Raw genomic sequence first — 57,208 nt, forward strand, 5'->3', positions numbered from 1 at the left:
CGGCCGCTGTGGGCCTTGCCGTCGCCCTCCAATTCCTGCCCATGCTGGTGGTTGGGCCTCTCTCCGGCGTGCTGGTGGACCTTTTCCCCAAGCGACGCATCCTCCTGGCCTGCCAGGCGGTTGCGGCGTTGCTGGCAGCCGGACTCGCGGTGTGGAATGCCATGGGCGGCACCGACGTCTGGGTTGTCTACGCCTCCTGCATCGCGCTGGGCATCACCAGCGCCATTGACGGCCCCGCCCGGCAGGTGTTCGTCAATGAGGTTGTGGGCGACGCCGGACTCCCTGCCGCCATCGGGTTGAACAGTGCGGTGGCCCAGCTCGGTGCCATGGCCGGTCCCGCGCTTGCCGGGGTGGTCATTGCCCAGGCAGGTCCGGCAGCGGCCTTCGCGGCCAATGCCGGCATTGGCGCAGCGGTGATGGTCATGATCGTCTCCATCAGGCCCGGTGAGCTGCACCATTCGCCGGAGGTCCGTGGGCAGGAACCGCGGCGTGGCCAGGTCCTTGCCGGGTTCCGCTTTGTCCGCGAGCGGCCACCCCTGCTGTTGACCATGCTGCTGGCTGGTTTGCTGGGCGCCTTCGGCATGAACGGCCCGGTTGTCCTGGCTGCTTTCGCGGACAGGGTCTGGCACAGTGGTCCCGCCGGTTTCGGCCTGTTCAATACCGTCAGCGCTTTGGGCGCGCTGGTGGGCGCATTGGTGGCAACCCGGATCAAGCGGTTCGGTCGGAAGGGAATCGTGGCCAGCGCCGGGCTCTTCGGGCTGACGCAACTGCTGGCAGCCTTGATGCCCACGCAGGAGTGGTTCGTGGTGATGCTCATTGTGGTGGGCTTCATGACGTTGCTGTTCCTGACCAGCGCAGCCACGGCCGTTCAGCTGGAAGCCGGGGCCAGCGTTCGCGGCAGGGTGCTGGCGCTGTACTTCCCGTTGCTCCTGGGTGGCCACGCGCTGGGTGGTTTGTTGGCGGGATGGCTGACGGAGGACTTTGGCGTCAGGGCAGGACTGGTGGTTACCGGTGCGCTCGGCATGGCGTCGGCAGCTGTGATCGGGTTCCTGCTGTGGCGTTATTCGGTGCGGCGTGCCCGCACCGCGGCCTGAGCGCTTTTGTTATAAGTGATAGCTCAAACAAACAAAAACTCCCTTGACTGGTGATGTAGAGCACACCTAGGCTGAGAAAGCGTTTTCTCCGACGTGCATCTGCAAGAGCCCACCCTGCCCAGACAAGGACCCCAGATGTCGATTCGTGCAACAAAGAAGTTCGCGCTCAAAGCTGCAGCCGCCGCGGCCGTTGTAGCCATCACCATGACCGGATGCGGCAGCTCGCCGCAGGCCGCCTCCGATGGAACAGTCACCCTGCGCTTCAGCTGGTGGGGTTCGGATGTCCGCCACAAAATGACCCAAAAACTTATCGATGCTTTCGAAGCAGAGAACCCCACCATCAAAGTCAAAGGCGAATACGGCGACTGGTCCGGGTACTGGGACAAGCTCGCCACCCAGGTGGCCTCCCAGGACGCTCCGGACCTCATTCAGATGGATGCCGCCTACCTGGGTGAATATGCCGAACGCGGCGCCCTCCTGGAACTGAAGGACGTAGACCTCGGCAAGTTCGATTCCGCCGTGGCAGATGCCGGGAAGGTTGATGGAAAGCAGTACGCCGTCACGGCCGGCGTCAACGCCCAAGTGGTCTTGGCCAACCCCTCGCTCCTGACCGCCAGCGGTGTCAGCTTGCCCGATGACAAGACCTGGACCTGGGATGAATACAACAAGGCTGCGGCAGCCATCACTGAGGGTAGCAAAAGCGGTGTTTATGGCTCCGGAGCTGTCAGCGGCGACGCTCCCATGAATCTCTGGTTCCGCCAGCACGGCAAGTCGCTGTTCACCGCCGACGGCAAGTTTGGCTTCGACGAGGAAGACCTGGCGGGCTGGTACGAGTACCAGGCCGAGCTGCGCGATTCCAAGGCCGTGCCTCCCGCCTCGGTCATGACCGAGGACGCCACCGCTTCGGTGGACCAGCAGGGCCTGGCCACCAACAGGTTCGGGCTCGCCTGGTATTGGTCCAACCAGCTAAGCGCCCTCACCAAGGCCTCGGGCCAGCCGCTGGAGATCCACCGGCCGCCGAGCACGGACGGCAGCGCGGCGAGTGCCAAGCAGTTCTACAAGTCCTCGCAGTTCTGGTCCGCCAGCTCCCGTACCAAGCACCCGGCCGAAGTCCAGAAACTCATCGACTTCCTGGCCAACAATGTGGAGGCCGGAGAGATAGCCCTCGCGGACCGCGGTATCCCGGGTAATTCGGAGGTCCGTGCTGCTGTCCTTCCCAAACTGACCCCCGAAGACGCAGCCACGGCAAAGTTCATCGACGAGATCTCCTCCGAACTGGGAGACGCCGTCCCGGTGCCGCCGGCAGGTTCCAGCTCCGCCGTCGAAGCTTTTGGCCGCTATGGCCTGGAAGTGCATTTCAACCGGATGTCACCCGCTGACGCCGCCAAAAAGGCCATGGACGAGGCGAAGAGCGCGCTGAGCTAGGCCCCGTTCACGCCCGCGAGGTGGCATTTGGTGACAGTTCCGGGCGGGAACATTGTCACTAAATGCCATCCCGCGGGGTGAATCGCCACGTTCCCGGACCTGCCGCGACGGTCCGGTCCGGGAGCACCACCTGCGCATTGATGCCCGCGGGGACAGTGCACTCCAACTCCATACCGTCGGCCGTCCGTTTCCAGGACACGGCAACCGCTCCGCGTTGGGTGGGCACGCTACCGGAGGCCTGTTCCAGGCGGCACACCGGCGGTTGAATCACGACGGCGGACGCCCCCGGCGCGGTCACCCGGACACCGAGGAGGTACTCAAGGATCTCCCGCACCACAGAGGCCGACCACGCGTGTGACTGGCTGTAGTCAGTGCCTTCCTCCAGCTCCCAGGCCTCCCAGGTGAAGGACCCTCCGGCCTCCAGCAAGCGTGCCCACCCGGGCTGTGTGGGATTGGTCAGGAGATCCAGGACAGCATCCAGCTGGTTTTGTGAAAGCAGTGCACGGAGCAGTCGATGCACGGTCATGGGACCCTGCCGCATGCCCATTCCGGCGAGTCGCCCGGCGTCCTTGGCCGCATGCTCGGAAGGCGTGATGCCCATGGACAACGGGAACGACGTCGCATGTTGTGACGCGTTAAGGCTTGGCCGGCCGTCAGCGTACAGGCCGTCCACCATGACCCCGTCCACGCGCAGCCGGGCGTTGATATGCCCTGCCAACTCATCCGCCGCGTCCCTATGCCTGGCCGCCTCACGCTCAAAGCCCGCTGCCGCGCAGAGCCGGCTGACGGCGTCGAGCACTGACCAGCCCTGGGCGTTCACGGTGGTGCGGGCCACGCAGTCCATGTCGTACCCGAAACGGCCCGGCGCCGGCCAGTCCACGATGCCGTGCAGGTAGGGACCCGCGCCGCCCCCGAGATCGGTAACCAGCCCGGCGGTGGGGCCACTGCCGGGAATGTGCCGCAGCACGTACCCGGCCGTGTCCAGGAGGCAGGGAAGCAGCTCGTGGAGCAGCGCGTTATCCCCGCTGAGCCGGTAGTAATCCTCCACCCATTCGGGCATCATGAGCGAGAAATCGGGGATGTCCCGCTTGCCATCGCCGTTGGGATAGACGGCGTTGTAGCGCCCCCGCTCTTCGGACGAATCCCAGTAGCGCTTGGCAGATCCCGCGAACTCCCGCAGGGCCTTGGCCGTGAAATGCCGCTCACCGAACAAAGCCATGGTGGCGTAGGAGATGTTCACGGCATCGCCCAGGAACTGGCCCTTCTCACGGGTGGGCGTGTCCACGAACTGTTCCTGCGCACCGAACAGCGCTGAGTCCCGCAGGAGGGTGAAGACCCGGTTCAGGGTGTGATCGGAGCTATGGAAGCTGCCTTCGAAGGGGTGCCCGGCGTGGAAAACCCGTGCCCCCACCGCACCGAGCTCCTCCATCTGGACGCCCGGAAACTCAAGGTAGCGGAACCCGAGATGGACAGCCGCCTCATAGCGTTGGGGTCCATCCTTCTGCGTGTAAGGGAAGGTCATATCCGTGTTCTGGCTGGCGGTTTTCCCCCTATCCACGCGGCCATCCGGTTGCAGGGTATATCCCGCGCGGAGCATCACGGTCCGGCCGTGATGGCCCTGGCGGAACTCCACCACCGGCCTACCCGGAACCACCCTTCCAAAGTCCGCCACCGGAGTGCCGTCCCCGGCTGTGAAGAGTTCGACGGCGGAGACCTGGTTCCGTGCGACGCCGGCGTAGTTCGGGCTCAGCACGGGAAAGTCGGCTACGGGGTGGGCTCCGAGTGAAAGCGCCGGGTACCAGTTCTCCGGTGCCGGCCATGCTGTGGCATCGAGGTGCTCGATCGGATCGCCTTCGTCGTTGCGGTATCCGCCCTGGCGGTAGGGTCCCTCGGCCACCATCCACTGTGGCCCGGATCCGAACACGTCCCGGGTGCCGTCGTCGTACTCCACTGTCAGCTGGGCCAGCAGCCCCGGCCTGCCCGCCGCGCGGCCCTGGCCAGGTCCGTACCAATGCGCGACGGCGGTCAAGGCGGCGGTGCTGCTGGAACGCAGTGCATCGGTGACGTCGGCGGCGTTGTAGAAGTGTTCGCCCGGGTAGCCGAAGTTGGTGGTCTCCAGACAGGGAGTGCCGTTGAGGGTGAACGCAGCGTGATGGCTTGCTGCAGCGTAGAGGCGGGCCCGGACAACGGGGCGCCTGAGGGCGAAGGTGGCCTTGGCGAGAGTCCATTCGTCGGGCTGGCGGAGGGGAGTGACGGTGTTCCAACCGCTGAGGGCGCCGGGGGCGGAAAAATCGCTGGTCAGGACGGTCTTTCCGTCACTGCTGACGTTCACGGACAGGTATTCGGACTGGCTGCGCGGTACCTGGTGGAAGGCGATGCCTGTTCCGGTGCCTGTTCCGGTGCAGGGCGCAACGTCCGTCTCCAGGACTGTGGTGCCGTCAATGGTGACAGTAATCCGCCGGTCGTCATCGGTGACCACCAGGTCCTGCCAGTCCTCGCCGGCCATGGCACCACCGGCGCGCGACACGGGGGTTGCCTCAAAGGCCGGGGTTTCAGCCAGCACCTCCGTTGCCGGCGCGGTCATGGCCCCGATCTCCCAGTCAGGTGCCATGCGGAGGACGGCCGTGCGATGTGGTTTGAGTTCCAGCAGCACACCGTTGCCCGGCCCGTTGCTGCGGAGGATGATCCCGGCCGTACCAAGCCGCAAACGGAAGCGGGCAGTGATGACTGTGCTGCCGCCTGCAGAAACAGGCCAGGGCAAATGGGGTGATCCGCTGACGCGCAGCGACCCGTCCACCAGTTCCATCGGAGCACGTCCGCCTGGATTTCGGTGGATCCATTCCGCAGCCCAGTCGATGCCCGGGTGGTCGAAGATTCCCGTGCTGAACCGCGCCGGTTGGCTGGCGCTTCCCAACGCGCCCTCGGAGTCAGTGAGTTGCACGGTCCACTGGTAGTCACTGTCCTGGCGCAGCTGGGGGCCCGTGTAGGGAAGGTGGTGCTGCTGGTCCGCGACCACAGTGCCGGAGTCCCATACTTCCGCCCCGGCCCGGTCCATCAACCTGATGCGATAGGCACTTTGGAACGATTGCCCCGCGCTCGCAGAGGGGCCCGCATCAAGCAACCAGCCGAAGCTTGGCGAGGGCGGTGCCATCAAGCATTCCGTTGAGCCCTCGACCATGAGGTTCGTGGCGACCAGCGGTGAAGCCGGGGTGCCAGAGGTCATCGGGCGGCCACCAAATCCTCGATCCCGGCCATATCCAACGTTCCATCACTGATCCATACGGTCACGGAACGGGAGAGGGACTGGTTCTCTGCCAACTCGACGGCGGTATCCCAAGCCAGCGCGGAGCCGACCGCCGGGTAACCGCTGCAGCGGACAAACCAAGGATCGGGCGATTCCGAAGGTGCCCCAAACACCAGCGTTGCAGGGCCGCCGTCGAACTCTCCGGACCAAGCCAGCCACGGCGTCACTGAACCGTGCACCGCATGTTCGCCGACGGCTGTGGAGGAGAAGACGCGGGAATCTGCGTTGGCAGGCAACCGCCAGAAAAAGCCGCCATACCCGCTGCCGGCCGCGCCATGGGACCCCGGACTCCCCAGCGAAACATCAACGACGGCGGTGAGTTCCGTGGTGATATCCAGTCGCCACGTGCGGTGGTCAAGGAGCGTGCGGTGGTCAAGGAGCGAGCGACGGAAAGTGCGCCGCTCCTGGAGCAGCAGTCCGCCATCGGCACCGAGCCACTGGAGGTCGGCCGTGGTCTGGTCCGAACCGTGGGTAATGCCCTCGACCACGATCCTGCCGTGATCGTTCAGGTCCACGTACTTCCCTGCGGTCCTTCGATAGCTGCGGCCGCCCCAGAAGTTGCTGCCGTTGACATCCTGGAGCGCGAAACCGGCGCCCAAGTGCCACACATGGTCGGATGCCATATGGTCCGTAACCACGATGCCACCCCGGGTGGTCACCGGATGCAGGTAAGGGCGCGGCGACAACGCTGTATCAAGGCCGGTGCCGCGGCGGAGGACGGCGGCGGGTGTCGGCGGGAGAAGCGTCGGCGGGAGAGCCGACGGCGGGAGTGGCAGCGTCGGCAGGAGAGCCGGCGACGTGAATGGCAGCGGCAGCGGCGTCGGCGAAGAGTGCCTCGGTGGAGGTTGTGTCAGGTCGAGCCCAGGGGAGGGCGAGCTCGGAAAACGTGGCATGGGCCAACGTGGCCCGTTCCAGGATGTCCTCGATCTGTGGGATCACAGCGTGGGCCTGGTCTCCGTCCCCTACCCACGTGACGAATTCCGTGGGTATCAGGGCAGGAGCTTCAGCTGTGCGGATGGCTTCGAGAACCCTCATGAAGGCGCCGCTGTGGTCCAAGGGGCTGAGCAACGCGGTGCCCTGCGCGAGGTGCTGGAGCAGGTTTCCGGTGAGGTCTTCACGCCCAAAAACCCGGGAGGTCTCGCCGGCCTCGGTTCGGACGGTCACGCGATCCTCGGTGTAGTGGAATACAGCAGTGCCTTCGGTGCCGTGCAGTGTGACGTACGGTTCCACGGATTCGGAGGCGCACAGTGTGAGGGCGCACGTTATGGGCAATCCGCTGGTGGTCTGCATTCGGATCACGGAGGTGTCGTCCGCTTCGATGTCGTTGGCCCGGTAGAGATCCGTATCCACAAAGGCAAGGTCTTCGGCCTTGCGGGCTCCGGCGATGCGGAGGGCGGTGGCGATCGCGTGGGCCAGGGGGTTGGTTGCAACGCCATCCACAACGTCCACGCCGTCGAGGTTCCGCTTGCCGGCCCATCGCGAGCGCTTGTAGTAGGCGCGGTCCCGCACCCAGCGGCCCGTAGCGGAAATGCTTTTGAGTGTGCCGATACCGGGCAGTTGTTCCGATGGTTCGCCGGCGGCCAACTGTGCCAGCGGGGCGAGCGCGTGGGACCCCAGGCTTTGGAATCCGATCTGGACACTGCGCCCAGCTGCGGCGGCCGCGTCCTGGAGGCGGAGAAAATCGGCCATGGAGGCCACCGGGGGCTTTTCGAGGTAGAGGTCCGCTTTGGAGGCAAGGACGGAGAGGGCCAGCGGTGCATGGGTTTGAATCGGCGTAGCCACGATGATGACGTCCGGGTGGTGGTCGCCGGCCAACAGGTCATCGAGCGTGGCGTGAACAGCGGTGGTTTCAGGCAGGGCACCGGCTGCCGGGGGATTGGGGTCCGCCACTGCAACGAGGTCAACTGCTCCCATCCTGGCCAGCCGTTGGAGATTGTTCAGGTGGTGTGTTCCGAAACCGTGGACTCCCACCAAGGCAATCCGGGCAGGTGCGTTCTTGGGCGCCGGGGCAGCCCGGTGCGGGTCAGGGCTGGTGATGGACTCGATGGAAGGGGTGTCCATGGCTCTCCTCTGCTGGCGCTGCAACGAGGGCGGCGACGCCTTCGTCGGGGTTGTTACGTAAGTGTTCAGGCTGGTTCAGGCTATACCTAGCAAGCGCTTTCCCAGTTCGGGTTCCGCCCAGTGTATCGCGGCTTCAGTCAGAATGTAACGATTCAAGAAACGCCTTGACTGGACCCCTCCCCGGCGTCTAAGTTGCTGGGAAAGCGTTTACTTTAGTGACATGGCCCACTGGGGCCTACCCCAACTGACTGGCGACCACGGTTGCTCCGGAGCTCTTCGGCGAATCCTTGCGGCAGTCATGGGGGCCTGTTCTGCAACGATGGAGAAAGGGGGAGCGCCATGGCCTCTGGAGGATTTGGCTTCCGTGCCTATACGCTCTTCGACACACTCGTGTGGATTGCCTGCCTGAACATATTGTGGATGACCTTCACAGTGCTCGGGGGAGTTGTCCTCGGGGTCGGGCCCAGTACTGCTGCCGCCCACGTCCTGGTGCGTGACAAGGTGCGGGGAAATGCTGCACCCTTGATGCGGCGCTTTGCCAGGGAGTACTTCAAGAACTTTGCCAAGGGCAACGCACTGGGTTTGCCCTTGATTGTCGTGGGTGTCGCGCTGTCCTTGAATTGGGGCTACTTCTCCGCGGGCTGGGATTTTGGTTCGCAGATCGCTTCGGCCGGGATCCTGCTGGCCGCCCTCTTTGCTGCAGGGACGGTCTGCTACCTCTTCCCTATGTTCGCCCGCTATGAACTGTCCCTTCCGCAGTACTTCCTGATGTCCTCGCGTTTTGCCATGCGGCACCTCGCTGGAACCGTGATTCTCCTGTTCGTGACCGCCGCGGCCGTGTTCGTCTGTCGGTCGGTTCCGGGGCTGATCCCGTTCTTCGGCGTGGGCGCCTGGTTGTACGTCACGGGCTGGCTCTGCGACCGCTTCTTTACTGCCAACGACGAAGCGATGTCAGCCGACGCCGATGCAACGCCAGGCTGTGTTTCCACGTCAACCCCCGCCGCTGCAGGCGCAACGCTTGCCACCCTCCCGGTGCCCGCCGCCCACCCGGTGCCCGCCACCGCAAGTGCTGGCCGAACACCGGTAGCGGCCGGCGGCCCTGTTTCCACGTCAACCCCCACTACGGAGGCCAGCCTTGCCTGAGCTCAACCGTCCTCGACCCGCCTTTGGAGGACCGCCAGTCCTTCACCGTTCCCTTGATGTCCAAGGAAGCAGTGAGCTGGTAGCCCATTCCTCTGGCGCGAGTACTAATGAAACGTATCAAGATGCAAGTGGGCAGCACATATGGAGCCTTAAAAGGTTCCCCGGTGTGCCGTCAAACCAAGAGTCGAAAGACACCAACCCCGATGAAGTGGAGCAGGTAAGACAATGATCCGTAGAAAACACACGTTGGCCGCCGCCGTCGTAGTTTCCGCAGCCCTGGCGCTGACCGCCTGCGGTGGCGAAGCGCCGGCGTCGGACCTTTCCTCCGTCAAGATCATGGCGCCGTTCCTGGAGGCGCAGCCGCCCACCGCCGATGGCGCCGTCCAGAAGAAGCTCGAGGAACTCACGGGCAAGGATGTCAATATCACCTGGACGCCCAACGCGTCCTATGAAGACAAGATGAACATAACCTTGGCGTCCTCGGAGATCCCGCACGTCCTGGTGGTCCAGGGCAAAACCCCCGGCTTCGTGAAGAACGCCGAAGCCGGCGCCTTCTGGGACCTGACGGACAAGCTCAAGGACTACCCGAACCTGAAGACCACCTTCCCGGAAGTCCAGCAGAACGCCAGCGTCAACGGCAAGGTCTACGGGGTGTACCGTGGCCGCAACCCGATCCGCGCTGCGGTGATGTTCCGCCAGGACTGGCTTGACAAGCTGGGCCTCAAAGCGCCCGAAACCACCGAAGACCTGTACAAGGTTGCCAAGGCATTCACCGAACAGGACCCGGATGGCAACGGCCAGAACGACACCTACGGAATCACCATCCCCAAGTGGGGCGCGCTGGGAACCAACAGCCCCTATGACCTGATCGAAACCTGGTACGGCGCCGGAAACCGCTGGACCGAGCGTGACGGCAAGCTGGTTCCCAGCTTCGAAACCGACGAGTTCCTCGAAGCCAACCGGTTCGTCAAGAAGATGGTCGATGAGAAGCTCATCAACCCCGATTTCGCAACGTTCGACGGAACCAAGTGGAACGAGCCGTTCTTCAACGGCAAGGGCGGCATCATTATCGACGTCGACTCCCGCGTCAGTGTGCTGATCAACCTCTTCAAGCAAGCCAATCCGAACGACTTTGAAAACAAAGTGGGCTTCGTCGGCAGCCTCAAGGGACCTGACGGCGAACTGCACGCCCACCCCACCGACGGCTACTCCGGCTTCCTTGCCATTCCCAAGTCCAGCGTCAAGACCGAGGCGGACCTGAAGAACGTCCTCACCTTCCTGGACAAGCTGAACAGCAAGGAAGTTGCCGTCCTGATGAACAACGGCATCGAAGGCGTGAACTTCACCGTGGAGGACGGCCTGGCCGCGACCATCAAGCCCGAAACCCCGGAGGGCAAGGTGGTCAACACCGACATCAAGAGCTTCGCGCAGCTGGGCACCAACGTTACGGGCAACAACTTCTACCCCGTCAAGCAGGCCTCCGCGTACGAGCAGAAGGTCTTCGATGACCGCGTATCCGTCATGGCCGAGGACCTCAAGAGCGCTGTGTACAACCCGGCAGCCGCTTTCGTTTCACCCACCTACGTTGCCAAGGGCGCGCAGCTGGACAACATCGTGGCCGATGCCCGCATCAAATACCTGGCCGGGCAGACCGACGAGCAGGGCCTGAAGGACGCCATCAAGCTGTGGAACACCAGCGGCGGTGACAAGGTCAAGGAAGAAATCAATAAGCTCTGGCAGGAAAACAAGAAGTGACTGCCCCGGTTGTAGAAGCCAAAGCTTCGGAGCGGGTGGCCGCCAAGCCGCCCGCCCCGGCGCGGCGGCGCGGGTTCGCCGTCCACTTCGCGCACTACAAGTGGCTGTATCTGCTGCTGTTGCCCGGAGTCCTGTACTTCGCGATCTTCCGGTACGGGCCCATGTACGGGGTGTCCATCGCCTTCAAGGACTACGTTCCGTTCCTTGGAGTCAACGGCAGTCCCTGGGTGGGTTTCACCAACTTCACGGACTTCTTTGCCAACCCCGACTTCCCGAGACTGCTCGGCAACACGCTGATCCTGGCGTTCCTGAACCTGGGCATCGCGTTCCCGTTGACCATCATCCTGGCGTTGCTGCTTAACGAGGTCCGTCTTTCGGTGCTCAAGCGGACCGTCCAAACGCTGGTCTATATCCCACACTTCCTGTCCTGGACCATCGTGGCGTCACTGAGCTTCCTGCTCTTCGCCCTGGACATCGGACCGTTGTTCCAGTTCGTGAACGGCCTGTTCGGGACCAACGTGGACATCCTGTCCGATCCCAACTGGTTCCGGCCGTTGATCGTGCTCCAGGAAATCTGGAAGAACACCGGCTGGGGCACCATCATCTTCCTCGCCGCGCTGGCCACCGTGGACCAGGACCAGTATGAGGCAGCGATCATCGACGGCGCCGGCAGGTTCCGCCGCGTCTGGCACATCACCTTGCCCGGCATCCGGTCCACCATCATCGTCATGCTCATCCTGGCCATCGGGCAGATGCTCAACACCGGCTTCGAGCAGATCTACCTCATGACCAACGCACTCAACCGCAGCGTGGCAGACGTCTTTGATACCTACGTGTACTTCGTGGGCATTACCCAAGGCGCCTACAGCTACAGCACCGCCGTCGGGCTCTTCAAGTCCCTGGTGGGAATCGTGCTGATCTTTGGCACCAACTGGCTGTCCAAGCGGTTCAACCAGAGCGGACTGTTCTAATGAAGATTCACAACACCCGGGGCGGGCGGGTCTTTGATGCCGCGAACTACGTCTTCCTGAGCCTGATCGGCATCATCACCCTGTTGCCGTTCATCTACGTGATTGCAGGGTCCTTCGCCAACGAGGCCGAGATCACCCGGCGGGCCTTCTTTGTCTGGCCCGAGCAGTTCACCCTTGGCGCCTATGAGTACATCTTCTCCACCCCCGCCTTCACCAGGGCGCTGATCACCACGGTGCTGGTGACGCTGGTAGGCACGTTGATCCAGCTCATCCTGACAGTCACCATGGCCTACCCGTTGGCGAAGAAGAACCTGCGCGGCCGGAAGCTGATCATGTCCCTGGTGGTCTTCGCCATGGTCTTCTCCGGCGGCATGATTCCCACGTTCCTGCTGGTCAAGGACCTTGGCCTGCTGAACTCCTACTGGGCGTTGATCCTGCCGGCGGCCATCAACCCGTTCAGCCTGATCATCATCAAGAACTTCTTCCAGGAACTCCCGGCCGAGCTGGAAGAGTCTGCCAAAATGGACGGCGCCACCGAGATCGGGATCCTTTGGCGGATCCTGCTGCCGTTGTCCAAACCGGTGCTGGCCACGTTCGCGCTGTTCTACGCGGTGGGGATCTGGAACGACTTCATGTCGCCCCTGCTCTACCTCAGCGACAACAACATGTGGACCCTGCAGATGTACCTGCGCCAAGTCACGGCGGCCTCGGACCTCCTGGGCACCGGCAACGTGGATCCGTCCTACATCCCTCCCGAGCAAGGCATCAAGTTTGCCGTGATCGTGGTGGCCACCTTGCCCATCCTGATCTTCTACCCCTTCCTGCAGAAGCACTTTGCCAAGGGCATGCTGATCGGCTCGGTCAAGGGCTAGGGACTGCTGTTTCCATGAAAGGACAACCATGAAAATCCTCCTCGCGGGCGACTCCACCGTTGCAGCCTGCCCCAGCTACGAATATCCGATGAGCGGCTGGGGTGCGCACCTTGCCCCCGGGACGTACTGGTGGGCTGCCGTCCACAACTACGCCAAGGGCGGCGCCACTACGGAGTCGTTCCGGGAGGAGGGTCTTTGGTACCAGCTCATCAACCAGACCGTCCAAGGGGACGTTGTCCTGATCCAGTTCGGGCACAACGACCAGAAGCGTGAACACCTGGCCGCCCGCACCGGCTACAGGGACAACCTCAGACGGATGGTGGCCGAGGTCCGCAGCAAGGGTGGCATTCCCATTCTCTGCACGTCCGTGGAGCGCCGGCATTGGCTTGATGGCACGCTGGAAGCCACTTTGGGGGACTACCCGGCGGTGGTCCGGGAACTTGCCGAGGAGCTCGGCCTGGACGTTATCGACCTCAATGAATGGACACGTGGGCTTTACGAGGAACTGGGGGAGGAAGGCTCCAAGGGACTCTTCTGCCATTTCGCACCAGGGGAGCACGCGCATTGGGCCGGCGGACTGGAGGACAACACGCACTTCCACGAGAAAGGTGCGCAGCGGATCGCAGCCTTTGTGGCGGAACAGTTGGAGGCCCTCGGCTACGGCCTGTCGGCCACCCTCACAGCGGGGGCGCTCAACGCGGAGGCGCGTGCGTGATCCACTCGAACCCGCTGCGGGGCCCTGCCGACGTTGCTGATTGGATCCCCGAGGGGCCGGTCCAGTTTTCTGCGCAGGTTTTCGGAGCGGCCGACGACGGCGGGCGCGGCTTGGGTGCCGACGACGGCGGGCGCGGTTTGGGTGCCGACGACGGCGGGCGCGGCTTGGGTGCCGATGGCACCAGTGCTCTGGTCCTGTCGGGCTCCCTTGACGCGGACGAGCACGGCGACCACGCCCATTGGACGCTCTGGTGCCCTGAGGAGTTGCCGGACCGCGTCAGGATCAGTTGGGAGTTCCTTCCCTTGGAGGAGCCAGGCCTGGCCATGGTGTTCTTCGCTGCACGGGGTCACAGTGGCGAGGACCTGTTCTCTTCCGCTCTGGCTCCGCGTACCGGCTTCTATCCGCAATACCATTCGGGAGATATCGACGCCCTCCACATCTCGTATTTCCGGCACAAACATGCCTCCGAGCGGGCCTTCCGAACCTGCAACCTCCGCAAGAGCGCCGGCTTCGAACTCGTGGCCCAAGGGGCGGATCCTTTGCCGCCTGCCGTTGACGCCGATGGGTTTTATGGCATCGAGGTGGTCAAAGACGGTCCGCGTGTGGCCTTCTCCATCAACGGGCTGCCGCTCTTTGCCTGGACCGACCCCTCCCCGGAACCGCTCGGGGGCGGATATTTCGGGATCCGCCAAATGGCACCCCTGAAAGCCGCCTACAGAAACCTGTCCATCGCACCTCTTTAGCGCGCCCGCCCCTGTGACGGGGCACACGAAACCATGACGTAGGATGTCCACATGCCCCTCTTTGACCTTCCCCTTGAGCAGCTCCGCGACTACACCTCAAGCGCGGTTCCGCCGGCAGACCTTGATCACTTCTGGGACCTCACCATTTCCGAGGCCAGGTCCCTTCCGCTCGATGCCGTGTTCGAACCTGTGGACAACTACCTCTCCGTGATCGACACCTTTGACGTGTCCTTCTCCGGGTTCGGCGGAGACCGCATCAAGGGTTGGCTGCACTTGCCCGCACAGCGTGAGGCGGAGGAACAGCTTCCCGTCGTGGTGGAATACATTGGCTACTCCGGCGGCCGTGGACTGGTCAACCAGAACACCCGCTGGGCACAAGCCGGCTACGCCCACTTCATCATGGACACCCGCGGCCAGGGGTATGGCGGCGTCTCAGGGGACACCCCGGACCCGCACCCGTCAGCGGGCGGGAACAATTATGCCGGGCTCATGACCCGCGGCGCCGACCACCAGGACAACTACTACTTCCGCCGGGTCTACGTGGACGCGTTCCGTGCCGTGGAAGCGGCGCAGAGCCATCCCGCCGTCGACCCTTCCAAGGTAGTTTTGGCAGGCGTCAGCCAAGGTGGCGGCATAACGGTCGCCGCCGCAGGGCTGACGGCTGGAAGGCTCGACGGCGTGATCGCCGCGCTGCCCGACGTCCCGTTCCTGCAGGATTTCCCCCGCGCGATCGACATCACCCCGCGCGGCCCGTACCCGGAAATTGCCGGGTTCCTGGGGCGTCACCGCGACAAATATGAGCCGATGCTGGCGGTGTTCAACTACTTCGACGGCGTGCACCTGGGCCGTGCTGCCACCGTGCCTGCACTCTTCTCAGCTGCCCAAATGGACGACATCTGCCCTCCGTCCACCGTTTTCGCGAGCTACAACAACTACGGGGTTTCCGGCGGTGCGCCCGAAAAGGACATCGAGGTATACCGCTTCAACAACCACGAAGGCGGACAGGAACACCACTGGATCAAGCAGTTGGAGTTCCTTCGCAAACTTTTGTCATCATGACGGACGCAATTTGCCCGGTCTGAAGAACCGCGGTTATGGTGTGGCTATGACAAACCGTTGGTATGCGTATTTTTCGTTGGCTCTGGAGGGGCCCGCGTCTAACTGACACGCATCCAACTTTCCTTCAGAGCCAACAGGGCAGAGATCATTCTCTGCCCTTCGCCATATCCGGCGGGTTCTGAAAAGGGGCCCGCTCCGCATCCCGGAACAGGACCCAGACATGACCAGCATCGCTGCAGAACCCACCGACTCGCTTGATTCCGCCTCCGATCCGGATCAGCCCGCTACCTCCAACCTGCGGGTGGCCCGCTTCGAGCCGCTTCCGGCGCCTCAGGACCTCATCGCCGAGTTGCCGCTGGACGCCCGCTCAGCAGCCGTCGTCGACCGCGGCCGTGACCAGGTCCGCGCCATCATGGACGGTGTTGACGACCGCCTGCTGGTGATCGTTGGCCCGTGCTCCATCCACGATCCCAAGGCCGGCCTCGAATACGCCCGCCGGCTGGTCAGCCAGGCCGAAAAGCACAAGGAAGACCTGCTGATCGTCATGCGGACCTACTTCGAGAAGCCCCGCACCACCGTTGGCTGGAAAGGCCTCATCAACGATCCCCACCTCGATGGCAGCCATGACATCGCTGCGGGCCTGCGCGCCGCCCGTGGCTTCCTCAAGCAGGTCACCGCTTTGGGTCTGCCCACTGCCACCGAGTTCCTCGAGCCCATCAGCCCGCAATACATGGCTGACCTCGTGTCCTGGGGTGCCATTGGTGCCCGCACCACCGAAAGCCAGATCCACCGCCAGCTTGCCTCAGGATTGTCCATGCCCATCGGCTTCAAGAACGGCACCGACGGCGACCTCCAGGTGGCCATTGACGCTTGCGGCGCCTCTGCCGCGGAGCAGGCCTTCCTGGGAATCGACGACGCCGGCCGCGCGGCTCTCGTGGCAACCTCCGGCAACCCGGACACCCACGTCATCCTGCGCGGTGGCCGCAAGGGGCCTAACTACTCAGTGGACGATGTTGCCGCTGCTTCCGCCAAACTCGCCTCCAAGGGGCTGAACCCGCGCCTGATCGTGGACGCAAGCCACGCCAACAGCGGCAAGAGCCACCACCGCCAGGCAGAGGTAGCCCTGGAAATCGGTGCGCAGCTGGAGGCAGGGGAGACCTCGCCCATCGCCGGCGTCATGTTGGAGAGCTTCCTGGTAGGCGGAGCCCAGAACCTCGACACCGCCAAGCAACTGGCCGGGGAGCAGGAACTCGTATACGGGCAGAGCGTCACGGATGCCTGCATGGAGTGGGATGTCACGGCGTCGGTGCTGGAGCAGCTCGCGGCTTCGGCCCGGAAGCGCCGCGCGGTGGTTGCCCTGTAGCATCCCCGGCGCGGCGGTAGGTTGGGCCGGCTCCGTTTCGTGGCTTCGCTGCGCAACATGCCGTGCGCCCGGCACTCCCGGCAGCGAGCCCACGAATCGGGCGCTGCGGGTGAGGGGTGGGGGCAGGGCAAGCGGAGGGAGTGTGGTCCCACTTTGCGGAAATGCTTTCACATTGGCCCCATCAGCCTCTAGAGTATCTAGCACATGGTTGTTGGATGGCTCAGCATCGGCACACCGTTCTACTGGGGGTGTCCTACTGTCTGAGAGCAAAGGAATATGGGAAATGTCCGCAGAGACTAACTTCTCGAATGCGCGTTTCATGACGGTGGCCGAAGTGGCCGACGTCCTGCGTGTTTCCAAAATGACCGTGTACCGCCTGGTCCACTCAGGGGAAATGCCCGCCGTCAGGTTCGGCCGTTCCTTCCGGGTTCCTGAAGAGGCCGTCGCCCAGTACCTTAAGGGTGCAGTGGTGGACGGACAATCCGAGACCGCCTGAGGCCTCCCGGTCCGTCCAGCGGACCGTGGTCACAGGGTGCCCCTTTGAAGCGGTACTCTGTTAAGGAACGTTTTACGTCAATGTAAGAATCTGTCAGTTGTACTTGTCTGCTTCCGCGGATCTGTTCCAACAGACAGGAACTTCTAGTTTGTAAGGAACTTTCGTGGGTTCAGTTATTAAGAAGCGCCGCAAGCGTATGGCCAAGAAGAAGCACCGCAAGCTGCTTCGCAAGACCCGCCACCAGCGCCGCAATAAGAAGTAGAGATACTTCATCAAGCGTGAATGCCCGCTGCCTTTCGAGGTGGCGGGCATTTTTGCATCCGGACCTTCTCTCATGTCCCCTGGGGTTGGCCGGACGGTCTCTCACGTCGCCCGGGGTTTGGGCCGGACGGTCTCTCATGTCCCCCGGGGTTGGGCCGGTCCTTCTCTCACGTCCCCCGGGGTTTGGGCCAGACGCTCTCTCACGTCCGCGGGGTTTGGGCCAGACGGTCTCTCACATCCCCCGGGGTTTGGGCCGATCCTTCTCTCACGTCCCCCCAGGTTTGGGCCGGTCCTTCTCTCACATCCCCCGGGGTTTGGGCCGATCCTTCTCTCACATCCCCCCGGGTTTGGGCCGGTCCTTCTCTCACATCCCCCGGGGTTTGGGCCGATCCTTCTCTCACATCCCCGGGGAAAAGCCCGAAGCAACCGCGGGATCCTGCCATGCTGATCGTAGAGCGCCCTTAATCTGCCGAGTGGCGGACGTAAAGTTGTCCGCCAAATCGTCTTTCCCGAATTTGAGGACGGTCCAGCCCGCTGCCTCGAACGCCTTGTCGCGTCTCCGATCGCTGAACATCTGTTCCCGCCCAAGGTGATGACCGCCGTCGTACTGTATTGCTATCCGACGATCACGGAAGCCCAAGTCTGCAGACGGCGAGAACGGGTCGTTAGGGCGGAGCTGCACTTGGAGCTCGGGTTCGGGAATGCCGGCGTCCAGCATCGCCAAGCGAAGCAACGACTCGGACGCAGAATCCGCCCCGACACGCATCAGGTCCAAAGCTTCCCTTGCGCGGACAACGCCCTGCAGGTTCTTGTGTCTGTCCACCAACTGTCGAAGAGCCTCCAGGGTGGTGAAAGGCGTGTCTCGTTCTTCGAATTCCGGTCTGGGCCTGCGGATGAGTTCGTCGCCCATGCAGATGAGATCGCGGACCGGCAGGCGCCTTGCCAGATCCAACCAAGTCCGGGACCGAGTACTCATCCAGATGCCTTCGACGCACTCGATTTCGTCATCAAAGGCAACCACAGTATGTCCGATCACTCCCTTGCGCCGCACAGATGGCAGCTGCCTCGGCTTGCTGAGGTGCAGCTCATTGGAGTCCGACAACCACGGCGGAAGACACGCACCTTGCAACCTCGCTGCCGTTACATGGGAAATCCAAGCGCCAGGACTTACCGCTGACAGCGTTCTAGCGGCGGCTGACAGCTCAAAATTCCAATCCGATGGCCGGTAAATGCCACGGCTGACCCCATCGACCGTGGTGCGGTTCCAGAGGTTTCTTAGCCCCAGACCTGCCGTCTTCGCTTCTTCGAGCGTGAATGGTGCGTTGGTGAGGTGAGCCGGAAGAGGCATGACATTCTGCATACTTGGCATTCTTGCCCAGAAACGCTTGTGTCATCGGAAGTTATCCACAGGCTCGTTGGGGCCTCCGGGGGATGTGAGCGAGCGTTTGGGTTGTGGCCCGGGGGATGTGAGCGAGCGTTTGGGTTGTGGCCCGGGGGATGTGAGTGAGCGTTTGGGTTGTGGCCCGGGGGATGTGAGTGAGCGTTTGGGTTGTGGCCCGGGGGATGTGAGTGAGCGTTTGGGTTGTGGCCCGGGGGATGTGAGTGAGCGTTTGGGTTGTGGCCCGGGGGATGTGAGTGAGCGTTTGGGTTGTGGCCCGGGGGATGTGAGTGAGCGTTTGGGTTTGGGGGCGGGGGATGTGAGTGAGCGTTTGGGTTGTGGCCCGGGGGATGTGAGCGAGCGTTTGGGTTGTGGCCCGGGGGATGTGAGCGAGCGTTTGGGTTGTGGCCCGGGGGATGTGAGCGAGCGTTTGGGTTTGGGGCAGGGGATGTGAGAGAAGGTCAGATGCGGGGGCCGCGGAACCGTGAAAATCCGCGCCAGAGGCCGTAGACCGCCCCGCCCACCGTTGCGGCTTTCAGCCCCAAGGTTGCCGCGCGACGGCCGGAACGAAAGTCGTACACCGGCCAGTTGTTCTCACGAGCATGCCGGCGCAGCTTTGCATCCGGGTTGATCACGACTGGGTGCCCCACCATGGTGAGCAAAGGGATATCGTTGGCGGAATCGCTGTAGGCCCAGCAGTGATCCAGATCCAGGCCTTCCCTATCGGCCACAATCTGGACCGCCACTGCCTTTGCAGGCCCGTGAAGAATGTCGCCCACGAGTTTTCCCGTGTACATGCCGTCTTCCACTTCACCCACGGTGCCAAGGGCGCCGGTCAGTCCGAGCCGGGTGGAAATGACCGTGGCTACCTCTATGGGTGTAGCCGTGACGAGCCAGACCTTGCGTCCAACCCTGAGGTGCTGTTCCGCGAGTGCCTTGGTCCCCGGCCAGATCCGCGACTCGATCATTTCGTCGTAGACCTCTTCGCCCAGGGCCTTGATGTCATCAACAGTGATGCCGGCAGCAAGGGTAAGCGCGGAGTCGCGGACAGAGTGGACGTCTTCCATGTTCTCGCCCCGCATGACGAACTTGAACTGCTTCCACGCGAATCCAGCCGCTTGCGAAAGTGTGAAGGCCTTACGTTCGTACATTTTGCGGGCAACGTGGAAGAGGCTTGCACCCTTCATCAAAGTGTTGTCGACGTCGAAGAAGGCGGCTTCGCCCGTGCGCTTCTGCACGGCGTCCTTCTGCACAGTGTGCTTCTGCACCAAGGCATCTGCGACCACGGCGGCGTTCTTCTCCTCGGGCATGTCTTGAGTCTAGTCAATCGCCGGGAACCGCGTTGGGGGCGCACGGGTGAACCGCTTGAAGGTGGGGGATGTGAGAGAGGGTGCGTCCGGTGGGTGGGGGATGTGGGAGACGGTTGGACGGTACCTTTGAGGCATGGCTATTCCCGACGTCGTCCTCCTCACCAAAGCTGACTGCCACCTGTGCACGGAGGCGCGTGCCGCCGTCGAGCGTGTCACCACAAGCCTGGGCGTGCAATGGACTGAACAACGGATCGACGACGATCCCCGGTTGCAGGAACGCTTTGCCGAGGAGATTCCCGTAGTGCTGGTTGATGGGATCCAACGTGATTTTTGGAAGATCGACGAGGACCGGCTTACGCGCACCCTGAAGAAGGTCCTGGAGGGCTGAAAGCAGGATTACCCGCAAGTAATGGCTTTTGTTGAGTCCGGCCGGGGGTCATAGAGTGGAACAACAAAGCGACGCAATGGAGAATACCGTGACTGCGCTGGAACCGTCCCCGGAAGCTGTAACCGGGGACAACGAACCTGCCGCCAAGCAGATCCCGCCCGCGGCTGTGGCCCGGATGACCCTCTATTTGCGCGCGCTCAACTCTTTGCTGGCCGAGGGCGTGGAGCGGGTGTCGTCGGAGGCGCTGGCGGAGGCCTCAGGGGTCAGTTCGTCCACGCTCCGCAAGGACCTTTCCTACGCGGGGTCTTATGGGACACGCGGTGTCGGCTACGAAGTCCAATACCTTAGCCGCCACATTGCGGCCGCTCTGGGCCTGACCCATGACTGGAAGGTCGCCATTGTTGGCGCCGGTAACCTCGGCAAAGCCCTGGCCAGGTATGGCGGGTTCGAGTCCCGGGGCTTCGACGTTGTAGCTATTTTCGACGCCGACCCCATGGTGATCGGCAATGAAGTTGGCTGGCTGCGTGTCAGTGACTCCGCCGAACTTGAGCGGGTCCTGGAGCGTACCCACACCAACATGGTGGTGCTGGCGCTGCCGGCGACCGTGGCACAGGCTGTGTGCGACCGCGTCATTGCCGCCGGCATCCGGAGCATCCTCAGCTTCGCGCCGGTGCTGTTGCAGGTCCCTCCGCACGTGAACCTCCGCAAAGTGGATATGGCCACGGAACTGCAGATTTTGGCCTATCACGCACAACGGGCGCAGACACCGGGCCACGCTGTATAGCCTTCGCCGGGTCCGCGCCCGCAGGGTTTTCTAAGGCTGCGTCTTTAGCGGCCGTAGGGGTTCTGGTACGTGTTGCCGAACGGCTGCGCCTTGCGGAAATAAGGGGCCGACGCCGGCAGGTACAGCATGACGATCGCCGCAACACCCAGCAGGATCACGATGAGCTGCAAGATGCCGTAGGTGGCGCCGAACTGGAACAGGCTGGTGAGGCCCAGGACGGAGATCGCCGCGAAGACGGTGCCGAGGATCCTGGCCCAGTTCTTGCCCTTGCGGACGGGGAAAGCGACCAGTGCGTAGAGGCCAAGGCCCACGATTGCTCCGACGATGGCGCTCACACCGATCACGCCCCGCATGCCTTCCAGGGACCCTTCGGGAAGCTCAGTGCCTTGCTGGCCCGCCTGCTGGTTCATGGCGTTGATAAAGGCGTCAGCACCGGTGGTAGCCAGCAGCAGCGAGCTGATCGCGGAGAGAATGCCTGCCGCAATGATCATCCAGAAGGCGTAGTTGACCATGGGCGGCACGGCGGTGGGGCCGGGCTGCTGGCTGGGCCAGCTGGTGTCCTGCCCGTACTGCGGTGCGGCAGGAGCCTGGCCATAGGGAGAAGACTGTTGGCCGTACTGCGGTGCTGCCGGGCTCTGCTGGCCGTACTGGGGCGCGGAAGGCTGCCCGTACTGCGGTGCTGCAGGGCTCTGCTGGCCGTATTGGGGCGCGGACGGAGCGGCGGGCTGGGTGTCCGGCTGCTGGGGCTGGTTGGCATCGCCCGGGTTTGACGGCGGGTACGGAGGGTTGCTCATGGCATTCCTTTGCTTGTTCGACTGCTGGTGCGGCCGCCGGGATCAGCAAAATGACCCTGCCCCCAGCGTGGTTCTGCTTCCACCGTACCTTCCGGCTCTGACGCTGAAGGTGATCCCACGCAGGTATTTCCAGCGGACGGCAAAAATCATCATGTTGGCTTACGCCTTCATGATGAAGGCCGCGCATGATGAAGGCCGCGGCGATCCGGAGGATTTACCGCGGCCTTCTGCTCCAGGTAGCCGTTCAGCGAACGACGACGGCAGTTGCGTCAGCGCTATGCGTGACCCTTGACTGCCTTGAACCAGAGTTGGGAATTGGGGAGCCACATCAGCACCACGGCTACCGCGCTGACGAGGAAGCCGAACCAGTTGCTGCCGAGGCCTGTACTGGACCCTCCGGCGCTGGCGGCACTGAAGATGGTGAGCAGCAAGGAGATGACGGCCACGACGGTCAATGCCAGGCGGGCCCACTCTTTTCCTTCCTTCATCTTCATGGCCAGAATTACCTGCGCAGCGGCCACGGCGAGGGAGAGAATGAGGATGATCAGCAGGATCGCGGCAACTCCGGGGGCGAACGCGAAGAGGGCGATGATCGCGAAGAACCCAATGAGTCCAAACAGCAGGCCCAGGAGCCCGGAGATCACCCAGATGAAGTAGGAAACCTTCAGCTCGGTGGGAAGGCCCTGGGTCTTGAACATTCCCGAGAAGCCGCCCTGGGGCATGACGTCGTTGAAGTTGCGGGGACCGTCGGTTGGCATTTCGAAGTGGAATCCGGGCTGCCCGGGACCGGGTTGCCCTGGACCCGCGGGGGGTGGGCCGGCCTGTCCTTGGTTGGGCTGTGAATACTGCCCGGGTTGCGACGGCGGCTGGTAACCCTGGGGTGGCTGGTAGCCCTGCGGAGGCTGGTAACCCGCAGGAGGAACATTGCCCGGCTGCGGAGGCTGGGAGCCGGGCTGCTGTGGCTGTGGTGCTTCGTCTGGGGTACTCATGGCATCACTGTAGACCGCAGGTTGAAGGTTGCATAGGAACTTCGCAGCCAACTCGCAGCTGAATACAGGCTTTTTGCCGAACAATTGCGGGGTGACTTCCGGATATGCGAAACGGCGCCACCCACAGCCGGCCAAAGGCGGGGACTGTGGGTGGCGCCGTCGTGGTGGAACCGTGCGGAAAGCCCGAAGACTATGCAGCTGCCGGTGCGATGAATGCGAGTTCCAGGTTGATGACCACCTTGTCGCTGACCAGGACGCCACCGGCTTCGAGGACTGCGTTCCAGGTGAGGCCGAAGTCCTTGCGGCTGATGGTGGTTTCGCCGGAGACGCCGGCGCGGGTGTTACCGAAGGGGTCCACTGCTACGCCGTTGAATTCGGTTTCGATGGAGACCTCCTTGGTGACGCCCTTGATTGTGAGATCGCCCACGAGGTCGAAGCTGTTTCCGTTGGCCTTGACGTGGCGGGAAACGAAGGTGATCTCGGGGAACTTCTCGACGTCGAAGAAGTCTTCGCCCTTGACGTGGCCGTCGCGGTTGACATCGCCGGAGTCGAAGCTGGCGGTCTGGATGGTGGCGGTGACCTTGGAGTCGGCCAGGGTTTCGCCGACCTCGAGGGTGGCCGATGCGTCCTTGAACTGGCCGCGGACCTTGCTGATGCCTGCGTGACGGACGGTGAAGCCGATCTCGCTGTGGGAAGCGTCGAGGGTCCAGGTGCCGGTGGTGACGGAAGCGGGGAGAGTCATCATGGTGTTGCTCCTATATCGATTGGTAGGTACTGCGTGCTTGCCCGGTCTGGTCGATTGCTTGAAACGTCAACCGAGCTTCGTGTCCAGTATAAACATGCATATGCATCTTTTATTCCAACTCCGGGGAACATTTCGGAAAAACTTTGAGTTCTACTAGCGGTAGAAGATTTCGGATCGCCCCGCTTCTTTGAGAAACTGGTAAACATGCCCCAAGCAACTGTCCACCTGCTTCGCCATGGCGAGGTCCATAATCCCGACGGCGTCCTGTACGGTCGCCTGCCGGAATTCCACCTCTCCGAACGTGGCCGGGAGATGGCCCGGATGTTGGCCGACCACTTTGTGGCGCGCGCCGGCCAGGGTGCCAAGATCGTCCACTTGGTGGCCTCGCCGCTTACCCGTGCGCAGGAAACGGCCATGCCTACTTCAGAGGCGTTGGACCTGGAGATCACTACCGAGCCGCGCATCATCGAGGCAGAGAACCACTTCGAGGGACTGCACCCCACCAAGAGTGAGTTCCTGAAGCCCAAGCACTGGGTCTACTTCCGCAATCCACTGCGTCCTTCCTGGGGCGAGCCGTACAAACAGCAAGCGGCGCGGATGCTGGCTGCCGTTGAGGACGCCAGGGCCAAGGCAATTGAACTGGGCGGTGATGGCGCCGAAGCCATCCTGGTGAGCCACCAGCTCCCTATTTGGTCCACCCGGTTGACCGCAGAAGGGCGCCGACTGGCCCACGACCCCCGCAAGCGCGAGTGCACCCTTACCTCCCTGACGTCGTTGACCCTGGACGGGAACGGAAAGATCGTGCGGGTCGAGTACACCGAACCTGCTGCCGTCCTGCTTCCCGGCGCGGCCAGCACCCCGGGGGCATAAACAATGGACAACAACCTTTCACGCCGTGGCGCGTTGGCTGCCGGCGGCGTCCTCCTCGCAGGACTGACCATGGGCCTGTCCGCGTGCGCGCAGGAGGATTCCCTTGCCAAGCAGGCCAAAGCCGGCGACAACAAGAACTACGTGGCCGGCGACGGCTCGGTGACGGAGTTCGCCAAGGCTGACCGTGCCGCACCCGTGGCCCTCAAAGGCACCCTCTTTAACGGCCAAGCGGTAAAGCCCGAGGATCTCCAAGGCAAAGTCACCGTCCTGAACTTCTGGTTTGCCGCCTGCGCTCCGTGCCGCATCGAAGCTCCCCAGCTTGAGGCCCTCCACCAGGACTTCAAGGACCAGGGAGTCCAGTTCTTCGGCGTCAACCTCCGCGATGAACAAGCCACGGCTGAAGCGTTCGACAAGACCTTCAACATCACCTACCCGAGCTTCAACGACAAGGACGGGGCAGTGCTGCTGTCCGTATCCGGCATTGTGCCCCCGGGCGCGGTACCCACCACCCTTGTCCTGGACAAGGAAGGCAAGGTTGCCTCCCGCGTACTCGGGGAGATTGAGAAGAGCACCTTGAAAGCCCTCATCACTTCAGCAGTGGCTGAGTAGCGCCCCATGAACAGTCCCTTCGCCGAGACGATCCTCAACGGATCGCTGCTGCTGGCTGTGCCGGTGGCCTTGCTGGCCGGGCTGGTCTCCTTCCTTTCGCCGTGCGTGCTGCCCCTGGTGCCCGGGTACCTTGGCTACGTCACCGGACTCACCGGCGTCGACCTCCAAAAGCAGCGGCGTGGCCGCATGCTCGCCGGTATCGGGTTGTTCGTCCTTGGTTTCTCGGTGATTTTTGTCCTCCTGGGCGGCGCGTTCGGGCAGTTGGGTACCTTGCTGACCGGTCCGCAGAATGCCTGGATAACCCAACTGCTGGGCATCCTGGTGATCATCATGGGCATAGTGTTCATGGGTGGCTTCGGCTGGCTGCAGCGTGATGCGAAGATCCATGCCAAGCCTCCGGCCGGACTGTGGGGTGCACCGCTCCTGGGGCTGACCTTCGGCCTGGGTTGGGCGCCCTGCATTGGCCCGACGTACTCCGCGGTACAGTTGCTGAGCCTGTCCGGTGGTTCATCGGCGGCAAAGGGTGCGCTCCTGGCCTTCGTCTACAGCCTCGGATTGGGCATCCCGTTCCTCCTGATCGCCCTGGCCGTCCGCCGTGGCATGGGAGTCATGTCCTTCTTCCGGAAGCATCGGCTGGCCATCCAGCGGATTGGCGGGGGCATCCTGATTTTGCTCGGCATCCTGATGGCCACCGGCGTGTGGGGAACCTGGGTGACCGAGTTGCAGTACTGGTTCCAAAACGATGTGAAGTTGCCAATCTGATGAGCGAGTCCGTGAAAGCCAAGAAGAAGTCACCGTCCGCTGAAAGCGCCACTGGGAACGCAGCGGATGGCAAGCTCCAGCAGGCCAAGTCCGAGGCAGCCCTGCCCGCCCTCGGGTTCAAAGACATGCTCCGGTGGGCATGGACCCAGCTGACCAGCATGCGCACTGCGTTGTTCCTGCTGCTCCTGCTTGCAGTCGGCGCGGTCCCGGGGTCCCTGTTCCCGCAGCGGCCCGCGAATCCGTCCCTCGTGACACAACGCATCAGCGAGAATCCGACCATGGGCCAGATCCTGGATGCCCTCCAGATGTACGACGTCTACTCGTCCGCTTGGTTCTCCGCCATCTATATCCTGCTGTTCATCTCCCTGATCGGCTGTGTCACTCCCCGCGCAATTGCCCACTACAAGGCCATGAAGTCCCAGCCGCCGCGCACCCCCAAGCGCCTTTCGCGCCTGCCGGAGTACGGCACACTGGCGCTGCCCGCCGACGCCGGGATCCCGGCGTCGAAGGCCATCAACGATGCCGCCGGGCTGCTCAAGAAGCGCGGCTACCGCGTTGAAGTCAGGGACGTCGACGGCGCCCTGCCGTCCTTGGGTGCCGAGCGCGGCTTCCTGAAGGAAGTGGGCAACCTGGTGTTCCACACTTCGTTGATCGGAGTGCTGGTGTCCGTGGCCATCGGTGGTCTCTTCGGGTATAGCGGCCAGCGCATCTTGGTTGAGGGCGACACCTTCGTCAACACCTTGGTGGGCTACGACCAATTCACGCCGGGCACCAACTTCCAAAGCAGCGCGCTGCAGCCGTACTCCGTCCAATTGGATAAGTTCGAGGCCACGTTCGACCGCGAATCCCCGGGCAAGGCAGGCCAGCCCATCGATTACACGGCCGAGGTCACTACCAAGGAAACTCCGGATGCGCCGGCCAAGAAGGAAACCCTCAAGGTCAACGACCCCGTATCCCTCGGCGGCACCAGCCTCTACCTGACAGGAAATGGCTACGCCCCCATGGTCACTGTCCGGGACGGTGAAGGCAATGTTTCCTTCCAAGGTCCCGTAACGGCCAAGGTCCAGGGCGACAACTACTACTCGTCGGTGGTCATCAAGGTCCCGGACGCCAAGCCCGAACAACTTGGTTTCGTGGGCTTCTTCCTGCCCACGGCGTTTCTCAGCGAGAACGGCACCTCGTTCAGCGCTTCCCCGGAACTCTTCAACCCCCAGCTGAGCCTGAATTCCTTCTACGGAGACCTCGGCCTGGACAAGGGCGTGCCCCAGAACGTGTTCGAACTGGACGTCAAGGACTTGAAACCGCTCAACGCCCGCAACCTCGATGCTGGCGGCATCACCTTGACGCCTGGGGCTACCGTGGACCTGCCCGAAGGCAAGGGCAGCATCACCTTCGATGGCGTCAAGAAGTACATAGGTATGGATATCCACCACAACCCGGGCCAGCTTTACGCGTTGATCTTCGGCTTACTCGCGGTCGCCGGCCTGATCACGTCGCTCTACATCAACCGCCGCCGCGTCTGGGTCCGCAGCGGAACCCACGCGGACGGCCGCACCATGGTGGAGTACGGCCTGCTGGCCCGCGGTGAAGACCACCGCCTGGCCGGCGAAGCCGCGGCACTTCGCGAGATCTTTGCCCGGGAATGGAATATTCCACAGACGCAGGACACCGCAACAACTACAGCAGGATCTTCCTCAACCTCGAAGGACCAGTAATGCCAGCCATCAACGAAACCCTGGGCCAGTACAGCGAGCTGTTCATGCTGTTGGCCGCCGGAACGTACACCGTGGCGTTCATCGCCTTTGCCTGGGACCTGGCTAAGAGCAGCAAGATGCTCCGCGCCGTGGACCAGAAGGCCGCGGCCAGCAACGCCGACCACAAGGTGACGGTTGCTGCAGGCCGCGTCGCGGGAGGCTTGGGAAGTCCCGACGCCGGTGGGCCGGCAGGTCGTGCCGAGCGTCCGACGTCGGCTCTCACCGCTGAAGGCGGCACCGCCGCCGGCGACATGAAATACGCCGGCGAACGACGCGCCCCTGCCCGCGTGGCCGTGGCGTTGACGGTCCTGGGAGTCCTGATTCACGGCGCGGGCGTGGTCACCCGTGCCTTCGGTGCCGGCCGTGTGCCGTGGGGCAACATGTACGAGTTCCTCACTACCGGTGCCTTTGTTGCCGTTGCCGTGTTCCTGATTGTCCTCATCCGCCGCGACCTGCGCTTCCTGGGCACGTTCGTGATCGGCCTGGCCATCATCATGCTGGTTGCGGCCTCCGTTGCTTTCTGGACCCCGGTGGGTCACCTGGTTCCGGCGCTGCAGAGCTACTGGCTGATCATCCACGTGTCCATCGCCGTGCTGTCCTCAGCACTGTTCACCCTGACGTTCGCAATGTCTGTGTTGCAGTTGATTCAATCGCGCCGTCAGAAGACTTTGGCCGCCGGGCGTGAGGACAAGCTGGCGTTCATGCGCTTGGTCCCGAACGCGCTGAGCCTTGAGAACCTTGCATACCGGATCAACGCCATTGCGTTCATCGGCTGGACCTTCACCCTCATGTTCGGCGCCATCTGGGCCGAGAAGGCCTGGGGTCGCTTCTGGGGCTGGGACCCCAAGGAAGTTTGGACCTTCGTGATCTGGGTGGTCTATGCGGGCTACCTGCACGCGCGGGCCACCCGTGGTTGGACTGGAACCCGTGCAGCGTGGTTGTCAATCATCGGGTATGTCTGCGTCATTCTTAACTTCACGCTGGTGAACACGACGCTAAACGGCCTGCATTCCTACTCCGGGCTCTAAAACCGGGTCCTAAATACGGGCCTGGATCCGAATCCGGCCTTGAGTCCCATTCCGGGCCTGAGCAGGGGCGTTGTCCCAGGCTCGGGCCCGAACCTCTGAGAAACGTCAAAACGGTGCACTAAACAAGCCTTTTTCCTGTCTAAAGCTAGTGCTAACTTGTTCAGAACCCGCTTGTGATGCAGTCCGCCAGCGTTGCGCCGTGTTTCTTTCGAGGTACCCATGAGCTATGTTCTCGCCATTGACGTCGGGACGAGTTTTACCGCTGCAGCCCTTGCCAGGCCCGATCAAGGCACGCCACCGGAAGTCCTGCCGCTGGGTTTGCACGGCAGTGCAGTACCCTCCGTGCTGTTCTACGCCGACGACGGCCGGGTGTTGGTAGGCGAGGCAGCTGAACGTCGGGGTCTGGACGATCCCCACCACATGGTGCGTGAATTCAAGCGCAGGATCGGGGATTCCGTTCCCCTCGCTGTTGGCGAGAGATGGCTTACGGCCGAGGACGTGTACGCCACCATGGCCGGTTGGGTGGTGGACAGGGCGCGGGAGCGTGAGGGTTCGGAACCGTCGTCGATCATCATGACGCACCCCGCCGCCTGGGGCGCGCATCGTGTCTCTTCAGTCCTGGCTGCCCTGGACCTGGCGGGCTTGCCGGACATCACCCTGATCAGCGAGCCGGAAGCGGCGGCCCTGCACTACGCCTCCCAGACACGGGTGGAAGATGGCAGCATCATCGCTGTGTACGACCTAGGTGGCGGCACCTTTGACACCGCCATTCTCCGTAAAGCCGGAGCCGGGAACTTTGAGTTGCTGGGCCGTCCCGACGGTATCGAAACCCTTGGCGGGGCTGATTTTGACGCAGCCGTCCTGCGCCACGTCATGGGACACGTGAGCCCTGCGGCGGACATGGATCCGATGACACCGGAAACCCTGGCAGCCCTGGCGCGGCTGCGGCGGGAATGCCGCGAAGCCAAAGAGGCGCTGTCCATGGACAGCGAGTCCAGCGTGGCCGTTTCCCTTCCAGGAACCCAGCAGTCCGTCCGCCTGGTCCGGGCCGAATTCGAAGAACTGATCGAGGCACCCCTCCGGGAAACGGTGGAAGCCTTGGAACGAAGCCTGCAGGGCATCAACGTGGACGCGCAGGATTTGCGTGCCGTACTGCTCATCGGAGGCTCATCCCGCATTCCCTTGGTGGCTGAGATGATTTCGGTCGAACTTGGCCGGCCCATCGCCGTCGACGCCGATCCGAAGTCCTCCATCTGCCTCGGCGCGGCAGTGGCTGCTGCGGGCATGGCGGCTGCGGCGGGCATGGTTGAAGCCACAGGCCAGGCGGCTGCCGTAGTGTCGGCGGCTGCCACAGCGCCGGCGGTGGGGCCGGTACCGTCCGATGACGCGCTGCGCCGGCCGTCGGGGATCATGCGACCGCCGGCTTTGGCCGCCTTGAGGAACGCCTCCAGCTCACCTACCCGGCACACAACATCACGGCCTCGCGTTCGGATGGCTGCGGCAGCCGCAGCAGCTGCGGCGGTGCTGACCATTGCTACAGCCACCGCTGCGCAAAGCCCCGACGCCGGAGGGCTGCTGGCAACGATGTTCGGCAACCAGGCTGCCGATGTCATGCGCGACGGCGGTCCGGCAGCCTCCGGTGGCGGGGGCAGCGGAGCGGGAGCAGGAAGCACCGGTGAGACACCGGTGGTACGTAACCCAGGACCGGGACTTGAAGCCAGCGCCAGGAACGGCGCCACGAGGGCCGGAACGGGGAGGGGACCCGTCCGGCCTGGGACCGGAAGCGCCGGGACGGGCACAGGATCCGCCGGGGGATCGGCCACTGGCAACCCAGCCGGTGCGGGCTCTGGCAACTCACCGGGTGCGGCTACCGGTGGAACGGGCAGCACCGCCACTCCTGCCCCGGGCACCGGAACCCCGGGCGCCGGAACACCCGGCACCGGAACACCCGGAACGGGTACCCCCACCACGGGGACGCCCGGCACTCCGGGAACCGGCACCCCTACGCCCGCACCTACGGGCGGCGCTGCCAGTGGTCCCACCGACCCTCCTCCCACCTCGACTCCCACCACTCCGCCTCCGGTCACTGAACCCAGCATTCCGCCTGCCACACCCACGGACCCGGTCAGCCCGCCGCCTCCACCACCACCTCCACCGCCGTCGCCGGAGCCGACGCTGCCCCAGCCTGAGCCGAGCATCACCCAGGCCCCGCCCCCGGCATCACCGGAGCCCGCGCCGGATCCGGTACCGCCGCCCGCCACAGCCGATCCCGCACCCACGCAGACCGTCCCCGTTGCGGATCCAGCGCTGTTGTCGGCGGTCTAGCCCATGACGGGACATGACCATCAGCCACGGCACTTTCCGCCCGGGCTCCACGATCACCCCCTCATGGATTCCCTCCCCAATGATGAAGTCCCCCCGCACCTGACGGAGTTGTCCGGCGGGTCTGCGATGGTCCGCGAATTGTTGTTGGCCCTGTCCGTGGGGTTCACCCTTCCCTCGCCCCTGCCGGAGCGATTGGAAGCCCATGACGGACTGGAAGGGGTCATCACCGCAGCCAGGGACGCAGGGTTGCTGCTGGCCGACGGTTCAGTGGTGGGTACGGCGCAATACGCCTTGCTCCAAGGGACCCCGACCACCCGCATCCGGGCGCTGCAGAGGGAGCTGGTGGACAAGCACCTCCACGAAGGCCGGCCCTTGGGCGACCTCGCACGGGACCTTGCCAGGAGTGGGCTGCAGGACGCCCGCGTTGCCGCGGAACTTGAAGCGACCGCCAATGATCTCCTCGACAGTGATCCGCGACTTGCCGTGGATCTCTACGCCGAGGCAGTACTCGCAGGAAACAGCAAGCTGGAGAACGCCGCCAAACGGGCCCAGGCGTTGGCCGCCACGGGAGACCTGGACGGTGCCGGAAGGATTGTGGACAGGCTACTTGCCCTGCCGGAGCCACCTGACCTTCGATTGGGGGTGGACGTGGCCGCCGCGGTATGGGCCCAGCGCGGCATGTTGAACCGGAGTGCTGATACCTACAGCTGGCTGGGACCGGACAGGCTGGAGGGGTCTGCGCCGCTGGCCGCTGTGGCCCTGATCGGTTCCGGAAACGTGGTACAAGCCGAAGAGATGCTGGCATCCGGCAGGACTGGGGGGTCCCCGACCCTCCTCGCGGTGGCATTGACCCTCACCCAGGAAGGCCTTCGGCAGACCCTTGGACCCGCGCCCCACCTGGCGCTGCCGGAGCTCATCAGGGCGTCGGACATGATGAATGCCTCAGCCGCCGCTATTCCCTTGCCGGAGACTCCGGGTGCTTTGGCCGCTCTGTGCGCCCTCCACAGCGGGGAACCTGCGGTGGCGGACAACGTGCTCCGGGCCGCCTTGGCCGCGGGCCAGGGCGGGGTTGTCGCGCGTCCACGGCTGTTCCTCCTGCAGGCATGGTCCGCCATGCAGCAGGACAACGCCGACGAGGCACGATTGGCCATCAACGAGGCCGTCAAGGCGAACCATTGGCCCTTGGCGCCCCGCGATGAGCTGCTGCTGGCAGCGCTGGAAGTGGGGTTGGCACGGCGGGGCACCGAAGTGCACGGGCTGGTCCTGGCTTGGGACAGGGCCCGGGAAGCCATGATGCACGTATCGGTGGACCTGTACAGCCTGCTGCCATGGGGCGAGCTGATGATTTCCGCCGCGCGGTTGAGGGAGGCCCACCGGGTCTCACACTATTTGGATGGTGCGTGGGAACTCCTGAGGAGGCTGGGAAATCCGCCGCTGTGGTCGGTGCCGTTGCATTGGGCGGCGGTCCAGGCTGCGCTGCTGAGCGAAAGTCCCACGGATCTCGCGCCGCACGCTGCTGCGCTGGTCCGGGCTTCCGAACACAGCCACCTGGCCTCTGTTCTGGCCGCTGGGGGTAAAGCGTGGGTTTCGGTGCTGGCCGGCCGGTTTGAAGCGCCCGACGTCGAAGCGGCGGCCCGCGGGTTGGCCGCCGTCGGGATGCCCTGGGAAGGGGCCAGGCTGGCCGGCCATGCTGCGGCGCACGCAGAGGAGCGCCGCGATATGGTGCGGTTGCTGGCCTGTGCCAGGGACCTCCATCCCCAGGGCGTCCAGTCGGGTGGGAGCAGCGAGCAGGCGGATGAACTCCACCGTGACGTTGCGGGAACCACCGTTCCGGACCCCATCAACCAAGGGGATGCTTCAGGGCTCAGTGCCAGGGAACGTGAAGTGGCGCGGCTTCTCCTGGAAGGGAAGACCTACCGGGAAATCGGTGAAGCCATCTACATTTCACCACGCACGGCAGAGCACCATGTGGCACGCATGCGGCGACGCCTCGGGGCAGAAAACCGCTCGGAACTCCTGGTCCGTCTGCGCCTGGCATTGGGGGAGGGGTACCCGCCTCCCTGACCGGCAACCCCCTCAACCCCCTAACGGGAATCACCGCAATCCCCTAACGGTGTTGCCGGCAGTAGGGGGACCACCCCCGATTCCCCGTTCCCCGCCCCGGTCATAGCTTGAAGGGGAGCCCGGCAAAGGCGCCGGGCCATTCACCACCCATCACAGAATTTGAGGGAGCACTCCAATGCCAACACTCGCACAACAGCTCGTGCAGTTCCTGATGAGCCTGTTCAACGATCCCGACGCCGCAGAGGACTTTGTCCGGGATCCCGAAGCAGCACTTGCCGCTGCGGGCCTCCGTGACGTTTCATCCGCCGACGTCGACGCTGTTCGTCCCGTAGTCCTGGACTACGCACCCATCAACGCCCGTTCATCGTTCGACCGCGAATACAACACCGGCGGCAACCACGCCTCCACGGGCGGTGGCAGCTGGGGCGGCCAGCACGACGACGATGACGATCACGGCGGTAGCGGTGGCGGTGGTGGCTGGGGTGGCCATGACGACGACGATGACGATCACGGCGGTAGCGGTAGCGGTGGCGGTGGTGGCTGGGGTGGCCATGACGACGACGATGACGATCACGGTCACGGCGGTGGCGGCGGCGGTGGTGGCTGGGGCGGCCATGACGACGATGATGAGGACCACGGCCACGGCGGTGGCGGCGGCGGTGGCCATGAGGACCACGACGACCATGCCCATGCCGTTCAGCAGCTGGTCCACGTGGTGAACAACTACTCCTACACCACCACCATTGATGACCGCGACACTATTGTGGACCAATCGGTCAACCAGAACATCTGGGCCGACGGCGACGTCACGCAGCTCTTCAACCAGGACGCCGTTACGGCATCGGGCGACGGTGCCATTGCAGCCGGTGACGACGTCAGCCATTCCGGCAACACCACCACCACGACTACAACCACCAATACCGACGATCATTCGACCGACAACTCAATGACCATCAACGAGTCCGGCCCCGGGGACGTTGAGGTGGGCAACACGGACATCGAGGTCAAGGATTCCTTCAACGACAATTCGGACAACTCGGTGACCAAGGACTCCTACAACACCGATGTTGATGTTGACGTGGAGATCGAGGACTCCTTCAACGAGGACAACTCCACCCACACGGACAACTCGAACAACTCGGTCAACGTCTCGGATTCCTTCAATGACAACTCCACGGACGTGGACGTGGATGTTGAGGACGTCCAGCTCATCAACGACTCCGTGGTGGTCCAGGACAACGAGCTGGATCTTGAGTACTCGCCGGACAACTCCACCACGGTGAACGTGGAGGACGTCCAGGTCAACTACGACTCCACCGTGATCCAGGACAACGAGTTGGATGTTGAATACACCAACATCGAGGACAACGTGGTGGTTGCGGACAACGAACTCGAGTTCGACAACTCCACCAACCTGGAGGTCGAAGACGTGGACGTGGAGTACAACGAGATCACGGATTCCATTGTCGTAGCGGACAACGACGTAGAAATCGACTAGCTCCGAAGATCCAGACACCGCAGCGAAGACTGCGACGCGAAGTACCCCCAGCAGTGCCCGGCAGACAGTTCACCGTCTGCCGGGCACTTCGTGGCCTCACAAGGCAGCACCGGAACAGAACGAACAAAGGACCTACGGTGACCGAAGCAGCACGGATGACCACGTTGGTGGAGCAGGCCATGGCGCTGGTGGGGGATCGGAACGATCTTCGACGCCGGCTGGAAAGCACCCGCGACCGCCTCAAGGATCCCAGCGTCCGGGTGATCGTCGTCGGAGAGTTCAAGCAGGGCAAGAGCCAACTGATCAACGCCCTGGTCAATGCCCCTGTGTGCCCGGTAGATGACGACATTGCCACCACTGTGCCTACCGTGGTGCGGCAGGGGGACCCGGCGTCGGCCGTTGTCCTGGTTTCCGCTGCGGAGGATGACCCGTCGGAGCCCGCCAGCGAAGTGGCTGGACATGAGGGAACCCTTGAACGCCGGCCCGTTCCGCTGGACCACCTGGCCCACTATGTCTCCGAGAAGGGGAACCCCGGCAACGCGAAGCACATTGTGGCAGCGGAAGTTGCCTTGCCCAGGAAACTGCTGGCCGGTGGGCTGACGGTAGTGGATTCGCCCGGGGTCGGCGGGCTCGGGTCAACGCACACACTGACAACGCTGACGGCGCTTCCCTCGGCGCATGCCGTGGTGTTCGTCTCCGATGCGTCCCAGGAATACACCGAACCGGAGATGCGCTTCCTGGGCCAGGCCATGCGCATCAGCCCCAACGTGGTGTGCGTGCTGTCCAAGACCGACCTCTATCCCAGCTGGCGGCAGATCGCGGACCTTGACCGCAAACACCTGGCCGAGGTGGGACCGGACATTCCCCTGTTCCCGGTTTCGTCCGAGCTGCGCCTCCAGGCAGCACGGCTGCAGGATACGGAATTGAACGCCGAATCAGGATTTCCGGATCTGATCCAGCACCTGAAGTACAACATCGTGGGGGAGGCCGCGGCCATCCAACGGCGTTCAGTCGGGCATGATCTTTTGTCCGTTGCGGAAAACCTGAGGCTCGCCCTGCAATCGGAGCTCGGTGCCTTGGAGAATCCCGAAGGAACGCCGCAGATGATTGCCGGCCTGAACGCGGCCAAGGAGGACGCCGACGCGTTGCGCAAGCGGTCCGCCCGCTGGCAGATCACCCTCAACGATGGGATCGGGGACCTTATCGCCGACATGGAGTACGACCTGAAGGACAGGCTGCGCCGGATACAGCGCGAAGCCGAATCAGCCATTGACCAAGGGGATCCCGGACCCGCTTGGGAGCACTTCACCCAGTGGCTGGAACAGAGCACCGCCGCTGCCGTCTCGGATACGTTTGTCTGGACCAGCGAGCGGGCCCAGTGGCTGGCCAGCCAGGTTGCGGATCACTTTTCCGAAGAAGAGGTGGCCCTGCCGGCCTTGAAAGTAGCCGATACCGGTGGGGTCCTGGACCCCGTCGCCGGGATCCAGGACATGGACAAGGGCGGGCTTGGGCCCCTCCAGAAGGTTTTGATCGGCATGCGGGGTTCCTATGGAGGTGTACTGATGTTTGGCCTCCTGACAGGCATCTTCGGGATGGCCCTCATTAACCCGCTCTCCGTTGGGGCCGGACTCCTGCTGGGGCGCAAGGCGTACCGGGAAGACAAAGCCGCCCGGCTGAAACAACGGCAAGCAGAGGCCAAGATCCTGGTCAGGAAGCACGTGGACGATGTGGTGTTCCAAGTGGGTAAACAGCTCAAGGACAGGCTGCGGCTGGTCCAGCGCGCCACCCGGGACCACTTCACCGAGATCGCCGAAGAACACCATCGTTCCCTGGCCGAATCCGTTGCAGCCGCGCAAAAAGCCGCCGCCATTTACGCAGCGGAGCGGGACATGAGGATCAAGGAGATCCGGAACCACATCAAGGCCCTGGACACCCTGGCACAGCAAGCGCAGCAACTGCAGGAAAAGCAGCCAACGCAGGAAAAGCAGCCGGCGCCGGAAAAGCAGCCGGCGCAGCATATGCAACCAACCGGGCCCTCCACCTCGACGGTCCCCGCCGGCTGATGGAATCCGGAATCGCCGGCGCCTCGGAATTGCTCCGGCACGCACGGGATGTCTTCTGCGATGACACCGCTGCCCTCGCAGTGGTGGACGAGTTGGACCGCAGGCTTCAGGGGCCGCTGCGCATTGCCGTTGCAGGGATGGTCAAGGCCGGGAAATCAACGCTCCTCAATGCGATCATCGGTGAAGAGATTGCCCCGACGGACGCCGGGGAATGCACCCGCGTTGTCACGTGGTACCAATACGGACACGCGCCCAAAATCACGCTCTACCCGTTCAGGGGCGGACCCCGGAACCTTCCGGTGATCCGTGAAGACGGCCGCCTGGTCCTGTCCCTGGGTGAGACGCCGGCCGAGGACGTGGAGCGGCTGGTGGTGGAATGGCCGTCGGCCTCTTTGCGCCCACTCACTTTGATCGACACCCCCGGCATAGCGTCCTTGTCAGAGGATGTCTCCGGGAGATCCACGGCTTTCCTGCTGCCGGAGGACGAACCTACGGCCACGGACGCCGTCATCTATCTCATGCGGCACATGCACGCCTCCGACGTCAGGTTCCTGGAATCCTTCAAGGACACTGCGGCCGGCCGATCCGGGACTGTCAATGCCTTGGCTGTCCTGTCCAGGGCCGACGAGATCGGAGCCGGAAGGATCGATTCCCTGATTTCGGCAGCAGCCATCGCCGACAGGTACAGCCGGGACCAGAACCTCAAACCACTGGCACTGGGAGTGGTGCCCGTGGCCGGTCTGCTGGCACAAAGCTCACGGACCATGCGCCAAGGGGACTGTGACGCCATGATGCTGTTGGCGCACATGGACCGGAACCAGCGGGAACGGATGATGTTGTCCGCAGACCGTTTTGTGCGCGGTACGGGACCGGAGGGATTGCAGCCGTCCATCAAGGCTTCCCTGGTGCAACGGTTCGGGCTGTTCGGGATCCGTTTGGGTGTTGCCCTGATCAGGGGCGGAACCACGGATCCCACGGAGTTGGCCCACGAGCTCGCCCGCCGCAGCGGGCTGGGTATCTTGCTGGACAGCATCAGTTACCTGTTCCAGACCCGCGCCGACGCACTTAAGGCGCGGGCCGTCGTCGTGGGTTTGGAATCATTGGTGCGCGGCGCGCCCCGGGAACGTGCGGCGTCGCTGGAAGCTGCGTTGGAACGGCTTCAAACCGGCGCCCATGAGTTCCGGGAACTGAAACTCCTCGCCGCGCTGCGTACCGGTGGCGTGGGACTGGACGAGGAGCAGGAAGCTGAGGCGGAACGGTTGGTGGGCGGCCGCGGCAGCACTTCCCCGTTGAGGTTGGGCCTGGCGCCGGACGCAGATCCCGGGGAAGTCAGCGAGGCAGCCAGGACCTGCCTGAACCGTTGGCGGCTGATCGCTGAGAATCCCCTGACTGAGTCCTCGGCGCTGGAGGCCTGCCGTGTGGTGATGCGAAGCTGCGAGGGGATGCTGGCTGCTACGCCGGCCGTTCACCGAGCCGTTCGCTGAACTTCTCGCTCAGCAGCCAGACAGTGGTGGAGGGGAAAAACAGCAGGATCACACCCGCTGCAGCAAGAATGAACTGGGCCGCCAACAGCACTGTGGCCAAAACGCCGTCCGCTCCGGGAGCCACCACGAAGTCGGCGGTGATCACGGTCACCACTGCGTGCAGGAGGACCAGGGGAGCCAAGGCCCACCGTGCCCAGACACGGCGTTTGAAAAGCACCGCGAGCAGCACCGCTTCCATGGCCACAACCAGGGCGATCATGGCCAGGCTGCCCAGGAATACGACGGCGGTGGCCCCGTCAACGGCTTGGGCGTCACCGTCGGCAACCATGCCTGAAATGACACCCTTCAGGCGCTCAAAGTGTGCATCACGGTCAAGGAAGCCGAAGACCACCACTGCGATTCCTGCCGCGAAGCCGGCAATCCACAAGGAGCGGGCGAGCCGTGCGATACCGGGTGGCCGGACAGTTGCGGCGATGGGCGGCGGAACGGAAAGGGAGATACCCGGCCGGGGTGGCGGTGGGGGAGGCGCTGATGGCCCGTTGGCTGATGGCGTGGTGGAAGGTGACTGCCGTGAACCATCGGCTTGTTGGGCCATATTTACCTACTTCAGCTCGTCGGTGTCATGGGGATCCGGCTCGCTGCGCTTGGCATCGCCAGGCTTGAAACCGTTGCCCGTTGCCTCACCGGAGCCATCGGAAGGCTTGTCGCCGAGATCGCGTTCCTTGGCTTCGAGCTCGGCCTTGAGCTTCTTCAGGCGATCATCCTCGGCCTGGTTGCGGCGGCGGGTTTCCAGGTTGCGGAGGAATTCGGGGTCGTCGTCCGGTGCTGTGGGATAGCGGCGAACGGTTTTGGCGGTGGGCTTGCCATAGGGCCGGCCAAAGATGAACCAGAGAACTGCACCCAGCAACGGCAGGACGATCATCACGATGATCCACGCGGGTTTGGAAATACCGCGTGTTTGGTGTTTGTCCGTGCGGATAACATCCACCAGGGCATAGACGAAGATGACCAGGACAACGACGACGCCTACAACGCGGAGCATGCACCAAGTCTAGTCGCCGGAAGCCATTCGCTGGACGCCCTCTTTTGCCCGTGACCAGAGTGCAACCATTGGGGCGGCTAAACTTGGATGGTGGCTTTCCTGAAGTATTCCCTCATTCGTCTGGCGCTGTTCGTGCCGTTGCTCGTGCTCTTCTACTTTTTGGGGGTCGGACTGATCCCGGCGGTGATCTTCGCTGGCTTGATGGCGTTTGCCATCAGCTATTTGTTCTTCCAGAAACAGCGCGACGCCGCCACGGCAGCCATGCGCGAACGTTTCTCCGGGAGGGCCAAGCCCATCAGGACGGCGGGCGAGGTTGAGGACGCCGAAGCGGAAGATGGCCTGGTGGAAAAGAACCCGGACATCGCCGTGAACAACGACAAACGCCCGGGTTCCCTCTAAAACCCTAGAAGCCGCGGCTCAGGATCAGACCCAGCGAGAACAGCAGGCTGTATCCGAGGTTGATCATGCCGGTCTGCTTGAGGACGGGGATGAGGCTCTTGCGCTTCTTCCCGTTCACCATCAACCAGGCCGGCATCAAGCATGCCGGGATCAGCAGCAGGACGATCAGCATCCACGGTTTGGTGGGGGCCAGGACGATGACCAGCAGGATGGCGACGGCCAGCATCAACACGTAGCTTTCACGGGCGTGCCGGTCCCCAAGACGCACCGCCAGGGTCCGCTTTCCCGCAGCAGTATCCGTGGGAATGTCCCTGACGTTGTTGGCCATCAGCAGGGCGCATGCGATGAGCCCCGTACCAATCGCACCGATCACCGCGGCCAGGCTGACCTGGCCGGCCTGGGTGTAGGTGGTGCCGAGCGTGGCTACAAGGCCAAAGAATACGAACACGAAAACGTCGCCCAATCCCATGTAACCGTAGGGATTCTTGCCACCGGTGTAGCCCCAGGCCGCCAGGACGCAGCCGATGCCCACCAGGATCAGCCACCACGCCTGGGTAATGATGACCAGGATCAAGCCGCATATCATCGCGGCGCCGAACAGTCCGAACGCTGCCCACTTCACTTGCTCAGGCAACGCAGCCCCGGATCCCACAAGGCGCAGTGGGCCTACCCGGTCTTCATCGGTGCCGCGGATGCCATCGGAGTAGTCATTGGCGTAGTTGACGCCGATCTGGAGCAGCAGCGCGACGAGCGCAGCCAGGATCGCGTTGGGCAGCCGGAACGCATGGAGCTCGTACGCCGCTGCCGAACCGATCAGGACGGGCGCGATCGCCGCGGGCAGTGTGCGGAGCCGGGCTCCTTGGATCCATTGTGCAGCTGTCGCCACGTGTAGTACCTCGTGTATTTCGCGGTTGTCTTGAGTCGGTTCGGGGAGGGAAGAACGTGTCTATTGTCCCTGATGCAGTTCGGAAAGCTGTTCAATCATGGCCAGCCTGTCCGGTTTTCCGTTGGGGAGCATGAGCAACTCCTTCTCCGCCAGGACCGTCTTGGGCGCCAGAACGCCCAGTGCTGCCTCGCGCCGGGACGTGAAGCCTTTGATGCCTTCGGGGGTGGGATCCGACACCGCCACGTAAGCTGCCACGGCCTGCCCCCACTCGCGCGACGGGACGCCGGTCACGAAAGCCGCGGTGACGCCGTCGAGCTCTTCCAGCTTGCCTTGGATGTAGGCCGCGGAGGCCTTGACGCCTCCGGTGATGATCACGTCGTCGGCACGGCCCAGGACAGTGAGCTTGCCGTCGTCGGACAGCTCCCCGAGGTCGCCGGTGACGTACCAGCGGACGCCGTCCTCCTCGAAGAAGGCTGCTTTGGAAGCCCGGGCCGCATCGAGGTAACCGGCAGCAACGGTGTCGCCGCCGAGCAGGATGCGTCCTTCCAGATCACCTTCGCCGATCCGGACCTCGACGCCGTCCAGCGGCTCGCCGTCGTACACGCACCCGCCGCAGGTCTCGGCTGAGCCGTAGGTGGTCACCACCTTGAGTCCCTGGGCGTGCGCGGCGACGAGGAGATCGGGGGAGGCGGGAGCGCCGCCGAGCAGGATTGCGTTGAAGCGGCGCAGGACGGCAAGGGTTTCCGGCGTGGGAGAGTCCAGGAGGCGCTGCAGTTGCGTGGGTACCAAGGAGGTGAAGCGGATCTTGTCCGTGAGTTCCTCAGCGGCAGCGGTAAAGGCCTCCGGTGTGAAGCCGTTGGACTGGTCCATCACCCACGGGCGCGTGCCTGCATAGAGCGAGCGGACCAGCACCTGGACACCGGCCACGTACTGCAGGGGGAGCGCCAGCAACCACTGGCCTTCACCGCGCAGGGCCATGGCAGTAGAGACCGAGGATGCTGCGAGGGCGTCGATGGTCAGGATGGTGGCCTTGGGCGTCCCGGTGGAACCGGAGGTGCGCACCACCACTGCCGCGTCCTCGACGCCGGTCTCCACCGGCACCGCTTGGGGCGCGCCGCTTTCATCCAGGACGATTTCGACGGCGGGACCCTCGCCGTGGAGGGCGGCCATCAGGGCTTTGAGTACGGGATCAATGTCCACAGGGTGAGTCCTAGAAGTAGTAGGGGAAGCTGGACCAGTCGGGATCACGTTTCTGGAGGAACGCTTCCTTGCCTTCCACGGCCTCGTCCGTCATGTACGCCAGGCGGGTGGCTTCGCCGGCGAAGACCTGCTGGCCTGCCAGTCCGTCGTCGGCCAGATTGAAGGCGAATTTGAGCATGCGGATGGCCTGCGGCGACTGGCGGGCGATGTCAGCTGCGTACTCCAGGGCCACTTCTTCCAGCCGGGCGTGGTCCACGGCCTCGTTCACCGCACCCATTCGCACCATGTCGTCTGCTGAATATTCGCGGGCCAGGAAGAAGATTTCCCGCGCGGCTTTCTGCCCGATCTGGCGGGCCAGCAGCGCAGAGCCGTATCCGGCGTCGAAACTTCCCACAGTGGCATCGGTCTGCTTGAACTTGCCGTGTTCGCGCGAGGCGATGGTGAGGTCGCTGACCACGTGCAGTGAGTGGCCGCCGCCTGCCGCCCAACCATTAACGACGGCGATGACCACCTTGGGCATGGTCCGCATGAGCCGCTGGACTTCCAGGATGTGGAGCCGGCCGGCGCGGGCGGGGTCGATAAACTCAGCTGAATCACCCGCAGCGCCTTCTACTTGGTAGCGGTAGCCGTCGCGCCCGCGGATGCGTTGGTCCCCGCCTGAGCAGAACGAGTGGCCGCCGTCCTTTTCCGAAGGTCCGTTGCCGGTGAGCAGCACGGTGGCGACGTCCGGAGTCATGCGCGCGTGGTCCATGGCGCGGTACAGCTCGTCCACGGTGCCCGGGCGGAACGCGTTGCGGACCTCGGGGCGGTTGAAGGCGATCCGGACCGTAGGGAGGTCCTTGACCGTGCCGTCCGCGGAGCGCTCTACCTGCCGGTGGTAGGTCATGTCCTTGAAGTCGTCAAAGCCGGAAACCGTGCGCCAGCGTGAGGGGTCAAAGACGTCGGAAACCTTGGCAGGGAGTTGGTTGTTCACACTCCGAGTCTAGTAATGGCCTTAGCTGATGCAGAACTCGTTGCCCTCGGGGTCTGCCATGGTGTGCCATTCGTGGGGTCCCTGATTGGCGGTCCACAGGTGTTTGGCACCGCGGGCTTCAAGTTCTTTGCGCACCTCATCCTTGTCCCGGCCGTCCAGCTTGACGTCCCAGTGCACGCGGTTCTTGACGGACTTTTGCTTGGGGTCTGTCTGGAACAGGATGCGGCGGCCGGTCTTGGGGTCGGTGTCCTCAGCAGGGACGATCGCGCAGCCCTCGGCCCAGACCAGCTTGCCGTTGTGGGTGATGGTCTGGTCATCGGTGGCGAACCCCTGCTCGATCATGGACCGGATGAAGGCCTCATCCTGGGGCTCCACGTTCCATTCCAGCGTTTCGGCCCACCAATCGGCGAGCTCATGCGGCTTGTTGCAATCGACTACTACCTGGATGTTCAGTGTCATGCCCACCACGCTATTCCCGGCGACGGGTGGCCGGTAGGTGGATGCGGTCATTTTTGGTCCGGATTGCACGCCTGGGGCGCATTCAAGCGTGTTTGAGTCGCGTTCAAGCGCGCTTGCCACGCTCAAAAAGGTGACTTAGTTGGGCAACATTTCGGGCGGGATGGCGTAGATGAGCACTACTGCCATGAGGTTCTTCGCCGCATGGACAAAGTAGGAGAACATCAGGTTCTTCCCTGTCCAGACATACACCGCCACCAAGACCACGGCCATTCCCAGGTACGGCGCCAAAGCGGACAACACCAGTCCTTCACGGCCCACCACATGGATGGAGGCGAAAACCACCACGGAGATCACGCAGCAGATCCAGATGTTCACGTACTGCGACAACTTGCCGATCAGTAGGTGCCGGAACAAGTACTCCTCCACGAACGGGCCCAGCAGCACCAGCAGCGGCACCATCAGCCATGCCGGTACTTGCTGCAGCAGGCCTTGGATACCCAACTGGTTTTCGGAGCTTTGTGCCGTACCGAATGCCGCCACCAGGACGGCCGTGAGGATCAGCATCACCACGATCGCCAGCGGGATCATTCCGAGGGTGAACCAAGGGCGGGTGGCCAGGATCTTGAGGTCGCGCCCTGCGACGCGCCACGCGGAGGCCACTGCAAATATTCCGACACCGGCATAAAAGAGGGCATTGACGGCATAGGAGGCGGTGGCCGGCTCGGGGAACAGTTGGAGCATGAACCGCTCCACCGCTTCGCCCGCGAAAGTGAAGTAGGCAGTAAAGCCGAGGTAGACCGCTACTGCCAGGGCGTCGAGGGCGGTGAACCTGTACAAACGTGCCTTGGTGGAAAGTGGTGTGCCCATGTGAACAGCCTAGCTTTGCGTGGCCCCGGCATTAGTGCGGGCCCAGTCAGGACTGGCCCGTCAAAGTCAGCGTGATGAGCACGCAGTTCAATCCCACGATCAGCACGGCACTGGTCCAGCCGGCGATGCGAAGGGGCATGGAGTCCGCGTGCAGTCCCATGACCTCCTTTTTGCCTGTGAGGCGGATCAACGGAATCAGGGCGAACGGGATGCCGAAGCTGAGCAAAACCTGGCTAAGTACCAAGGCCAGCGTCGGCTCGATGCCGGCACCCAGGACTATCAGGGCGGGGATCAGGGTGATGACGCGCCGGGTCAACAGCGGAATGCGGACTTTCAGGAGGCCACCCATGATGGTCGCCCCGGCATAACACCCAACGGACGTGGAGGCCAGTCCTGAGGCCAGCAGGCCAATCGCGAAAATGACTCCGATCGCGGGGCCCAAGGCCGATGTCACCGCTGCATGGGCGCCTGCGATGGTATCGGTACCTTCGATGCCGCGGAGGCTTGAGGCAGCAAGGAGCAGCATCGAGATGTTCACTACCCCTGCCAGCAGCAGGGCGCCAACAACGTCCGTCCGGGTGGCCCGGATCAAACGGTTCCGGACCAGCGGGTCAGGTGAGAACCCGTGCCGGTCGCGGGCCAGTGCCGAGTGGAGGTAGATCGCATGGGGCATCACCGTGGCCCCGAGCATGCTGGCTGCCAAAAGGATGGTGTCGGTGCCTTCAAAGCGCGGAACCAGGCCACCCAGTGCGCTCGCGGCATCGGGCGGGTTGACGAACAGCCCGGAGACGAACCCCACCGCGATCACTCCCAGCAACACCAAAATGGCGTACTCGAAGGACCGTTGCCCACGCCGGGACTGGAGAGCCAGCAACATCATGGAGGCGATGCCCACAATGACTCCGCCGGCCAACAAGGGGAGCCCGAACAACAGGTTCAAAGCCACAGCCCCACCAATGACCTCTGCCATGTCCGTGGCTCCGGCTACAACTTCGGCTTGCACCCAGTAGAGGCGCCGACGCGTGTTTCCCAGCCGCTTCCCCAGGATTTCCGGCAGGCTCATCCCGGTAGCGAGGCCAAGTTTGGCCGACTGGTACTGCACCAGGACGGCCATGGCGTTCGCCACTACCAGTACCCAGACCAACAGGTATCCGTAGTTTGCACCTGCGGTGAGGTTGGCGGCGACGTTTCCCGGGTCAACATAGGCGATCGCGGCCACGAAGGCGGGCCCCAGCAGTAAAAGCCGTGACCATACTTTGCCGGGTGTGGCACGTTTTTCCAGTGCGGGTGCAGCCATTGGGGATCCTCATCGTTGGGGGTTCTCCTTCTGAGAATACCGAAATTTAGGCATACCGAAAAGTTTTATTTAGGGCATCCGGTTTTCGTAGGACATCTCAGCCGCGAACTTGACGCGGCCGGGATCCATGGGCAGGCTGGAGCCATGAAGTCTTGAGCGCAGCCCCCTTCCTGCGGCTGCATCCCCAGTACCCACATGGCTTTAGGCCACCCACTGCGGACTTGCGAGGATTCCTCTTGACTGACCACCTTTACCTTTCCGGCGTTTCCCATGGCTATGGGGACCGCGAACTTCTCCACAACGTTGACCTCGCCATCCACCACGGCGAGCATGTAGCAATCGTCGGTGAAAACGGCGCTGGAAAATCCACCCTGCTGCGACTGCTGTCCGGGGTGGAAACCCCCGACGACGGCGCTGCCGGCTTGAGCGGTAACCCCGGCTATCGCGTGGGTTACCTCGCCCAGACCCACGGCTTCTCCGAGTCCGTGACCGTTGGGGACGCCATCGATTCCTCCCTGGCTTCGCTGCGTTCCCTTGAAGCCCAAATCCTCGACCTCGAATCAGGCCTCGCAGATGCCGGCAGCGAAGAACTTGAGCTCTACGGAAGCCTGCAAACGGAGTACCAACTCCGCGAGGGCTACGCTGCCGAATCCCGGGTGGAAGCAGCGCTGGACAAGTTGGGGCTGGGAGGCTTGGACCGGCGTCGAACGCTTGGATCCTTGTCCGGCGGCGAGCAGGAACGCGTGGCGCTGGCCTGCTTGCTGGCTGATCCCGCAGAGGCGTTGCTCCTGGACGAGCCAACCAACCACCTGGATGCGAACGGAACCGCATGGCTTGAATCGCGCCTGGCCGCGCACCGGGGCACCGTGGTGGTGGTCTCGCATGACCGTGTCATGCTCCGGAAGGTGGCCACCACCATCATCGAAGTGGACGCCGATCGTCGCTCCGTGAACCGCTACGGGAACGGCTATGAAGGCTACCTCCATGAGAAGGCCGCCGAACGTGCGAGGTGGATCCAGCAATACGATGAATGGCTCGATGCCATGGCCGCCGAACGCCTCCAGGCCGCCACTGTGGGTGACCGCATGGGCTACGGACGCAAACGCGACAACGACAAGATGGCCTTCGGGTTCAAAGCCGGCACATTGCAGAGCGCGGTCTCCAGTAAAGTCCGCAACGCCCAGGAACGGCTCCGCAGGCTTGAAGAGAACCCCGTGGACCGGCCACCGGTGCCACTGAAGCTGGCGGCACCTGTGGGAGATACTGCCGTGGAAACAGGGGATCCTGCGCTCGAAGCCCGGGGCGTCAGTGTCCCGGGAAGACTCGAACGCACCGACCTGAGGGTGGAGACCGGCCAAAAGGTGCTCATCACCGGGCCCAACGGCGCAGGTAAATCCACGCTGCTGTCGGTGCTGACGGGGAACGTGGAGCCCACCACCGGCTCCGTAGCCGTTAACGGGACCGTGGGTTATCTGCAGCAGGAATTGGAGGTCCCGACGCGCCCGTCGCTGCGGTTGCTTCCGGCGTTCGCTGCAGGCTTGGGTGGAAACATCGATGAACACGCTGAGGGTTTGCTCCGCCTGGGCCTCTTCCGGCCGGCCGAATTCCATGTCCCCGTCGGTGGCCTCTCGGCAGGACAACAACGCCGGCTCGCCCTCGCCCGGCTCCTGCTGGGCGGATACGAAACAATGATCGTGGACGAGCCCACCAACCATCTGGCGCCCGTCCTGGTGGAACAACTGGAGTCCGCGCTGGCCTCGTTTGCCGGGACTTTGGTGATCGTGAGCCATGACCGTGCCCTCGGGGAGTGGTTCGATCACTGCGCCCGCGTTGGCGGGACTGGCCGGGACTCTTCGGCGGGTTCATGGGTCCGCTACGGGATGCAGGGCGGCGAACTGCGGTAGCCGCTTTGGCTGGCTTCACAGTGGGGCTCCGCCGTGGGGCTCCTTGCTGCGCGTCCCGTGCTGGGCATCCGGTGCGGCGCGTTCCTTGCCGTGTGTCCCGTGCTGCGCGTTCCTTTCGGCGAGTTCCCTCACCGGCCTGCCACGCCGGTGAGCTGTTGGCAAAGTGATCGTTACCCTCTGTCCTGCCTTCGGAAACACGGCGGCGGACGTCCTGAAACATCGGCGGAGCACCATGGAAAGGGCACCGGCCGAAAGGACTTGTCCCCGTGATCATCCAGAACCTCTTCCTGCAGGGCATCTACAACTTCGAAGGCACGGGGCTGGATAAGCCGATTCCGCTGCACGCCGAGCTTTCACACTTTGTCCCGGACGGTGTGATCAACCAGACGCTCTACTTCCGCGGCGGCAATTCGAGCGCGGAACTGATCACCGTGGTGCTGATGCGCGACCGCATTCCCCTGCGCTATTTTCCGATCGGGGCCAAGAGCGATGTCCACATTCCGCTGCGGGTGGTGGAGGACACTGAGGGTGGCTCGGTGATCGACCTGTTCATCGTGGCCCCGGCCGGCGTTCGGGGTTACGTGGTGGTGGACCTTGGCATGGTGGAGCACTGATGAAGAAGCAACTGGTGGTGGTCGGAAACGGTATGGCCGGTGCCCGGGTTGTGGAAGAAATTCTGGCAAGGGGCGGTGCCGATCTCTTTGAGATCACCATGTTCGGCGAGGAGCCCTATGGAAACTACAGCAGGCTCATGCTCAGCCATGTCCTCTCTGGGGAGGAGAGCGTGGCGGACATTTTCCTCAACTCCCTGCCCTGGTACCAGGCGAACAACATCACCCTCCATGCCGGGGTCCGGGTGGACCGGATCGATAAGTTCAGCCGGCACGTCTTCGCCGCCGATGGCCGGGTGGTCCAGTACGACCACCTGATCATCGCTACCGGCAGCCGCCCTTACCTGCCATCCATGGAGGGGCTGTATTCGCCCAGCGGAACGCTCCGGCGGGGCATTTTTACTTTCCGGAACATGGAAGATACCCGCAGGATCATGAAGTTCGCCGGGCTCGGGCAGCGCAGTGATGAGCAAAGCAGGGCAGTGGTGGTTGGTGGCGGTTTTTCAGGTTTGGCCGCAGCCAGGGGACTGCGTGCAGCCGGCATGGATGTCCGCGTGGTCCACTCGGGCAGCCACCTGATGAGCGCGCAGTTGGGTCCCGACGACGCTGCAATACTGCGGCGAAGCGTTGAGGCGCTGGGAATCAGGGTGCACACAGGAAGCCGGACCACCGCGATCCGGGGGTCGGACAGGATCACCGGGGTGGGCCTGAACGACCAGCCGGACCTCGACTGCGACATGGTGGTGCTCGCCGCAGGGAAAAGACCCAAGGTCGATGTCGCCGTCGTGAGCGGTTTGGCAGTGGAGCGGGGGATCGTGGTTGATGACCATATGCGGGTTTTGGATGAGGAAGGAATCCATGCCGTGGGGGAGTGTGCGCAGCACCGCGGTGAGGTCTATGGGCAGGTGGCACCTGTGTGGGAGCAGGCCGCCGTGCTGGCTGACCAGCTCACGGGCGTGGATCGGCGTTCGATGTATCTCGGGTCCTCCGTCCTTTGTCCACAGCCCCCTGTTGCCTGCGTCACGGGCATTCCGGTTAATCCCGTAAGATAGACGGGTTGCGCGAAGCTTCGGCGTTCTGCGTTCTTTGTCACACTTCGGGTCCTCAAAGGAGGGAAAACTCGAATTTTGTGTGCCAAAGCCGCCTGTGTTCCGGCATGGGCGTAACACCTACAGCAATACCCCAACCCACAAGGAACAGCTGTGCCGCAAAGTACTCCCACAGATCTCCAGAGCTCCAAGGCCTCATCCGCCGCCTCGGGCTCAACCCTCAGCGCTGAGGGATACCAGAAGACCCTGAGCCGCCGCCATGTCACCATGATCGCCATGGGCGGCGCCATCGGCGTCGGCCTCTTCATGGGTGCCGGTGGGCGCCTGGCCTCCACCGGTCCGGCCCTGATCTTCTCCTATGCCATTGCCGGCGTCATCGCTTACCTGCTGATGCGCGCGCTCGGTGAACTCATCATGTACCGCCAGACCTCGGGCTCTTTTGTGAGCTACGCCGGTGAAATGTTCGGCAAGAAGGGCGCGTTCCTTTCGGGCTGGATGTACTTCATCAACTGGGCCATGACAGGCATCGCCGAACTGATTGCCATTGGCCTGTACTTCCAGTTCTTCTTCCCGAATGTCCCCATTGAACTGTCCGCCATCGCTGCGCTGGTGCTGCTGGTGGCCGTGAACCTGTTCAGTGTCAAGGCGTTCGGCGAGTTCGAATTCTGGGCGTCCTGCCTCAAGGTCGCCGCGATCCTGATCTTCCTTGCTGTGGGCACTTTCATGGTGGTCACCAACGCCAAGGTGGGCGATGGCCATGCATCCGTGGCCAACCTCTTCCACGAAGACGGCGGCATGTTCCCCAAGGGTGGCCTGGTGATGATCCTGGTCCTGAACGCCGTGATCTTCGCTTACAACGCCATCGAACTGGTAGGCATTACCGCAGGCGAGATGGAAAACCCGGAACGCGAAGTTCCCAAGGCGATCCGCGCCGTCGTGATCCGCATTGTGGTTTTCTACGTCGGTTCGGTGACGCTGCTCGCCATGCTCCTGCCCTCTGACCAGTACGTTGCCGGCACCTCGCCGTTCGTTACCGTCTTCGGCCAGATGGGCCTTGGCTGGATGGGTGATGTGATGAACATGATCGTCATCACCGCAGCACTGTCCTCCTGCAACTCGGGCCTGTACTCGATCGGCCGCATCTTCCGCACCATGGCCAACAACGGCCATGCACCCCAGTGGCTCACCAAAATGTCCACCCGCCATGTGCCCTATGCTGCCATTCTTGCGATCGGCGGCGTCTACCTCGTGGGCATCCTCCTGAACATCTGGCTGGGTGGTTCGCACGCCTTCGACCTCGCGCTGAACACGGCCTCCATCGGCGTGATCTTCACGTGGGGTTCGATCTTCGCAAGCCAGATTGCCCTGCGGAAAAAGCGCGGCAATGTCTCCAGCCTGCCGATGCCCGGTTCGCCGTGGACCAGCTGGCTCGGACTTATCGCGCTGCTGGCCATCACGGTGCTGATCGGGTTCGACACCATGACCGACAAGGCCACCGGCGAGGTCTTCCTGCTGGGCCTGTGGACCCTCGCCACCATTCCGTTCTTCGCCCTGGTCCTGTGGCTCGGGTGGCAGAAGGTCAAGAACAACCAGCCCAAGAGCGAGCTTTTCAGCTAAGTCTCTGCTGGGTCCTGCGTTCAAACGTACGACGGCGCGTGCCTCCTTCCGGGGGCACGCGCCGTTTGCGTTGGTGGGACCTCGCGTTGCGGGGCCTGCTGTGCTGGGTAAACGGGGTGTGATGCGGGCAGAGTGGGCCTCGCAAGGAACGGGGCTCGCGTTGCGGGGCCCGCTGTGCTGGGTAAGTGGGGTGTGATGCGGGCAGAGTGGGCCTCGCAAGGAGCGGGGCTCGCGTTGCGGGGCCTGCTGTGCTGCCTAACCGAACTTGGGGATCAACACCGGAGTGCTCTTCTTGTACTCCTCGTACCCGGCCTCGCCGCCCCAGGTTTTGTCGGCCTTCTTTTCCAGGAGGGGGATGCCACTGACTTTGGTGAGCAGGAGGGTGACGAATACCGGGGAAATCAGTGCCACCCACTGCCAGCCTTGGAGCACGGGGATGGCGATAATGGCCACGCCGGTCCACAGGAGGATCTCTCCGAAGTAGTTCGGGTGCCTGGATTTGGCCCACAGCCCTGTGGAGATGAACTTGCCCTTATTGGCGGGGTCGGACTTGAAGCGGCTCTTCTGCTTGTCGGCCACGATCTCAATGGCGAATCCTGCAGCCCATATCAGGAATCCGAGGATCGCCAGCCAGTCGAGCCCTACCCGGTTGGTGCTGGTGATGGCCACCCATGCCGCAGCCGCCGTGAAGACTACCCAGAGTCCTTGGATGGTCCACACGTTGAGGAAGCGAACCAACGATGGCTTGATGTCGTCGAAGCGGTCGTCCTTGCCGGCCTTGTGGATCCGGCGGGAGAGGAAGGTGCCCAGCCGCAGCGCCCATGCGGCAACCATGGCCGCGATGAGGAGCGAGCGGGCATCGATCCCGGGCGTTGCAATCACCAGAAGAACGGTGATGGCCACGTATGTCAGGGAGCCGGTGAGATCGAAGTACTTCTCCGTCTGGGCTTTGAAGGAGGGGATGAACACCAGCCATTGAATGATGAACGCTCCGGCGACTGCTGCCGCAAAGAGCGGAATTCCGGCCACGCTTGCCCCATTGTGGCTTCCGGCCACGGCGACGAGCGCGCCCAGCAGTACCACCACGGGAAGGGCAATCAGGCCCTTCCTGTCTGAATCCTTCACGATGGGGCTCCCTTTCGCTGGCTGAAAGCGCCGCCTTTTGCAGACGCTGATACCTAGCCTGTTTGATGTTCAAACTTATTTGATTACTATATAACCATGCAAAACGATGAAAAGGCTACCGGCGGGTTCGGCCATCCAGCCTCCGGGACCTTGCAGGGCTTGTTTGGGCTCGCCAATGAGACCGAGCGGAAAGTAGCCCGCGCCTTGGAGCTCAACCTCACCGATTACAGGGCTCTCACCGTGCTGGCCGACTCCGGCCCGGTCACGGTCGGATCCCTCGCCTCGGAGCTGGGTTCGACGGCGGCCACCACCACAGCCCTGGTCAGTCGCCTTGAGTCCCACGGCTACGTGGAACGGCTCCGCAGCACCGAGGACCGGCGCCAAGTCCACGTCAACGTCACCGAGGCCGCATCACGCCGGATCAAAGACCTGATGCGGCCCCTCCTCTCTGCCGCCAACGCCCAGCTGGACGCTTTGCCCACCGACCAGCAGGTCGTCGTCGTGGAATTCCTGGACGCCGTCCGGAACCTTATGGAGGATCATTTGCAGTCCCTCTCCATGGCGGACACCCGTTGAGGGAATTTACATCGCCGCCGCTGGTCGACACCGCCAACCACCGCAATGCCACAGAACTGCTGATGCACCGTTTCCGGACCAATCCAGGCCACATCGCCTTCGAGGTCCGGGAGGCGGCGATCACCGGGCCGTGGAGGCAGGTAACCACCGGGCAGTTCGTGGACGAAGTCCGGGCGCTGGCCAAGGGATTCATTGCTGCGGGAATCCAACCGGGTGAGTCTTTGGCCATCATGTCCCCCACCCGGTACGAGTGGGCACTGGCCGACATGGCAGCCTGGTTCGCCGGCGCCGTCGTGGTTCCTGTCTATGAGACCTCAGCGGCCCCGCAGGTAACGGCGATCCTGGCCGATGCCGATGTCCGCCTTGCCGTGGGCGGCAGCGCAGAGCACGCGGCCTTGCTGGAACAAGGGTTCAACCAGGCAGGCATCCATCCGCTGGGGATATGGACCCTCGATGCCAGCCCTGGCGCCGACATCGCTGACCTGGTGTCGCGCGGTGTTGAAGTCCCGGACAGTGTTGTGGAGGATCGGCGCCTGCTGGCCGACCTCGATTCCGTGGCCACCATTGTGTATACCTCCGGCACCACCGCGGCGCCCAAGGGTGCCCTCATCACGCATGGCAACTTCGTGGGACAAGTGCTGAACGTGGCAGGTGCCTACACCGAGGTAGTCCGCGAGGGCGGCAACACCATCATTTTCCTGCCCATGGCGCACGTTTTGGCGCGCGGGCTCCAACTGATCTGCCTGGCCAACGGCATGAGGATCGCGCACCTTTCAGATCCCCGGGACGTCGTCCCTGCGCTGGGAGCCCTGAAGCCCACGTTCCTGGTGGTGGTCCCGCGAGTGCTGCAGAAGATCCAGGCGTCCGCCGCTGCCGCTGCCACGCAGAAAAAGCTCGGCCGTGTGTGGGCCGCGGCCCAGCGAACCGCTGTGGAGTGGGGACGGTTCGCTGAAGCGCACGACGCCGACCCTCGCCTGCGTGCCCCCGCCGGCCTCCGCATCCGGCGGGCTTTGTTCGACCGCCTCTTCTATGCCCGGCTCCGGAACCTGGTGGGCGGGCGGCTCGACTACCTGCTGTCCGGCGCCGGTGCGCTCGATGCTGAACTATCCCTGTTCTTCCGTGGACTGGGACTTCCGGTGATCGAGGGCTACGGCCTCACCGAAACCACGGCCCCGTTGACGGGAAACCTGCCGGGGTCCATCAATTCCGGATCCGTGGGCGTCCCGATGCCCGGAACCACCGTGCGCCTTTCGGCTGAGGGGGAGGTGCTGGCCCGCGGCGTTGGTGTCTTCGCCGGCTACCGCCGGGCGTCGGACGATGCCGAAGCGTTCGTGGACGGGTATTTCCGGACCGGTGACCTGGGCGAGCTGGATCACTTGGGAAGGCTCACCCTCAAGGGCCGGATCAAGGATGTGATTGTCACCGCCGGTGGAAAGACCATTTCGCCATCCATCTGGGAAGGCTACGTTGAAGGCGATCCATTGGTAGCCCACGCCGTGATGGTGGGGGAGGGCAAACCCTATCTGGGCGGACTGGTGCTGCTGGACCCCGAATCGTTGGCAGCGTGGGCGGAGCGCGAGGGCATCGCCGACCTCAAGGGGTTGCGGATTCCAGAGGACGGCGGCGCTGTCCAAATAGAGGACGTCCGGCTTCTTGCGCTCATTGGCCAGGCCGTTAGTGACGCCAATTCGAAAATTGCCCGCTCGGAGCAGGTGAGGCGGTTCGTCCTGCTCCTGACCGACCTCACGGAGGCCAACGGGATCGTGACACCCACCATGAAGCTCAAACGTGGCGCCTTTACCGAACGCGCCAGGCACATTGTGGACAACCTCTACGCAGACCCCCGGCGCCAAGGATGAACGCGGGCCTGAAACGCTGGCTTCTGTCCTACGCCCTGGCCGCGGCGGTCTTTGCCGCGATCGACGTCGTCTGGATCCTCACGGTGGCGCAACGGCAATATGAAAGCCAGATTGGGCACCTCCTGGCGTCCAGCCCGCACCCGGTCGGGGCAGTGTTGTTCTATCTGGTCTTCGTCGCCGGCATTGTCCACTACGGGGTGAGGCCGGGGAAAGCTGACATCACCCTGCGCAGGAGGATCCTCGGTGGAGCCCTGTTCGGATTCTTCACCTACTCCACCTGGGCTTTGACTGCACTCGCCATCCTTAAGGACTTCCCTGCACTGGTGGCCGTGACGGATATCCTCTGGGGCGTGGGAGTCTGCGCCGTTGTCACTTGGCTGACTGCCCTGGTGGGTACTGTCAGGGGTCGGGTCTAGGCTCGATGTATGGAACTCACCACCACCCTGACGCAACACAATAACGGCGCCCAGCCCGGCAGCTCTTCTGCGAAGGCGGTATCCCTCTGATGGCGGCTGCGAAGATTGCAGCACCCAAAATTTCCCCTGTCCGCCTGGAGGAACTGCGCGACGACGACGCCCCCGACTTCCAGCGCGGCGAACGGTATGACGGTGTCCGGTGGACCAAGGTCTCCGCTGACGGGGAGGAACTGAGTGGTTCGGACTTTATCGAGTGTGAGCTGAACGGTGTCTCCTTCAATGAAGCCCAGCTGCGCGGGGCCACGTTCCGTGAGTGCATTCTGGCCGAACCTTACGCGCCCATCTTCACAGCGGCGCGAAGCTCGTGGCAGGACGTGGAGATCAGCAACCCGCGATGGGGTTCGGCCGAACTCTACGAGGGAAACTGGCGCTCCGTCCGGATCGACGGCGGCAAGCTGGACTATGTAAACCTCCGGGGCTCCAAGCTGATGGATGTGCAGATCTCCGATTGCATCATCAATGAGTTGGACCTCGGTGCCTGCGCCGGGACCAGAATCGCGCTGAAGAACTGCACCATCGGCACCTTGGATGTCACGGGAGCCAAGCTGAAGGACGTGGACCTGCGGACCTCCGAGTTCCGAGGCATCAACGGACTGGCCGGGTTGGCGGGCGTCATTATTGACGACTATCAACTGAGCCTCATGGCGCCCCTTTTGGCGGGCCACCTGGGGATCCGGGTGGTTTGATCCGGCTGTGGGCCGGTGCAACAGATGACGCCAGCTGTTGACCGGTCCGCCTGGCCGTGTAACCTTTATAGAACGAACGGTCGGTATATTATTCCGCGCCGGTCCCTTTCACTTTTCGCGAAGGATGTTCTCATGGTCGAGGCTTTTCTTGTTGGCGGCGCACGAACGCCTGTAGGTCGCTATGGCGGGGCTCTGTCCTCGGTCCGTCCCGACGACCTCGCAGCACTGGTGGTCCGGGAAGCAGTGGCGCGTGCCGGCGTCGACCCTGACTCCATCGATGAGGTGATCCTCGGCAACGCCAACGGCGCCGGCGAGGAAAACCGGAACGTTGCCCGCATGGCCACGATCCTGGCCGGACTTCCCCTCCACATCCCCGGCATCACCGTGAACCGCCTCTGTGCCTCGGGCCTCAGCGCGATCATCATGGCCAGCCACATGATCAAGTCCGGAGCTGCGGACATCGTGGTGGCCGGTGGCGTTGAGTCCATGAGCCGGGCCCCTTGGGTGCAGGAGAAGCCGACCACCGCGTTCGCCAAGCCCGGCCAGATCTTCGACACCTCCATCGGCTGGCGCTTCGCAAACCCGCTCTTCAGTAAGGGCGAGCTCTCCCGGGACGGCAAGATGACCTACTCCATGCCCGAAACGGCGGAGGAAGTGGGTCGCGTGGACAACATCTCCCGGGAAGACGCAGACGCCTTTGCTGTCCGCTCGCATCAGCTGGCCCTCGCAGCCATTGCGGGCGGACGGTTCAAGGATGAAATCGTTCCCGTGACCGTCAAGACGAGGAAGTCCGAGACCGTGGTGGACACCGACGAGGGCCCCCGCGAGGGCACCACCATGGACGTCCTGGCAGGGTTGCGACCCGTTGTCCCCGGTGGATCCGTGGTCACGGCCGGCAACTCCTCCTCGCTCAATGACGGCGCCTCAGCCATCATCGTCGCCTCCGAAGCGGCCATCAAGAGGTTCGGCCTGACACCGCGCGCACGGATCATCGACGGCGCATCTGCCGGGTGTGAGCCCGAAATTATGGGCATTGGCCCGGTTCCGGCCACGCAAAAGGTCCTGGCCCGCACCGGCCTCACCGTGGACCAGCTGGGTGCCGTGGAACTCAACGAAGCCTTCGCCACGCAGTCGCTTGCCAGCATGCGCCGCCTCGGCTTGAACCCGGAGATTGTGAACAACGACGGCGGCGCCATCAGTTTGGGGCACCCCCTCGGTTCCAGCGGCTCACGGATCGCAATCACATTGCTCGGCCGGATGGAACGCGAGCTCACCTCCACTACGGGACCGAAGCTTGGACTGGCGACGATGTGCATCGGCGTTGGACAGGGAACCGCGATGCTGCTGGAAGGCATGTAATGGCACTGAACCCGGAAGACTTCACCACCCTCCTGCTCGAGGACCGCGAAGACCGCCTCACGGTTCTGCTGAACCGCCCCGAGGTCCGTAACGCGATCGACCAGACCATGGTGGACGAACTCCACCAAGTCTGCGCCGAGCTGGAACGGAACCCCAAAGTACTGATCATCGCCGGGACCGACGGTGTTTTCGCCTCCGGAGCCGATATTGGGCAGTTGCGCGAACGTCGCCGCGATGACGCCCTGCAAGGAATCAACTCCACCATTTTTGTGCGGATCGCCAAACTTCCCATGCCCGTTATCGCGGCCTTGGATGGCTATTGCCTGGGTGGTGGCGCTGAGCTCGCCTATGCAGCGGACTTCCGCATCGGCACTCCGAGTGTCCGGATCGGAAACCCTGAGACGGGACTCGGAATCCTCGCCGCAGCCGGTGCCAGCTGGCGGCTCAAGGAACTCGTGGGAGAGCCCAAAGCCAAGGAAATCCTCTTGGCCGGGACTGTGCTGCGGGCAGAAGAAGCCCTCCGGATCAGCCTCATCACAGAGATTCATGAAGCTCCGGAGCTGATGGACGCGGCGCACAAGCTGGCCGACCGGATTGGACGCCAGGATCCCTTGGCGGTCCGCATCACCAAATCCGTCTTCCATGCCCCCGCCGAGGCCCACCCGCTCATCGACACCCTCGCCCAGGGAATTCTCTTCGAGTCGCAGGCCAAGTTC

Annotated in this window: 52 protein-coding genes (2 of these 52 only partly in view); 35 read left to right on the forward strand and 17 right to left on the reverse strand. The window is 63.5% G+C overall.

The genetic code is table 11. The features are described from left to right. Positions 1-1,094: the 3' portion of an MFS transporter gene (locus AC6JA3_RS04785; protein WP_347782712.1), read on the forward strand. The gene continues 214 nt to the left of window position 1, outside the view; 1,094 of the gene's 1,308 nt are visible here — the last part of the coding sequence; the start codon falls outside the window, past its left edge; it ends in the stop codon at positions 1,092-1,094. 135 nt (positions 1,095-1,229) lie between these two features. Beyond that, complete coding sequence (locus tag AC6JA3_RS04790) at positions 1,230-2,519, forward strand: ABC transporter substrate-binding protein (protein WP_347782713.1); 1,290 nt, start codon at positions 1,230-1,232, stop codon at positions 2,517-2,519. Between the two features lie 58 nt (positions 2,520-2,577). On the opposite strand, the gene AC6JA3_RS04795 is transcribed toward AC6JA3_RS04790, so the two are convergent. Genes AC6JA3_RS04795 through AC6JA3_RS04805 form a run of 3 tightly spaced genes read right to left on the reverse strand, consistent with a single transcriptional unit; the run spans position 2,578 to position 7,884 of the window. Next, the gene (locus AC6JA3_RS04795) at positions 2,578-5,742 is read right to left on the reverse strand and encodes a family 78 glycoside hydrolase catalytic domain (protein WP_347782714.1); all 3,165 of its coding nucleotides are present in this window, start codon (positions 5,740-5,742) and stop codon (positions 2,578-2,580) included. After that, on the reverse strand, positions 5,739-6,482 hold the full coding sequence (locus tag AC6JA3_RS04800) for a DUF6807 family protein (RefSeq protein ID WP_497919927.1): 744 nt from the start codon (positions 6,480-6,482) through the stop codon (positions 5,739-5,741). The genes AC6JA3_RS04795 and AC6JA3_RS04800 overlap by 4 nt, the downstream gene beginning before the upstream one ends. 34 nt (positions 6,483-6,516) lie before the next feature. Further along, positions 6,517-7,884, reverse strand: coding sequence for a Gfo/Idh/MocA family protein (locus tag AC6JA3_RS04805; protein ID WP_497919928.1), 1,368 nt, complete (start codon positions 7,882-7,884; stop codon positions 6,517-6,519). A gap of 339 nt (positions 7,885-8,223) precedes the next feature. Between AC6JA3_RS04805 and AC6JA3_RS04810 the strand changes: the two genes are divergently transcribed. From AC6JA3_RS04810 to AC6JA3_RS04855, 10 genes are all read left to right on the forward strand, one after another. Then, positions 8,224-9,027 (forward strand): YesL family protein, encoded by an 804-nt coding sequence (locus AC6JA3_RS04810; protein ID WP_347782716.1) that lies wholly within the window; start codon positions 8,224-8,226, stop codon positions 9,025-9,027. 225 nt (positions 9,028-9,252) lie between these two features. Beyond that, positions 9,253-10,782, forward strand: coding sequence for an extracellular solute-binding protein (locus AC6JA3_RS04815; RefSeq protein WP_091549708.1), 1,530 nt, complete (start codon positions 9,253-9,255; stop codon positions 10,780-10,782). Next, complete coding sequence (locus AC6JA3_RS04820) at positions 10,779-11,753, forward strand: ABC transporter permease (protein ID WP_026541324.1); 975 nt, start codon at positions 10,779-10,781, stop codon at positions 11,751-11,753. Before AC6JA3_RS04815 ends, AC6JA3_RS04820 begins: the two co-directional genes overlap by 4 nt. Further along, positions 11,753-12,625 (forward strand): carbohydrate ABC transporter permease, encoded by an 873-nt coding sequence (locus AC6JA3_RS04825; protein WP_026541323.1) that lies wholly within the window; start codon positions 11,753-11,755, stop codon positions 12,623-12,625. The genes AC6JA3_RS04820 and AC6JA3_RS04825 overlap by 1 nt, the downstream gene beginning before the upstream one ends. 28 nt (positions 12,626-12,653) lie before the next feature. Next, positions 12,654-13,340: a rhamnogalacturonan acetylesterase gene (locus tag AC6JA3_RS04830; RefSeq protein ID WP_347782717.1), complete on the forward strand. Its 687-nt coding sequence runs from the start codon at positions 12,654-12,656 to the stop codon at positions 13,338-13,340. Next, on the forward strand, positions 13,337-14,083 hold the full coding sequence (locus AC6JA3_RS04835; protein WP_043431934.1) for a DUF1961 family protein: 747 nt from the start codon (positions 13,337-13,339) through the stop codon (positions 14,081-14,083). The genes AC6JA3_RS04830 and AC6JA3_RS04835 overlap by 4 nt, the downstream gene beginning before the upstream one ends. 51 nt (positions 14,084-14,134) lie before the next feature. Beyond that, positions 14,135-15,142, forward strand: a complete 1,008-nt coding sequence (locus AC6JA3_RS04840) for an acetylxylan esterase (protein WP_026546512.1) — start codon at positions 14,135-14,137, stop codon at positions 15,140-15,142. A gap of 220 nt (positions 15,143-15,362) precedes the next feature. Further along, positions 15,363-16,505 carry a 3-deoxy-7-phosphoheptulonate synthase gene (locus AC6JA3_RS04845; protein ID WP_026541320.1) on the forward strand — a complete coding sequence of 381 codons (1,143 nt, stop codon included), beginning with the start codon at positions 15,363-15,365 and terminating at the stop codon, positions 16,503-16,505. A 283-nt stretch (positions 16,506-16,788) separates the two neighbouring features. Beyond that, positions 16,789-17,001: a helix-turn-helix domain-containing protein gene (locus tag AC6JA3_RS04850; RefSeq protein WP_017199160.1), complete on the forward strand. Its 213-nt coding sequence runs from the start codon at positions 16,789-16,791 to the stop codon at positions 16,999-17,001. 163 nt (positions 17,002-17,164) lie between these two features. Further along, positions 17,165-17,263, forward strand: a complete 99-nt coding sequence (locus tag AC6JA3_RS04855) for a 30S ribosomal protein bS22 (protein ID WP_003792170.1) — start codon at positions 17,165-17,167, stop codon at positions 17,261-17,263. A 396-nt stretch (positions 17,264-17,659) separates the two neighbouring features. On the opposite strand, the gene AC6JA3_RS04860 is transcribed toward AC6JA3_RS04855, so the two are convergent. Continuing rightward, the gene (locus AC6JA3_RS04860) at positions 17,660-18,298 is read right to left on the reverse strand and encodes an endonuclease domain-containing protein (protein ID WP_497919929.1); all 639 of its coding nucleotides are present in this window, start codon (positions 18,296-18,298) and stop codon (positions 17,660-17,662) included. 803 nt (positions 18,299-19,101) lie between these two features. Next, positions 19,102-19,950 (reverse strand): HAD family hydrolase, encoded by an 849-nt coding sequence (locus AC6JA3_RS04865; protein WP_026541318.1) that lies wholly within the window; start codon positions 19,948-19,950, stop codon positions 19,102-19,104. Positions 19,951-20,083: 133 nt separating this feature from the next. Here AC6JA3_RS04865 and AC6JA3_RS04870 point away from each other — a divergent pair, with 133 nt between their 5' ends. Then, positions 20,084-20,338, forward strand: a complete 255-nt coding sequence (locus AC6JA3_RS04870; protein WP_026541317.1) for a glutaredoxin family protein — start codon at positions 20,084-20,086, stop codon at positions 20,336-20,338. 76 nt (positions 20,339-20,414) lie between these two features. Then, a complete protein-coding gene (locus AC6JA3_RS04875) occupies positions 20,415-21,122 on the forward strand; it encodes a redox-sensing transcriptional repressor Rex (protein WP_431768457.1) in 708 nt (235 codons plus the stop codon). 44 nt (positions 21,123-21,166) lie between these two features. Here the strand turns inward: AC6JA3_RS04875 and AC6JA3_RS04880 are convergent, their stop codons facing one another. The 3 genes from AC6JA3_RS04880 to AC6JA3_RS04890 form a co-directional block, all read right to left on the reverse strand. Next, entirely contained in the window at positions 21,167-21,916 is a 750-nt protein-coding gene (locus AC6JA3_RS04880; RefSeq protein WP_026546510.1) for a hypothetical protein, read from the reverse strand. Between the two features lie 275 nt (positions 21,917-22,191). Next, the gene (locus tag AC6JA3_RS04885; protein ID WP_081733343.1) at positions 22,192-22,905 is read right to left on the reverse strand and encodes a hypothetical protein; all 714 of its coding nucleotides are present in this window, start codon (positions 22,903-22,905) and stop codon (positions 22,192-22,194) included. Between the two features lie 190 nt (positions 22,906-23,095). Continuing rightward, complete coding sequence (locus AC6JA3_RS04890) at positions 23,096-23,647, reverse strand: YceI family protein (RefSeq protein ID WP_026541313.1); 552 nt, start codon at positions 23,645-23,647, stop codon at positions 23,096-23,098. Positions 23,648-23,854: 207 nt separating this feature from the next. On the opposite strand from AC6JA3_RS04890, the gene AC6JA3_RS04895 reads away from it, so the two are divergent. From AC6JA3_RS04895 to AC6JA3_RS04940, 10 genes are all read left to right on the forward strand, one after another. Then, complete coding sequence (locus AC6JA3_RS04895) at positions 23,855-24,520, forward strand: histidine phosphatase family protein (protein WP_026546509.1); 666 nt, start codon at positions 23,855-23,857, stop codon at positions 24,518-24,520. A gap of 3 nt (positions 24,521-24,523) precedes the next feature. Then, entirely contained in the window at positions 24,524-25,129 is a 606-nt protein-coding gene (locus AC6JA3_RS04900) for a TlpA family protein disulfide reductase (protein WP_347782720.1), read from the forward strand. A gap of 6 nt (positions 25,130-25,135) precedes the next feature. Then, the gene (locus tag AC6JA3_RS04905) at positions 25,136-25,891 is read left to right on the forward strand and encodes a cytochrome c biogenesis CcdA family protein (RefSeq protein ID WP_026541310.1); all 756 of its coding nucleotides are present in this window, start codon (positions 25,136-25,138) and stop codon (positions 25,889-25,891) included. After that, complete coding sequence (gene resB, locus AC6JA3_RS04910) at positions 25,891-27,606, forward strand: cytochrome c biogenesis protein ResB (protein ID WP_347782721.1); 1,716 nt, start codon at positions 25,891-25,893, stop codon at positions 27,604-27,606. Before AC6JA3_RS04905 ends, resB begins: the two co-directional genes overlap by 1 nt. Further along, on the forward strand, positions 27,606-28,673 hold the full coding sequence (gene ccsB, locus AC6JA3_RS04915) for a c-type cytochrome biogenesis protein CcsB (protein ID WP_347782722.1): 1,068 nt from the start codon (positions 27,606-27,608) through the stop codon (positions 28,671-28,673). Before resB ends, ccsB begins: the two co-directional genes overlap by 1 nt. Before the next feature lie 219 nt (positions 28,674-28,892). After that, positions 28,893-30,998 (forward strand): Hsp70 family protein, encoded by a 2,106-nt coding sequence (locus AC6JA3_RS04920; protein ID WP_497919930.1) that lies wholly within the window; start codon positions 28,893-28,895, stop codon positions 30,996-30,998. A gap of 3 nt (positions 30,999-31,001) precedes the next feature. Further along, positions 31,002-33,062: a LuxR C-terminal-related transcriptional regulator gene (locus AC6JA3_RS04925; RefSeq protein ID WP_347782724.1), complete on the forward strand. Its 2,061-nt coding sequence runs from the start codon at positions 31,002-31,004 to the stop codon at positions 33,060-33,062. A 175-nt stretch (positions 33,063-33,237) separates the two neighbouring features. Then, complete coding sequence (locus AC6JA3_RS04930; protein ID WP_347782725.1) at positions 33,238-34,560, forward strand: IniB N-terminal domain-containing protein; 1,323 nt, start codon at positions 33,238-33,240, stop codon at positions 34,558-34,560. Between the two features lie 155 nt (positions 34,561-34,715). Then, positions 34,716-36,623 (forward strand): dynamin family protein, encoded by a 1,908-nt coding sequence (locus tag AC6JA3_RS04935; RefSeq protein WP_347783636.1) that lies wholly within the window; start codon positions 34,716-34,718, stop codon positions 36,621-36,623. After that, positions 36,620-38,107: a dynamin family protein gene (locus tag AC6JA3_RS04940; protein ID WP_347783637.1), complete on the forward strand. Its 1,488-nt coding sequence runs from the start codon at positions 36,620-36,622 to the stop codon at positions 38,105-38,107. Before AC6JA3_RS04935 ends, AC6JA3_RS04940 begins: the two co-directional genes overlap by 4 nt. Here the strand turns inward: AC6JA3_RS04940 and AC6JA3_RS04945 are convergent. Further along, positions 38,076-38,702, reverse strand: a complete 627-nt coding sequence (locus tag AC6JA3_RS04945) for a hypothetical protein (protein WP_347782726.1) — start codon at positions 38,700-38,702, stop codon at positions 38,076-38,078. The genes AC6JA3_RS04940 and AC6JA3_RS04945 overlap by 32 nt on opposite strands. 6 nt (positions 38,703-38,708) lie before the next feature. Continuing rightward, on the reverse strand, positions 38,709-39,149 hold the full coding sequence (locus AC6JA3_RS04950; protein ID WP_347782727.1) for a PLD nuclease N-terminal domain-containing protein: 441 nt from the start codon (positions 39,147-39,149) through the stop codon (positions 38,709-38,711). 87 nt (positions 39,150-39,236) lie between these two features. On the opposite strand from AC6JA3_RS04950, the gene AC6JA3_RS04955 reads away from it, so the two are divergent. Next, complete coding sequence (locus AC6JA3_RS04955; protein WP_026541300.1) at positions 39,237-39,548, forward strand: DUF4229 domain-containing protein; 312 nt, start codon at positions 39,237-39,239, stop codon at positions 39,546-39,548. A 4-nt stretch (positions 39,549-39,552) separates the two neighbouring features. Here AC6JA3_RS04955 and AC6JA3_RS04960 read toward each other — a convergent pair whose 3' ends face one another. The 6 genes from AC6JA3_RS04960 to AC6JA3_RS04985 form a co-directional block, all read right to left on the reverse strand. Then, positions 39,553-40,434 carry a 1,4-dihydroxy-2-naphthoate polyprenyltransferase gene (locus tag AC6JA3_RS04960; RefSeq protein ID WP_026541299.1) on the reverse strand — a complete coding sequence of 294 codons (882 nt, stop codon included), beginning with the start codon at positions 40,432-40,434 and terminating at the stop codon, positions 39,553-39,555. A 60-nt stretch (positions 40,435-40,494) separates the two neighbouring features. Then, positions 40,495-41,634, reverse strand: coding sequence for an AMP-binding protein (locus AC6JA3_RS04965; RefSeq protein WP_347782728.1), 1,140 nt, complete (start codon positions 41,632-41,634; stop codon positions 40,495-40,497). Positions 41,635-41,644: 10 nt separating this feature from the next. After that, on the reverse strand, positions 41,645-42,607 hold the full coding sequence (locus AC6JA3_RS04970) for a 1,4-dihydroxy-2-naphthoyl-CoA synthase (RefSeq protein WP_089596058.1): 963 nt from the start codon (positions 42,605-42,607) through the stop codon (positions 41,645-41,647). A 21-nt stretch (positions 42,608-42,628) separates the two neighbouring features. Then, positions 42,629-43,066, reverse strand: coding sequence for a VOC family protein (locus tag AC6JA3_RS04975; RefSeq protein ID WP_347782729.1), 438 nt, complete (start codon positions 43,064-43,066; stop codon positions 42,629-42,631). Between the two features lie 135 nt (positions 43,067-43,201). After that, positions 43,202-43,933, reverse strand: coding sequence for a CPBP family intramembrane glutamic endopeptidase (locus AC6JA3_RS04980; RefSeq protein ID WP_026541295.1), 732 nt, complete (start codon positions 43,931-43,933; stop codon positions 43,202-43,204). Between the two features lie 46 nt (positions 43,934-43,979). After that, entirely contained in the window at positions 43,980-45,230 is a 1,251-nt protein-coding gene (locus AC6JA3_RS04985) for an Nramp family divalent metal transporter (protein ID WP_347782730.1), read from the reverse strand. A gap of 236 nt (positions 45,231-45,466) precedes the next feature. On the opposite strand from AC6JA3_RS04985, the gene AC6JA3_RS04990 reads away from it, so the two are divergent. From AC6JA3_RS04990 to AC6JA3_RS05005, 4 genes are all read left to right on the forward strand, one after another. Then, entirely contained in the window at positions 45,467-47,134 is a 1,668-nt protein-coding gene (locus AC6JA3_RS04990; RefSeq protein WP_347782731.1) for an ABC-F family ATP-binding cassette domain-containing protein, read from the forward strand. Between the two features lie 266 nt (positions 47,135-47,400). Continuing rightward, positions 47,401-47,748 (forward strand): molybdopterin oxidoreductase, encoded by a 348-nt coding sequence (locus AC6JA3_RS04995; protein WP_347782732.1) that lies wholly within the window; start codon positions 47,401-47,403, stop codon positions 47,746-47,748. Further along, the gene (locus tag AC6JA3_RS05000; protein WP_347782733.1) at positions 47,748-48,797 is read left to right on the forward strand and encodes an NAD(P)/FAD-dependent oxidoreductase; all 1,050 of its coding nucleotides are present in this window, start codon (positions 47,748-47,750) and stop codon (positions 48,795-48,797) included. The genes AC6JA3_RS04995 and AC6JA3_RS05000 overlap by 1 nt, the downstream gene beginning before the upstream one ends. A gap of 150 nt (positions 48,798-48,947) precedes the next feature. Next, positions 48,948-50,411, forward strand: a complete 1,464-nt coding sequence (locus AC6JA3_RS05005) for an amino acid permease (protein ID WP_026541290.1) — start codon at positions 48,948-48,950, stop codon at positions 50,409-50,411. A 255-nt stretch (positions 50,412-50,666) separates the two neighbouring features. On the opposite strand, the gene AC6JA3_RS05010 is transcribed toward AC6JA3_RS05005, so the two are convergent. Next, the gene (locus AC6JA3_RS05010; protein WP_026541289.1) at positions 50,667-51,536 is read right to left on the reverse strand and encodes a DUF1295 domain-containing protein; all 870 of its coding nucleotides are present in this window, start codon (positions 51,534-51,536) and stop codon (positions 50,667-50,669) included. Between the two features lie 96 nt (positions 51,537-51,632). Here AC6JA3_RS05010 and AC6JA3_RS05015 point away from each other — a divergent pair, with 96 nt between their 5' ends. From AC6JA3_RS05015 to AC6JA3_RS05040, 6 genes are all read left to right on the forward strand, one after another. Beyond that, positions 51,633-52,112 (forward strand): MarR family winged helix-turn-helix transcriptional regulator, encoded by a 480-nt coding sequence (locus AC6JA3_RS05015; protein ID WP_051421567.1) that lies wholly within the window; start codon positions 51,633-51,635, stop codon positions 52,110-52,112. Beyond that, positions 52,109-53,971 carry an AMP-dependent synthetase/ligase gene (locus AC6JA3_RS05020; protein ID WP_347782734.1) on the forward strand — a complete coding sequence of 621 codons (1,863 nt, stop codon included), beginning with the start codon at positions 52,109-52,111 and terminating at the stop codon, positions 53,969-53,971. The genes AC6JA3_RS05015 and AC6JA3_RS05020 overlap by 4 nt, the downstream gene beginning before the upstream one ends. Further along, positions 53,968-54,387 (forward strand): DUF2177 family protein, encoded by a 420-nt coding sequence (locus AC6JA3_RS05025; RefSeq protein WP_347782735.1) that lies wholly within the window; start codon positions 53,968-53,970, stop codon positions 54,385-54,387. Before AC6JA3_RS05020 ends, AC6JA3_RS05025 begins: the two co-directional genes overlap by 4 nt. Positions 54,388-54,476: 89 nt before the next feature. Next, positions 54,477-55,133, forward strand: a complete 657-nt coding sequence (locus tag AC6JA3_RS05030) for a pentapeptide repeat-containing protein (RefSeq protein WP_223943614.1) — start codon at positions 54,477-54,479, stop codon at positions 55,131-55,133. A 132-nt stretch (positions 55,134-55,265) separates the two neighbouring features. Then, entirely contained in the window at positions 55,266-56,492 is a 1,227-nt protein-coding gene (locus AC6JA3_RS05035; protein WP_026541285.1) for a thiolase family protein, read from the forward strand. Continuing rightward, positions 56,492-57,208 carry the 5' portion of an enoyl-CoA hydratase/isomerase family protein gene (locus AC6JA3_RS05040; protein ID WP_026541284.1) on the forward strand. The gene runs 99 nt beyond the window's last position, so only the first 717 of its 816 coding nucleotides appear in the window; it begins with the start codon at positions 56,492-56,494; the stop codon falls past the right edge of the window. Before AC6JA3_RS05035 ends, AC6JA3_RS05040 begins: the two co-directional genes overlap by 1 nt.

This window comes from Arthrobacter sp. TmtSoilC79, from assembly GCF_059739405.1.

Excerpts from the sequence above, each read along its gene's own strand:
- AC6JA3_RS04790 (WP_347782713.1), top strand. The coding sequence starts at position 1,230 with ATGTCGATTCGTGCAACAAAGAAGTTCGCGCTCAAAGCTGCAGCCGCC.
- AC6JA3_RS04795 (WP_347782714.1), bottom strand. The coding sequence starts at position 5,742 with ATGACCTCTGGCACCCCGGCTTCACCGCTGGTCGCCACGAACCTCATG.
- AC6JA3_RS04805 (WP_497919928.1), bottom strand. The coding sequence starts at position 7,884 with ATGGACACCCCTTCCATCGAGTCCATCACCAGCCCTGACCCGCACCGG.
- AC6JA3_RS04810 (WP_347782716.1), top strand. The coding sequence starts at position 8,224 with ATGGCCTCTGGAGGATTTGGCTTCCGTGCCTATACGCTCTTCGACACA.
- AC6JA3_RS04815 (WP_091549708.1), top strand. The coding sequence starts at position 9,253 with ATGATCCGTAGAAAACACACGTTGGCCGCCGCCGTCGTAGTTTCCGCA.
- AC6JA3_RS04825 (WP_026541323.1), top strand. The coding sequence starts at position 11,753 with ATGAAGATTCACAACACCCGGGGCGGGCGGGTCTTTGATGCCGCGAAC.
- AC6JA3_RS04830 (WP_347782717.1), top strand. The coding sequence starts at position 12,654 with ATGAAAATCCTCCTCGCGGGCGACTCCACCGTTGCAGCCTGCCCCAGC.
- AC6JA3_RS04840 (WP_026546512.1), top strand. The coding sequence starts at position 14,135 with ATGCCCCTCTTTGACCTTCCCCTTGAGCAGCTCCGCGACTACACCTCA.
- AC6JA3_RS04845 (WP_026541320.1), top strand. The coding sequence starts at position 15,363 with ATGACCAGCATCGCTGCAGAACCCACCGACTCGCTTGATTCCGCCTCC.
- AC6JA3_RS04850 (WP_017199160.1), top strand. The coding sequence starts at position 16,789 with ATGTCCGCAGAGACTAACTTCTCGAATGCGCGTTTCATGACGGTGGCC.
- AC6JA3_RS04865 (WP_026541318.1), bottom strand. The coding sequence starts at position 19,950 with ATGCCCGAGGAGAAGAACGCCGCCGTGGTCGCAGATGCCTTGGTGCAG.
- AC6JA3_RS04870 (WP_026541317.1), top strand. The coding sequence starts at position 20,084 with ATGGCTATTCCCGACGTCGTCCTCCTCACCAAAGCTGACTGCCACCTG.
- AC6JA3_RS04875 (WP_431768457.1), top strand. The coding sequence starts at position 20,415 with ATGGAGAATACCGTGACTGCGCTGGAACCGTCCCCGGAAGCTGTAACC.
- AC6JA3_RS04880 (WP_026546510.1), bottom strand. The coding sequence starts at position 21,916 with ATGAGCAACCCTCCGTACCCGCCGTCAAACCCGGGCGATGCCAACCAG.
- AC6JA3_RS04885 (WP_081733343.1), bottom strand. The coding sequence starts at position 22,905 with ATGAGTACCCCAGACGAAGCACCACAGCCACAGCAGCCCGGCTCCCAG.
- AC6JA3_RS04890 (WP_026541313.1), bottom strand. The coding sequence starts at position 23,647 with ATGACTCTCCCCGCTTCCGTCACCACCGGCACCTGGACCCTCGACGCT.
- AC6JA3_RS04895 (WP_026546509.1), top strand. The coding sequence starts at position 23,855 with ATGCCCCAAGCAACTGTCCACCTGCTTCGCCATGGCGAGGTCCATAAT.
- AC6JA3_RS04900 (WP_347782720.1), top strand. The coding sequence starts at position 24,524 with ATGGACAACAACCTTTCACGCCGTGGCGCGTTGGCTGCCGGCGGCGTC.
- AC6JA3_RS04905 (WP_026541310.1), top strand. The coding sequence starts at position 25,136 with ATGAACAGTCCCTTCGCCGAGACGATCCTCAACGGATCGCTGCTGCTG.
- resB (WP_347782721.1), top strand. The coding sequence starts at position 25,891 with ATGAGCGAGTCCGTGAAAGCCAAGAAGAAGTCACCGTCCGCTGAAAGC.
- ccsB (WP_347782722.1), top strand. The coding sequence starts at position 27,606 with ATGCCAGCCATCAACGAAACCCTGGGCCAGTACAGCGAGCTGTTCATG.
- AC6JA3_RS04920 (WP_497919930.1), top strand. The coding sequence starts at position 28,893 with ATGAGCTATGTTCTCGCCATTGACGTCGGGACGAGTTTTACCGCTGCA.
- AC6JA3_RS04925 (WP_347782724.1), top strand. The coding sequence starts at position 31,002 with ATGACGGGACATGACCATCAGCCACGGCACTTTCCGCCCGGGCTCCAC.
- AC6JA3_RS04930 (WP_347782725.1), top strand. The coding sequence starts at position 33,238 with ATGCCAACACTCGCACAACAGCTCGTGCAGTTCCTGATGAGCCTGTTC.
- AC6JA3_RS04935 (WP_347783636.1), top strand. The coding sequence starts at position 34,716 with ATGACCACGTTGGTGGAGCAGGCCATGGCGCTGGTGGGGGATCGGAAC.
- AC6JA3_RS04945 (WP_347782726.1), bottom strand. The coding sequence starts at position 38,702 with ATGGCCCAACAAGCCGATGGTTCACGGCAGTCACCTTCCACCACGCCA.
- AC6JA3_RS04950 (WP_347782727.1), bottom strand. The coding sequence starts at position 39,149 with ATGCTCCGCGTTGTAGGCGTCGTCGTTGTCCTGGTCATCTTCGTCTAT.
- AC6JA3_RS04955 (WP_026541300.1), top strand. The coding sequence starts at position 39,237 with ATGGTGGCTTTCCTGAAGTATTCCCTCATTCGTCTGGCGCTGTTCGTG.
- AC6JA3_RS04975 (WP_347782729.1), bottom strand. The coding sequence starts at position 43,066 with ATGACACTGAACATCCAGGTAGTAGTCGATTGCAACAAGCCGCATGAG.
- AC6JA3_RS04980 (WP_026541295.1), bottom strand. The coding sequence starts at position 43,933 with ATGGGCACACCACTTTCCACCAAGGCACGTTTGTACAGGTTCACCGCC.
- AC6JA3_RS04985 (WP_347782730.1), bottom strand. The coding sequence starts at position 45,230 with ATGGCTGCACCCGCACTGGAAAAACGTGCCACACCCGGCAAAGTATGG.
- AC6JA3_RS05000 (WP_347782733.1), top strand. The coding sequence starts at position 47,748 with ATGAAGAAGCAACTGGTGGTGGTCGGAAACGGTATGGCCGGTGCCCGG.
- AC6JA3_RS05015 (WP_051421567.1), top strand. The coding sequence starts at position 51,633 with ATGCAAAACGATGAAAAGGCTACCGGCGGGTTCGGCCATCCAGCCTCC.
- AC6JA3_RS05025 (WP_347782735.1), top strand. The coding sequence starts at position 53,968 with ATGAACGCGGGCCTGAAACGCTGGCTTCTGTCCTACGCCCTGGCCGCG.
- AC6JA3_RS05030 (WP_223943614.1), top strand. The coding sequence starts at position 54,477 with ATGGCGGCTGCGAAGATTGCAGCACCCAAAATTTCCCCTGTCCGCCTG.
- AC6JA3_RS05035 (WP_026541285.1), top strand. The coding sequence starts at position 55,266 with ATGGTCGAGGCTTTTCTTGTTGGCGGCGCACGAACGCCTGTAGGTCGC.